Raw genomic sequence first — 56,035 nt, 5'->3', positions numbered from 1 at the left:
GTGGTGCGCGGCATCTACACGCTGACCCGTGCCGAACTCGAATGGTACTACCAGTTCGGCGTCTCCGAGATGTTCCCCGATAAGTGGGAACGCTTCGTCGCCCCGATCCCTGAGGCCGAGCGCGGCGACATGATGGCCGCCTATCGCAAGCGGCTCGTCGGTGACGACCACAAGACCAAGGTGCAAGCAGCCCTTGCCTGGAGCCTGTGGGAAGGCGAGACGATCACGCTGCTGCCTGACCCCGATACCAGCGGCAAGTTCGGCGAGGACGACTTCGCCGTCGCCTTCGCCCGCATCGAAAACCACTATTTCGTCCATGCCGGCTGGATGGACGAAGGCCAGCTGATCCGCGACGCCCACAAGCTGCGCGACATTCCCGGCGTCATCGTCCATGGGCGTTATGACATGCCATGCCCGGCGAAATATGCCTGGGCGCTGCACAAGGCCTGGCCGCAAGCCGAGTTCCATCTTATCGAGGGCGCGGGCCACGCTTATTCGGAACCGGGCATATTGGACCAGCTGGTCAGGGCGACCGACAGGTTCGCAGGGAAATGACAATGGCACGCGAACGCATCTATCTCTTCGACACGACACTGCGCGACGGCCAGCAGACGCCGGGCATCGACTTTTCGGTCGAAGACAAGATCGCGATCGCCACCATGCTCGACGAGTTCGGCCTCGACTATGTCGAGGGCGGCTATCCCGGCGCGAACCCAACCGATACGGCGTTCTTCACAGAAAAGCGGACCAAGCGGGCGAAGTTCGTTGCCTTCGGCATGACCAAGCGGGCAGGGGTGTCGGCTTCCAACGACCCGGGCCTTGCAACCTTGCTGCAGGCCAAGTCGGACGGCATCTGCTACGTCGCCAAGAGCTGGGACTATCATGTCCGTGTCGCCCTTGGCGTGACCAACGAGGAAAACCTCGAATCGATCCAGGCCTCCGTTGAAGCTGCCCGCGCGGCCGGCAAGGAGCCGATGGTCGATTGCGAGCATTTCTTCGACGGCTTCAAGGCCAATCCCGACTATGCGCTGGCTTGCGCCCGCACGGCCTATGATGCCGGAGCGCGCTGGGTGGTGTTGTGCGACACCAATGGCGGCACCCAGCCGGCCGAGGTGCGCGAGATCGTGGCCAAGGTGATCGCTGCGGGCATTCCGGGCGCCAACCTCGGCATCCATGCCCATGACGACACCGGCCAGGCGGTAGCCAATTCGCTGGCGGCCATCGAAGCCGGCGTGCGCCAGGTTCAAGGCACCATCAACGGCATCGGCGAACGCTGCGGCAACGCCAATCTGATCACCATCGTGCCGACGCTGGCGCTGAAGCCGCATTTTGCCGAACGTTTCGAGACCGGCGTTTCGGCTGATGCCCTAGCTGGCATCTCAAGGCTGTCGCGCGCGTTCGACGAGTTGCTCAACCGCGCGCCCGAAGCGCAGTCGCCCTATGTTGGAGCTTCCGCCTTCGCCACCAAGGCCGGCATCCACGCATCGGCCATCGCCAAGGAACCCAAGACCTACGAGCACGTGCCGCCGGAGATGGTGGGCAATCGCCGCAAGGTGATGGTGTCGGACCAGGGCGGCAAGGCCAATTTCATTGCCGAGCTCAAGCGGCGCGGCATCGACGTGCCCAAGGACGACCGCCGGCTCGATTCGCTGATTTCGGTGGTCAAGGAGCGCGAGGCCGAGGGTTATGCCTATGAAGGGGCTGATGCCAGCTTCGAACTTCTGGCGCGCAGCATGCTGCACGAGGTGCCGGAGTTCTTCCGCGTGACCTCGTTCCGCTGCCTTGTCGAGCGGCGTTTCGACGCCAATGGCAACCTCAAGACCGTATCGGAAGCGGTGGTGAAGGTACTGGTCGACGGCGAGGAAAAGATGTCGGTTGCCGAGGGTGACGGTCCCATAAATGCGCTCGACATCGCGCTGCGCAAGGATCTCGGCAAGTTCCAGAACGAGATCGGCGACCTCGAGCTTGTCGACTACAAGGTGCGTATCCTCAATGGCGGCACCGAGGCGATAACCCGCGTGCTGATCGAATCGCATGACAGCACCGGCGCGCGCTGGTGGACGGTGGGTGTTTCGACCAACATCATCGACGCGTCGTTCCAGGCGCTGATGGATTCGATCATCTACAAGCTGATGAAAAACCGCGAGATGGCCGGGCTGGCGGCGGCGGAATAGCAGCTGGCTTGGAGAGTTAGGGCCGGCGCCAAAAGCTGGCCCTATCGATTGATCCATCAATGAAAAGCGGGTGGACCATCAGTATTTTGAAATGGCCTGTCCGGACAAGCGGGCGCATAGGATCGCGCCATGAGCATCAACACGCCTGCGATCACTAAGGACGAAGCCTCCCGCGGCTTCCTTTTTGCCCTTTCGGCCTATCTGATGTGGGGTTTTTTGCCTTTCTACATGAAGGCTGTGGCCCATATTCCCGCCCCTGAGGTGATCGCGCACCGCATCACCTGGTCGATTCCGATCGCCGCTTTGTTGCTGTGGTGGCTTGGCCGCACCTCCGACATCAAGGTGGCCCTGCGCAATCCGCGCACGCTTTTGATGGGCACGCTGACGGCAACCCTGATCACCATCAATTGGGGCGTCTATGTCTGGGCGATCGGCAATGACCGCGCGCTCGAAACCGCGCTCGGCTATTATATCAACCCGCTGTTCAGCGTGTTCTTGGGCGCTGTCGTGCTTGGCGAGAAGCTGACCCGGGCGCAAATGGTGGCGATAGGGCTCGCGGTGATAGCCGTTGGGCTGCTGACCTGGGAAAGCGGCGGTTTGCCGTGGGTTTCCATCGTTCTGGCGCTGTCCTGGGGCTTTTACGCGCTGTTCAAGAAGACGCTGCCGATCGGCCCGGCGCAGGGTTTCTTCCTCGAAGTGCTGATCCTCGGGCTGCCGGCGCTGGGCTACATCTTTTATCTCCAGACGACCGGCGCCGGCCATTTCGGCACCACCGGCATGACCGACGTCTGGCTGATGCTCGGCTGCGGCGTGGTCACTGCCGTGCCGCTGATCCTGTTTGCCAATGGCGCCAAGCTGCTCAGGATGTCGACAATCGGCATCATGCAGTACATCGCGCCGACGATGATCTTCGTCATTGCGATCTTCATCTTCCACGAGCCGTTCTCGAGCGAGCGCGCGGTGGCTTTTGGCCTGATCTGGGTGGCGCTCGCGATCTACACTTGGTCGATGTTTTCCGAGCGCTCGAAGAACGGTTGATTGGGCAAGCGAATGTACCAGCTCTATATCGCCAACAAGAACTATTCGTCCTGGTCGCTCAGGCCCTGGGTGTTGATGCGCACGCTAGGCATTCCATTCACTGAGCGGCAGGTGCCGTTTGGAAACCTGCCTGGTCAGCCGGATTTCCGTTCGTTTTCGCCGAATGGCTGCGTTCCGTGCCTGATCGACGGCGACATCGCGGTCTGGGATTCGCTATCGATCGTCGAGTATCTCGCCGAGCGCCATCCAGGCGTGTGGCCGGCCGATGCTGTTGCGCGCGCCTGGGCGCGTTCGGCGGCGGCCGAGATGCACTCCGGTTTTCAAACGTTGCGCAATGTCTGCGGCATGAGCTGCGGCGTGCGTGTCAGCCTCAGGGAGCGGCCGGCGGGGCTGGAAAAAGATATCGCGCGCATTGGTGCGCTGTGGAACCAGGGGCTCGAGCGCTTCGGCGGCCCGTTCCTCGCGGGAGACACATTCACAGCGGTGGATGCGTTCTTCGCCCCGGTCGTTTTTCGGGCACAGACCTACACGCTCGATTTCGTCGGAAATTCAAGCGAATACATCGCCATGATGCTCAAGACCGTGGCCATGCGCGATTGGTACGATGCGGCGTTGGCGGAGACCTGGCGCGATCCGCCGCATGAAGACGAGATTTTGGCCTCGGGCGTCATCACGGCCGATCTGCGTGCCTTGGCCTAACGGCCGTTCTCACATCTTGTCGATGAGCGACTGCATGCCTTCGGTGGGGGTGGAGTCGGAACCTGCCGCGACCAGGATCGCTGGGACCAGGGCTTCCGGCTCGTCGACCACCAATGGCTGAACCAGATGCGAGGTATGCACGAAGCCTTCGGCCTTCATGTGATCGAGCAGGGCCAGCATCGGGTCCCAGAAGCCTTTGACATTGGCAAAGACGATCGGCTTGCGATGATGGCCGAGCTGCGCCCAGGTCATGATCTCGACGATCTCCTCGACCGTGCCGATGCCGCCCGGCAACGCAACGAAAGCGTCCGATTTCTCGAACATCAAGTGCTTGCGCTCATGCATGTTGTCGGTGATGACGAGTTCGTCGAGCCGGGTCAGGGCGGTTTCGGTTGCTTCCTTGTTCATCAGGAAGCGCGGTATGATGCCGGTGACCTTGCCGCCGGCGCGCTGCGCGCCATCGGCGACCGCACCCATGATGCCCTTGGTGCCGCCGCCATAGACGAGCCTGAGCCCGGCCTTGGCGATCGAGTGGCCGAGCAGATGGCCGGCCTTGATGTAGACCTCATCGTGGCCCGGCGAGGAGCCGCAATAGACGCAGATGGATCGAATCGTGTTCATGATATGATTGGGTATTGCCTCCACAGACCGGGTCAAGCCCGGACAGGGCTTTTTCTTGTCGCTGCCGGCAAAACAAGGTAGACCCATCGGAGGGCTAGGGGCAGCGATATATGGCAATTAATCCGTTGAAAATCTTCCTTCTCGCAGCAGGTGGCTCGGCCGCTGCTGCGACCATTGCATATGTGTCAGGTGCGCTTGATCCTTACCTGGCGCCGCCCGCCGTGGTCGCGAGCTTGCCGGCACCCCCAACAGCCGCGCCGAAGGCGGACAAGATCCCTGGGGCGGCGAAGCCGGCAGCCGAGGGGCCAGCCCCCGCTGCGCAGGCACCCGTTGTGGTGGCGCCGTCCTTCGACGTCGTGCGCGTCGAAGACAATGGCTCAATAGTGATCGCCGGCAAGGCAGCCGGCAATGCCAAGGTCGAGATCGTGACCGGATCGAAGGTGATCGGGGCTGCGGTTGCAGGCACGGACGGCGATTTCGCCGTGGTGCTCGACCAGCCGCTCAAGCCGGGCGACTACCAGATCGTGCTGCGCGCGACCGCGCCCGACAATGTCGTGGCGACGTCGACCGAGACCGCCGTGGTTTCCGTGCCTTCGGAGCCGGGCGGACAGGTGCTGGCACTTGTCGAAGAGCCGGGCAAACCCTCCGAGCTGATTACCGTCCCCAAGCCCGCCCAGGCGCCTACGAAGCTGCCTGCAGCGGACCAGCCGGCCAATGCGCCGGCAGCGACAGTCGAAGGACAGACCGCGTCGCAGCCGGCCCCGGCAAAGTCGGTTGCATCCGCATCTAAGGTGAAGATCGCAGTTGAAGCCGTCGAAATCGAAGGCAAGAAGATCTTCATCGCTGGTGTTGCCGATGCGGGCCGCAAGGTGCGTGCCTACGCCAACGAGATCCTGATCGGCGAAACCCAGACCACGCCGGAAGGCCGCTTCCTGATCGAGGCAGAGCGCGAACTGCCGGTTGGCGACTACATCATCCGCGCCGACGCGCTTGAGCCAGACGGTGTCAAGGTCGCGGCCCGTGCGGCGGTGCCGTTCCAGCGCGAGCCGGGCGAAGCGGTAGCCGCAGTTGCACCGGCACCCGCACCGGCTGATACCGCAACGAAGTCGCAAGCGCCGGCAGCTAGCGACGCGCCGACTGCGCCAGCGGCACAGACTCAGGCGACGTCACCGGAAAAGCCCGCCGATATCGCTTCGGCCGGCGCTGAAGCGACTGCGCCCAAACTCGAGTCGGTCGATGGCGCTGTCATCATCCGTCGCGGCGATTCATTGTGGCGTATCTCGCGCCGCGTCTATGGCCAGGGCGTGCGCTATTCCAACATCTATCTCGCCAATCAGGATCAGATCAGCGATCCCGACCGCATCTGGCCGGGGCAGGTGTTCCGCGTGCCGGAAAAGTCCCAGGAGGGCGAGGCGGCCAATATGGGCGCGATGGGCGAACAGGCGATGCCCGTGCCCAAGCCGTAGCTTTCGGGAAAGGCATTTCAGCCAACTTGGGTTGCGTGGATAGAATTCATCGTTTATCGTCGATGAACGATGAAACCATCCTCCGCCGCCGCACCGTCATGCCGCGCCGCCTCTGTTGCGGATGTGGCGCAAAAGCTTGCGGCTCTCTCACATCCCGCACGGCTTGAAATCCTGCGGCGCCTCGGCGGCGGCAGGTCGTGCTGCTGCAAGGAAGTGGTCGAGCATCTCGATCTCGCCCAGTCGACCGTTTCGCAACATCTGAAAATCCTCGTCGAGGCCGGACTGGTCCGCTACGCGCCGGAGCGGCAGCGCTCGCGCTATCAGATCGACCAGGCGGCATTGACTGCTATTTCCGCGTCCGTCTCGGCGCTCGTCGAATCTTGCTGCGCCGTCGAAGGCGCGGACATCTAATCAAGGCAAGCATAGTGGCTAACAAGACCGTCTCCGCCGAACGCGGCTCGACCCTCAGCACGATAAGGAACCTGTGGCCCTATATGTGGCCGCAAGACAGGCCCGACCTCAGGGCGCGGGTGGTGTGGGCAACCGTGTTCCTGTTCGTCGCCAAGCTGACGCTGGTGGCGGGGCCCTATTTCTTCAAATGGGCGACCGATGCGCTCGCCGGCGACCAGCGTACGCCGCTGGCGTTGCCGGCATTGCTCGCAGCACCCGTCATGCTGGTGGTGGCCTATAATTTCGTGCGTATCGTCCAGCTCGGCTTCAACCAGTTGCGCGACGCGCTGTTTGCCAGCGTCGGCCAATACGCGGTCCGGCAGCTTGCGCACCGGACTTTCGTGCACATGCACCAGCTGTCGCTGCGCTTCCATCTCGAGCGCCGGACGGGTGGGCTGTCGCGCATCATCGAGCGCGGCACCAAGGGCATCGAGACGATCGTCCGCTTCACCATCCTCAACACCGCTCCGACCATTCTCGAATTCGCGCTGACGGCCGGCATCTTTGCTTTCGCCTATGGCTGGCAATATGTGGCCGTGGTGGCTGTGACCGTGTGGCTCTACGTCTGGTTCACGGTGCGGGCGAGCGACTGGCGCATCGCCATCCGCCGCGAGATGAACGATTCCGACACCGACGCCAACACCAAGGCGATCGATTCGCTGCTCAATTTCGAGACGGTGAAATACTTCAACAACGAAAGCATGGAAGCCGAGCGCTTCGACCGCTCGATGGCGCGGTACGAGTCGGCGGCGACAAAGACCTGGACCTCGCTCGGCTGGCTCAACTTTGGCCAGGGCGTCATCTTCGGTCTCGGCATGACCGTCGTCATGTGGATGTCGGCAAAAGAAGTGATGGCCGGAACCCAGACCGTGGGCGACTTCGTCTTCGTCAACGCCATGTTGATGCAGCTTTCGGTGCCACTCAATTTCATCGGCATGATCTATCGCGAAATCCGCCAGGGACTGACCGACATCGAAAAGATGTTCGAGCTGCTCGACGTGCCGCAGGAGGTGAACGACAGACCGGGCGCCCAGCCACTCGTGGTCGGCAATGGCCGCGTCGAGTTCCGCGATGTGCATTTCGCCTATGATCCGAACCGCCAGATTCTGAAAGGCGTGAGCTTCGAGGTGCCGGCCGGCAAGACGGTGGCGATCGTTGGTCCCTCGGGGGCCGGAAAATCGACGATCTCGCGGCTGCTGTTCCGCTTCTACGACATCCAGCAGGGCGCGATCCTGATCGACGGACAAGACATCCGCGACGTCACCCAGGAGAGCCTGCGCGGCGAGATCGGCATGGTGCCGCAGGATACCGTGCTGTTCAACGACACGATTGCCTACAACATCCGCTACGGCCGCATGAACGCGGACGAGGAAGACGTGCGCCGGGCAGCGGACCTGGCGCAGATTTCGAGCTTCATCGAGCGCATGCCGGATGGCTACAAATCGATGGTCGGCGAGCGGGGCTTGAAGCTTTCGGGCGGGGAAAAGCAGCGTGTGGCGATTGCCCGCACCATCCTCAAGGCGCCGCCGATCCTGATGCTGGACGAGGCGACGTCGGCGCTCGACACCCAGACCGAGCAGGAGATCCAGAGCGCGCTCGACCTGGTCAGCAAGGGCCGCACCACGATCGTCATCGCGCATAGGCTGTCGACGGTCATTTCGGCCGACGAGATCATCGTTTTGGCCGATGGCGCCATTGCCGAGCGCGGCACCCATGCGCAGCTACTGGGGCAGGACGGGCTCTACGCCTCGATGTGGGATCGCCAGCGCGAGGCCACCGAAGCCGAGGAGCGGCTGCGTCAGGCGCGCGAAGCCGACGAGTTCGGGGTCGTCGTGCGCCGCCGGACCCCGGAGGTCGAGGCCAGCGAGGTCGAGTGAGTGGCACATGGGCGGCATCGGCCGCCCATTGCTGGCGATAGCGGTGGGCGTCAGCAATGTCGCGTTGCGGCCTAGCGTCGTTTCCGGTAAGCACTCCCAGACTTCAACAGCAACGGCATCCCCTCCATGAGCATAGCCGACACGATCCGCAACGCCTTCGTTCCGGTCCATCGCGAGGGGTATCCCTTCATTGCCGGATTTGCGGCGGTCGCCATCCTGCTGGGCTTCTTTTCTACTTCGCTGTTCTGGGTGGGAGCGATTCTCACCGCCTGGTGCGCCTATTTCTACCGTGACCCCGAGCGGGTGACGCCTGTCGACGACAAGTTGGTGGTAAGTCCCGCCGATGGCGTGGTGTCGGCAGTCGGTCCCGCCGTGCCGCCGCGCGAGCTTGGCCTCGGCACCGCCGAGATGACCCGCATCTCGGTGTTCATGAACGTCTTTTCCGTCCACGTGAACCGTGCGCCGGTGCGCGGCAAGATCGTACGCGTCGAGCACCGTCCGGGCAAATTCCTCAACGCCGAACTCGACAAGGCGAGCCAGGAAAACGAGCGCAACGGTATTGTCATAGACAGCCCGAACGGCCAGGTGGCCGCCGTGCAGATCGCCGGTCTGGTGGCGCGTCGCATCCTCTGCTGGGCCGATGTCGGCGGCAACATCGGCGTTGGCGAACGTTTCGGCCTGATCCGCTTCGGCTCCCGCGTCGATGTGTTCCTGCCCACGACAGCAGTCGCACGCGTCGCAGTCGGCCAGACCGCAGTTGCCGGTGAAACCGTGCTTGCCGAATTCGGCGGCGCCAGCCACGCACCGCTGGTGCGGGTCTCCTGAGGACAACGCTGGTGTCATCGTTCAAACCCTTTGAACCCCATGGCCAGGGCGGTCCGCGCATTCGCGAGATTCCGCTGCGCATGGTGTTGCCCAATCTGATCACAGTGCTGGCTATCTGTGCCGGCCTGTCGGCCATTCGCCTCGCCTTTGAAGGCCGCTTCGAATCGGCTGTCGTCTTGGTGCTGCTGGCGGCCTTCCTCGACGGCATAGACGGGCGGCTGGCGCGGATGCTGAAAGCGACGTCGAAGTTCGGCGCGCAGATGGATTCGCTTGCCGACATCGTCAATTTCGGCGTCGTGCCGGCGCTTGTGCTTTATGCCTACCTGCTCGACAAGGCCGGTTCGCTGGGCTGGATCGCGACCCTGCTGTTTGCCATCGCCTGCGGCCTGCGTCTCGCGCGCTTCAACGTGCTCGACGAAGATCTCGATCGTCCGGCCTGGCAAGCGGAATATTTCGTCGGCATTCCGGCGCCGGCCGGCGCCCTTGTCGTGATGTTGCCGATGTATCTCGGCTTCCTGGGTGTCGAGGGCACCCGTACCGTGGCGTACGTCGCCACCGGGTTCACTATTCTCATCGCATTCCTTCTGGTCAGCCGCCTGCCGATCTATTCCGGCAAGACGCTGAGGATCCGGCGCGAATACCTGCTGCCGGTGATGCTGGCGGCGGTGTTCTACGTGCTGCTTCTGACGGTCTATCCCTGGCAGACGCTGACGGCTTCGGTAGGCGGATATTTGCTGTTTTTGCCACTGAGCGCCAGTGCCTATGCCCGCCGCGCCAAGATCGAGGCGGCTGCAATCGCAGCGGCTGCTGAAGCGGCGGCGACCGCCGAAACCGCGCCGGACGAAACCAAGCCGGAAGCTTAAGCCGCCAATCCGAGCTGGTCGAGCGCCATACGGCGGGTGGCGACGTAGTCGGTCTTGCCCGAGCCTAGCACTGGAATTTCGTGCACCTTGATGATGTCGTTCGGCACCATCAGCTCGGCGGCGCCGGCCTGCTTGCCGTAGAGGCGCAAGGTCTCGGGATCGGCGTTGCCGGCGGTGGTGACCAAAACGATGCGCTCGCCCCGGCGCTTGTCCGGCACGGCGACCGCCGCATGGCGCTCCTCCGGCCACAAAGCCTGCACCAGCATTTCGACAGCCCCCAGCGACACCATCTCGCCGGCGATCTTGGCGAAGCGCTTGGCTCGGCCGCGGATGGTGATGAAGCCTTCACGATCGACCGAAACGATGTCGCCGGTATCGTGCCAGCCTTCCAGCGGCTGCAACTCGCCCGGCCTGTCGGCGGTCATGTAGCCCATCATCAGATTGGGTCCCGATAGCCACAGCTGGCCGCCTTCGGGCACGCCTTCGATTTCTTCGAGCCGCATCCGCATGCCCGGCAGCAAGCGCCCGACCGTGCCGTCGCGGCTGTGTGTCGCCGTGTTGACGGCGACCACGGGGGCGGCTTCTGTCAACCCGAAACCCTCGATGATTTCGGCGCCGAAGCGTTCGCGCCAGACGCGTCGTGTCTCGGCCCGGACCGGCTCTGCACCGGCAACGATGAAGCGCAGGCTCGAAAAATCGCCGTCTTCGGCGGTACGCGCATAGGCCGCGAGGAAGGTGTCGGTGCCGAACATGATCGTCGGCCGGATTTTGCGCGCGACATCCGGGATAAGTTTGTAGTGCAGTGGCGAGGGGTAGAGGAACAGGCGCACGCCGGTGAGCAAGGGCAATATGGTGCCGCCGGTGAGACCGAAGGAGTGGAACACCGGCAGCACGTTGAACAGCTTGTCGGCCGGCGAAATGGTGATGCGCGCCTCGGCCTGCATGGCGTTGGCGACGAGGTTGCGGTGGGACAAGACGACCGCTTTGGGCGTGCCTTCCGATCCTGAAGTAAACAGGATGACGGCGGGTTTGGACGCGTCCTGGGGCTGCAGCGCACGCCGCCACTGGAGCGCGGCGGCGAGTTTTTCGAAGGTCGAGACGCTGTCGCGCAGTTCTTCCAGCCAGATCATCCGGGCGCCGGCCTGTTCGGCAGCAGTGATGATGTCGGCGAGATCGGCCTTCTTGATGAATGCGCGCGAGGAGATGATGGTCTTGATATCAGCCGTTTTCACTGCCGAGGCGACGTTGGCGGCACCGGCTGTGTAATTGATCATCGCAGCTACACGGCCCGCCGAGAGCAGACCGAGCATGCTCAGCACCACGCCATTGGCGTTGGGCAGCAGGATGCCGACAGCTTCGCCGGAACCGGACAGGGCTTCGAAGCGCTTGCCGAGCACGCGTGCGCCGGTCAGAAGCTGGCGATAGCTCAAGGCGCCACTGACGACGTCCTCCACGATCGGCCGCGAGGCGCCGTATCGGCTGGCGGCATCGCACAACGAATAGAACACGCCCCGGTCGAGATCTGTGCCGGCAAGACGCGCTTCAGCGCAACGGTCGAACAAGGCATTGGCGGTGGTGCTTTGCGAATAGCCGGCGCGCTGGAGCAAATCGGCCATGGTCATCGGTGCGAGAGCGATGATTTTCAGGCGCGGGAACCAATGACGCGGGGCGCGTTCTGCCGGCGTCAACGAGAAAGGCAGATGTCTGGCGCCGCTGACGAAGATCGGAACGATCCGGGCGTCGGCCTGCATGGCGATACGGGCGACGGCGCGGAACAGCCTGAACGACTTGACGTCGGGCTCGACGGTATCGGGCAGATAAACGGCGAGGCGGCCCTTGCCACGCAGCACACGAACCAGGCGCCGGCTGACGAAGACATGCTCGGCGTTAAAGGCGATGGTGCGGCCGAGTTCGCGCCAGGGCTCGAGCCAATGCGCGCGGGCGGATGAATCGTCGAGGATATGCAGGGTGTGCTCGGGCAGCAGCGACAGCATCAGCGCCGGTTCGAGGCGCGACTGATGCGAAATGACATAGATCACCGGGGTATCGACGTCGCGTGCCTTGCGCAGGGCCTCGTCGTCCACCCGGTAGATCAGCTTGAGCGGCAGATAAAGCAGTGCCTGGCGGAAGCGGATGCCGCGGCCATGCATCAACACACCTGCGGCAAGCATCCATGCCGCGACGAAGCCGAGCACAATTGCACTGGCCAGGATCATGCCGCACCTCCCGATGCCCGCAGCACCCACCGCGCGCATCGAAACTAGACGATGACGACGCAACGTCAATGCGCATCGTCATCCCACCATCCCCTTGGCCTCGGGACAGGAAAAAGCCGGTCTTGCGACCGGCTTAAGGTAAAGGGACGGGTGGAGGGGATGGGGGGATGGGGCAACCCGTCCTGAGCCTAAGAACGCCGAGTATCCGGATTGGTTCCGATGCGTTCAAGCTTTTTGTGATTCTTTTTTCAACTACGCCGGGTGAGGCGGTGTGCGTCGTGCGCTGGCCCAGTCGTACCAGGCGTGGGAAAACACCGCCGCAAGCACGACAGCGCCGCCGGCGAGGCTCGCGACAGGTGGTAGCTCTGCCAGGAACAGCCAGGCGAAGAAGATGCCGAAAGGCACTTCGGTCGTGCCGAGAAGGCCGGCTTCGGCGGCTGGAATGCGACGCGCGCCTTCGGTCCACAAGATGACGGCGAGCGCGAAGGCGAAGCCGAACGCTGCAAGCGGGGCAATGTCGGGTCTGGATATGGCAAGTGGGTCGGTGACGAACCAGGCAGGAATGAAGCCGAGAAACGCCGACACGGCGCCGGCCCAGACGACCGGCGCATTTCGGAAGCGGCGCACGAGTGCCGCATAAAGCGCGAAGGAGAGGGTCATCAGCATGGCGAGCGCATCGCCGAAGGCATGGCCACCGCCGAGCCCGGACGAGACCATGATCCCAACGCCAACCAGGCATATGGCGGCGGCAATCGCTGTCTGGCGCCGGAAGACCTCGCCGGCGACCAGCCATGCGAGCAGGGCAACGACAAACGGTACTGTGGCGTAGATGACAACGACGTTAGCGACATAGGTGTTCTTGAACGCGGCGATGAAGGCGATGCTGGAAAATGTGCCCAGTATGGCGAGCATCCAGCCCTGCCAGCCGAGGTGAAGGCTTTCGCCGCCGCCGTCGCGCCGCCGCCACAAGACATAGGCGGAGATCAGCAGCCCGCCGATCAGCCCGCGCCAGCAGGTGATGGTCAGGGGATCGGCGTCGATCGACTTGGTGAGGATGCCCGCAAGGCCGAAGACGGCTGCCGAACTGGCAATGAGCAGGACGCCGAGCCTGTGCTGCGAAGCGGCTTTGGTCTCGCTGGTCATGTCCATTGCCTCCGGTGAAGGAGCTGAGACTAGGGCAGCGCAACTGCCAACACGCTGTCAGTAGACATGTCCGGTTGGTGGCACAGCGTTTTGCTCGAAAGACGTCCGGCAGGGAATGCAGAAGCTTAACGTTCGGCCGCAACTGTCGGTTTCGGCCGAACGCTGATGCAGCATTGCCTCGGCGGCGTCAGTTCGTGGCGAAGCAGTAGAACAGGCCATCGCCACCCGTGCTCTTGAGCGCGTCCTGGCTGCAGCCGCCGCGCGAGGCGTGGGCCGAATTCCATGACCTGGCTGCCGCCGTGTCGGTGGTGCCTTTGCGGTCGTGATGGCCCATCATGGCGGCACCTTCGGTGCCATCGAGCGTCCAGTCGCCGCAGGTCTGGTCGGCGATCCTGGTGCCGTCGGGTTTGGAGCCGGTCAGAATGTCGTGGCGGTTGGGCGTGTCGCCGCGGCCGTTGATGACATTGCCCTTTTCGTCGAGCGCGGTCTCCTTGTTGATGTTGTTGGCGTCGCTGTGCAGCGAGGCGACATCGTCGGCGATCTTCTGGCCCTTGGCGTTGACCCATGGGCCCTTGCCGATGCGGTCCTTGGCGTCGGCGTCCTTGGTGGAGAGATAGGCATGCCACGTCTTGCCGTTTGAGCCCGCGGCTGCCGCCAGGCTCTGGCACTGGGCGTCGGCGCCTGCGAGACCGCCGAGATTGGCGCCCTTGCCAGGACCGCTGCTGGTCACAAAGAAGCTCATCGTATTGTCCTGGGCGCTGGCCGCCGAAAGTCCGGCGCACAGCGCTGCCGTCAGGACGAGAATGCGTTTCATCTTGGGTCCTCCCGTTTTCTTGTTTCCCACGCGCGAAAGGCTAGGACGCGGGCAACAACGCAGCCAATCACGACTGCGTGTCGAAAACGGCGAGGAACGCGTTCAGGCCGGTAGTTGGTAGGACGCCCAGCGCTGTTCCCTGATCTGGTAGATCTGGCCGGTACGGGTGAGGGCCGGGTCGACCATCGGCAGGATGTGGCTCGCCGTCTCGGACGGATGGGTCACCGACGCGGGGTTCTCGCCGGGCACTGCCTGGGCGCGCATCGCAGTGCGGCTGGTGCCTGGATCGAAGATGTTGACGCGCAATGCCATGTTCTTGGTTTCGTCGGCCCAGGAGCGGGCGAGCGCTTCGACAGCTGCCTTGGAGGCCGCATAAGGCGCCCAGAAGGCGCGGGCCGAGTGCGCCGAACCCGAGCTGACAATGACGGCGCGGCCGGCGTCGGAAAGCCTCAGCAGCGGATCGACCGAGCGGATCAGCCGCCAGGTGCCTGTGACATTGACCGCCATGACCTTGTCGAAAACCTTGGCCTCGACATGGCCGATCGGGGCTATGACGCCCAAAACGCCGGCATTGGCGACCAGGATGTCGAGCTTGCCCCAGCGTTCGTGGATCGAGCCGCCGAGCCGGTCGATGCCGGCCATGTCGGTCAGGTCGAGCGGCACAAGCGTTGCCTTGCCACCGGCTGCCTTGATCTCGTCGTCGAGTTCTTCCAGGCCACCGACAGTGCGCGCGACCGCGATCACATGGGCGCCGGCTGCGGCGAACTGTTTGGCGGTGTTGTAGCCGATGCCGCGCGAAGCGCCGGTGACAAGGGCGATACGGCCGGAGAGGTCGGGGATGGTGGTCATGCAGGCACCCAATTCGAACTGGTCGATCCGCTGCCTGATAGGACGATTTTGTCTGGAACAAAACCCCGCAACGGAGATTGATGATCGACGTGGTGCCGCACCCCGTGAAATTTTCGGGCCTGGCTGTCGGAATTGCCTGTAGTCAGGCGTCCTGGGTTGAGAACGTCATCTTCACAGGAGGGAGCCATGGGCAGAACCGCTGCGATCCTCGTTGCCAGGCTGATCTTCGCCGGCGTCTTTGCCATGGCGGCTGTCTTCAAGTTCGCCGGGATGGAAGGTACCGCCGCTTTCATCGCTGCGGCAGGATTTCCGTTCCCCCTGCTTCTCGCATGGCTCGCGGCCCTGTTCGAGACCGTCCTGGTGCTGGCCTTCCTGACCGGCGTCTTCTTCTCAGAAGCTGCGCTACTCGCCGGAATCTACGTGATCTTTTTGGCCTTCGCCTTCCACGGCCCGTCGCACTGGCAAGGAAATCAAGCCGAGTTCGGGTTCTTTGTCGACCACTTCACCTTCCTTGCGGGGCTGCTGTTTGCAGCCGTCCACGGGCCGGGCGAAAAACTGGCGCTGCGGCAGGGCTTCCTCTGGAAGAGCCACGCGGTTTCCGCGAACTGATGCGGAAACCAGCCGACCGTATGAGGCGTGATCTACAGTCCGCCTGTCGCCAGCAGCGACAACGTGCGTACATTGTCGGAGCCATCGAAATCGGCGAGGCTGGTCGGATACTGCCCGGTGAAGCAGGCGTCGCAGAATTGCGGCTGTTCGTTGTCGCGGCTCGATTCGCCAACGGCGCGGTAGAGGCCATCGATGGTCAGGAAGCCGAGCGAATCGACACGGATGAACTCGGCCATCTCTTCGATCGTCATGCGCGAGGCCAGAAGCTTCGATTTCTCCGGCGTGTCGACGCCGTAGAAGCACGAGGCGCGGGTGGGCGGCGAGGCGATGCGCATATGCACCTCCTTGGCACCCGCATCACGCACCATCTGCACGATTTTCTGGCTGGTGGTGCCGCGCACGATGGAATCATCGACCAGCACCACGCGCTTGCCTTCGATCATGCGGCGGTTGGCGTTGTGCTTGAGCTTGACGCCCATGTGGCGAATGGAATCGCCGGGCGAAATGAAGGTGCGGCCGACATAATGGTTGCGGATGATGCCGAGCTCGAAGGGAATGCCGGCTTGCTGCGAAAAGCCGATGGCCGCGGGCGTACCGGAATCCGGTACCGGCACGACGATGTCGGCTTCAACAGGGCTTTCGACCGCGAGTTCAGCACCGATGCGCTTGCGCACCTCGTAGACGTTGCGGCCCTCGACCGAGGAGTCGGGACGGGCGAAATAGACATATTCGAAGATGCAGAAGCGCGACTTCTGCTGCTCGAACGGGAAGATGCTCTCGATGCCCTTGGAGGTGACGATGACCATTTCGCCGGGCTTGAGGTCGCGCACGAAACGCGCGCCGATGATGTCGAGCGCGCAGGTTTCCGAAGCAAGGATCCAGGCGCCGTCGAGATCGCCCAGCACTAGCGGGCGGATGCCGAGGGGATCGCGGCAGCCGATCATCTTCTTGGACGACATCGCAACCAGCGAGAACGCACCTTCGACCTGGCGCACCGCGTCGATGAAGCGCGAATTGAGGTCGCGCTCCTTGGAGGTGGCGACCAGATGCAGGATGGTTTCTGTGTCGGAGGTCGACGAGAAGATCGAGCCTTGCTTCTGCAACGCGCGCTGCACCGTCATGGCATTGGTGAGGTTGCCGTTATGGGCGACCGCAAAGCCGCCATCGGCGAGTTCGGCAAAGAAAGGCTGGATGTTGCGCATGCCAGCACCGCCGGTGGTGGCATAGCGGGTGTGGCCGATGGCGCGGTTGCCCTTGAGGCTGTCGATGACGCGCTGCTTGGTGAAGGTGTCGCCGATCAGGCCGACATGGCGCTCGACGTGGAACTGGCTGCCGTCATAGCTGACGATACCCGCAGCCTCCTGGCCGCGATGCTGGAGCGCATGTAGCCCCAGCGTGACGATTGCCGCAGCGTCTTGCCGGCCGAAGATGCCGAAGACACCGCATTCGTCGTGGAAATGATCGTCAGCTTCCGCTGAAAGGGCGGTCGATGCGTCTGCCATGGGGCGAGGCCTCTCGTCGCAAAAACGCTATATAGTGCCAAGAAGCGGGAAGGGCAACGGAACTTCCCCGCCTCTCGCGAGATCGTCAGTTATTGGTCGGTGCCGGTTCGGCTGGCGTGTCGGCCTCGCCGTCAGCCGGTGGCGTTGCCGTGCCGGCCTCTGGCTCGCCGCCCTGCGACTTGAGCTTCTTGAGGATCGAGTTTTCCGGATCCTCGGGCAGCAGGTTTTCGATCGACGTGCCGATGCTTTCGAGCAAGGGCCGCGACTTGGCCTCGCTGACCCATGCCGGCGCATTGGTGCCAACCAGCCAGTTGAAGAACAAAAGCCCGACGGCGACCACCAGGACACCGCGCGCCGCACCATAGAGGAAGCCGAGCGTGCGATCGAGCGCGCCGATGCGGCTGTCGATGATGAAGTCGGCGATCTTCATGGTGATGATGGTGACGATGATCAGCGCGACGATGAAGACGATACCGGCGGCAGCGGCCATCGCGATCTTTTCATTGTCGATATAGGGCTGAACGTAAGGAATGACCGGCTTGTAGAAGAAGAAGGCGGCAGCGGCGGCAGCGGCCCAGGAGGCGACCGAAAGCACTTCGCGCGAAAAACCGCGTACCATGGCGAGCATCGCCGAGACCAGGGTGAAGCCGACCAGAATTCCGTCAAGCAGCGTAATCGGCATCGTGTCCACTCACTCCATGACGACGGTTTCAGTCCGTCTCTTCCGCGCGGCTTCGTTTTGTGCCGGCTATGCGCGCCACCAGATCCGCCAATGCGGTCGGCTGGAACGATCCGGCTCCGAGTCCACCTGCGAGTTCCCCACTGCCGGAGGGCAGCACGGCCCTTCCGAAGCCCAACTTTTCGGCCTCTTTAAGGCGCTGCTGCGCATGCGCAACCGGCCTTACGGCGCCTGAAAGGCTGATTTCGCCGAAATAGACGCAATCAGCGGGCAGGGCAAGACCGGTGAGCGATGAAACCAGTGCGGAAGCCACCGCCAGATCGGCGGCCGGCTCGGAGATGCGGTAGCCGCCAGCGACGTTGAGATAGACATCGTGCTGGGCAAAGCGCACGCCGCAATGGGCCTCGAGCACGGCGAGGATCATCGACAGTCGTGACGAATCCCAGCCGACGACCGCGCGTCGCGGGGTGCCAAGCGAGGAGGCTGCGACGAGCGCCTGGATCTCGACCAGTACTGGCCTTGTGCCCTCCATGCCGGCAAAGACGGCGGCACCCGGCGCCTTGGCATGGCGCTCGCCGAGGAAGAGCTCGGAAGGGTTGGCGACTTCGCGCAGGCCCTTGTCGGACATTTCGAAGACGCCGATCTCGTCGGTCGGGCCGAAGCGGTTCTTGACGGTGCGCAGGATGCGGAAATGATGGCCGCCTTCGCCTTCGAAATAGAGCACGCCGTCGACCATATGCTCGACGACACGTGGGCCGGCGATCTGGCCTTCCTTGGTGACGTGGCCGACGAGCACCACGGCGGCACCTGTTGACTTGGCATAGCGGATCATCGCCTGGGACGAGGCGCGCACCTGGGTGACTGTACCAGGCGCTGAATCGGCAAGATCGGTCCATAAGGTTTGGATCGAATCGATGATGACCAGGTCCGGGCGCTTGCCGTCGGCGATGGTGGCGAGGATGTCTTCGACATTGGTCTCGGCGGCAAGCTCTACCGGCGAGGTGGCGACGCCCAGGCGCTGGGCGCGCAGCCTGATCTGGGCGACGGCTTCTTCACCCGAGACATAGACGACGCGGTGGCCGCGCGATGCGAGTGCTGCCGCCGCCTGGGTGAGCAAGGTTGATTTGCCGATGCCCGGATCGCCGCCGATGAGCAGTGCGGAGCCACGCACGAAACCGCCGCCGGTGGCGCGGTCGAGTTCGCTGATGCCCGAGACGATGCGCGGCGCATCTTCTATATCGCCGTCGAGCGAGGTCAGCGTGACCGCGCGGCCCTTGCGTGCGCTCTTGAGCGCGCCGGGGCCAGAGCCGATTCCACCCGACGTGCCTTCTTCGACAAGGGTGTTCCATTCGCCGCAGGAATCGCATTTGCCGGCCCAGCGCTGGTGTGCTGAGCCGCAATTCTGGCAGACGAATTGGACGCGGTTTTTAGCCATGGGTGTGGGGATGCTTTTTTGCTGCCGAGGTAAGGCTCAAGGCGTCTGACAAGCCTACTCTTCTCCAAACCTGTCCGGCAGGTGATGCTCGGGTGCGAGGTCGAAGAAGCGGGTGAATTCGCCTTGGAAGCCGAGGCTGACGGTGCCGGTGGGGCCGTGACGCTGCTTGGCGATGATCACTTCGGCCTTGCCGCGCACATCAGCCATGTCGCCTTCCCACTTCAGGTAATCGTCGGTACCGGGCTTCGGCTCCTTGTTCTTGAGATAGTACTCTTCACGATAAACGAAGATCACGACGTCGGCGTCCTGCTCGATCGAGCCGGATTCACGCAGATCGGAGAGCTGCGGACGCTTGTCGTCGCGGCTTTCGACCTGACGCGACAGCTGCGACAGCGCGATGATCGGGACGTTGAGTTCCTTGGCCAGCGCCTTGAGGCCGGTGGTGATCTCGGTGATTTCCTGGACGCGGTTCTGCGAGGATTTCGACGACCCCTGCATCAGCTGGATATAGTCGATGATGATGACGTCGAGGCCGCGCTGGCGCTTGAGGCGGCGGGCACGCGCGGCAAGCTGGGCGATGGAGATACCACCGGTCGAATCGATGAACAGCGGGATCTTCTGCAGCGTCTGGGTACAGCTGACCAGCTTTTCGAAATCGGCCTCGGTGAGATCGCCACGGCGGATCTTGGAAGACGGCACTTCGGCCTGCTCGGAAATGATACGAGTGGCCAGCTGCTCTGACGACATTTCGAGCGAGAAAAAGCCTACGACACCGCCGTTTTCGGCCTTGAACGAGCCGTCGGCCTGCTGGGCCGGCACATAGGCGTGGGCGACATTGAAGGCGATGTTGGTGACGAGCGAGGTCTTGCCCATGCCGGGGCGACCGGCGAGCACGATCAAGTCGGAGGATTGCAGGCCGCCCATGCGGGCGTCGAGATCCTGCAGGCCGCTGGCGACGCCGGAGAGATGGCCATCGCGCATATAGGCGGCACTGGCCATGTCGATCGCGGTCTTGACCGCGTCGGAGAAGCTTTCGAAACCGCCATCGTAGCGGCCGGTCTCGGCGAGTTCGAACAAGCGGCGCTCGGCATCCTCGATCTGCTCGCCCGGCGACATGTCGACAGGCGCGTCATAAGCGATGTTGACCATGTCTTCGCCGACGGTGATCAGCGCGCGGCGGGTGGCAAGGTCGTAGACAGCGCGGCCGTAGTCGGACGCATTAATGACGGTGACGGCATTCGAGGCGAGGGCGGCGAGATATTGGGAAACCGTCATGTCGCCGACCTTCTCGTCGGCGGGCAGGAAGGTCTTGATCGTCACCGGGTTCGCCATCTTGCCCATGCGGATGAGCTCGGAGGAGACCTCGAAGATCTTGCGGTGCAGCGGTTCGTAGAAGTGGGTCGCCTTGAGGAAGTCCGACACGCGGTAGAAGGCGTCGTTGTTGACCAGCATCGCGCCCAGCAGCGCCTGCTCGGCTTCGATGTTGTTGGGGGCTTCCCGGTAGAGTGGGGTTTCCGCCACCTCGAACTTGCGCGCTGCCTCAGCCAATGTCGTCCCCAATCTATTACCAAGCATCTCCAGTATCAGAGCCGAGACACAATCCGCATCGTCATTTCCGACTGGCCACGTTATTCACATTCGTCCACAGGCACGGTGGCTCGACGGTGGAATCAGGTTGACGCGAATCGGTGAGATTCTAGCGTCGAAGCGCCGAGAACAAAACAGGAAAATCGCGTAAGCCACTGAATTCACCAAGACTGAGTGCAACGCAATCGGCCTCGCGTTTGTATATATTCGCCGTTGATTTGCTTGGATATTCAGTGATCTTAGCTGCCACTGAGGTCATATTCGCCGCGATGCGGCACATAGCGGCGTATATGCTTCAAGGTGTTGAGAGCCGGAATCCGCACTATGGCGCGGCGGCTTCGTTGGCTTGAGGGGGCAATATGCGCATTCGTCGTCCGGCGTCGGTTCGAATCGGCTGGTCCGCCTCGACCGCGATGGTTTTGCTGGCATCCGCGATGCCGGCATATGCCGCCTGCGACCTGACGCCGACGGCCGGCCACAGCACCTATGTCTGCGACAGCGGCACAAATGCCGTGGTGCTGACCGACACCGATGGCACCAACACGCTGACCATGCCGGCAGGTGGTACTGGCACGATCAATGGCGACGTGACCTTCGGCAACTTCGTCGATCGCGTCGAAATTCATTCCGGCACCATCAACGGCACCATCTCCCAGTCAGGTGGCGCTGATGTCTTCATCATGACAGATGGCGTCATCGGCGCGCTCCATCAGGGCAGCGAACTTGACACCGCGACGATCAGCGGCGGCCATATCATTGGTCGGTTCTATGCCGGCGACTTTGTTACGATGACCGGCGGACGCATTGGCAATGTCGATCTGGAGCAAGCCAACAACCAGATGCGAATGTCGGGCGGCACGATCGATACCTCTATCGAAGCGGCCCAAGGCAACGATCTGCTTGAGGTGTCCGGTACCGCCGCGATCGGCACGTTCGTCAACCTCGGCAATGGCAACAATACGTTCCGCTGGCTGGGCGGCGGCACGATCGGCGGCAACATTATCATGGGCAACGGTCAGGACACGGCCTTGCTGCGTGGTCTGACCGAAGCGAGTTTTGCGCCAGGACGGACAATCGATGGCGGCGCCAGCACCAGCATTGACACGCTGACGTTTGAAGGTACCAGCTCGACCTCGGTAGCTCGCTATATCAATTGGGAGACAGTCAACCTCACCCAAGGCTCGACCTTCACTCTCAACGGCAATTTTGTCCTTGGCGACGCCCTGTCGAATACCGGCAGCTTCGACATCGATGCATCGAGCACATTGTTTGCCGGCGCAGGCGCCCATGGTGCTGTCCGCGCGTTCACGCCGGCAAATGCCGCGACGCTGACCAATGCCGGCACCATCGACCTGACCAATGGCGCGCCGAGTGCTGCCGACACGTTCACGGTGGCTGGCAATTATATCGGCGCTGCCGGCTTCCTGCGGCTCGACACGGTGCTTGGCAGCGACGGCTCGCCGTCCGACAAGCTCGTGATCCAGAACGGTACGGGTACAGGTTCGACTGGCATCGTTGTCGTCAAGGCCGGCGGAGCCGGGGCGCTGACTACCCGCGACGGCATCCTGGTTGTGGAAGCGACCGGCACGTCCACCTCCACTGCCGGCGCCTTCACGCTCGCCACGCCGCTGGCGTTTGGCGCGCACGAATATCTTTTGTTTCGTGGTGGCGTCAGCGCTGGATCGCAAGAGAACTGGTACCTGCGCTCCGAGTTTATCGATCTGGGCTCGCTACCCACCGATCCGGCCGCTCCGGTTCCCGGTGTGCCGATCCTCCGTCCCGAGACGGCGGTCTATTCGGTGCTGCCGCCGATGGCACGCGATCTCGCCATGTCGACGCTCGGCACCTTCCACGAGCGCCGCGGCGAGCAGAGCTTCCTTTCGGGCGGCGACAACTTTTCCACCAGCTGGGGCCGGGTTTTCGGCTCCAGCACCGAGCAGAGCTGGTCGGGCACCGTCTCACCTTCGACCGACGGCACGACCTTCGGAATTCAGGCCGGCCTCGACATGCTCCGCTCCGAAACGGAAACAGGCGCCCGCAACGTCGCCGGCATGTTCCTGGGATATGCCAGTCTCGATGCCGACGTGCGCGGCGCTGTCCTGGGCCAGATCGATCTCGCCGCCGGCAAGCTCGACCTCAATGCCTATTCGGTCGGCGGCTACTACACGTATGTCGGTGCCGGCGGCTGGTACCTAGATGGCGTGCTGATGGGCACATGGTTCGGTGGCGACGCGCGCTCAGACCGCGCCTTTGGCATCGACGCCGCTGGACGCGTGGTGACTGCTTCGCTGGAAGCAGGCGCGCCCATCGCCTTGACCGAGGGCTGGGTGCTTGAGCCACAGGCCCAGATCATCTGGCAGGACCTGTCCTTCGACGACGGCAACGACACCTTGTCGGCGGTCCGTTTCGACGAGGGTCGCAGCGTGACCGGCCGGATCGGGGCGCGGCTGCAGGGTACGTTCGACACCTCGTCAGGCCAGTTCAAGCCTTATCTCAAGGCCAATTTCTGGCATGGCTTCGATGGTGAGGACGTTACCTATTTCGACAGCGACGCGATCAAGGTCGAAACCGGCGGCACCAGGCTCGAACTCGGCGCCGGCATCACGCATGCCTTCACCGACAAGGTCAGCACCTTTGCCGTGGCCGACCACACCTTCAATCTCGGTGGCGAGCACAGCCGCGTCTTCGAAGGCAATGTTGGCCTGCAGGTCAAATGGTAAGGCGCCAAGCCTAGGTCGGGCGCTTCACGCGCTTCGTGGCGCGAGCAGGATGATCGAGGCGCCGAGAATGCAGATGACGGCGCCGATCATGTCCCAGCGGTCAGGCCGGATGCCCTCGGCGAGCCAAAGCCAGCTGAGCGAAGCGGCGATGTAGATGCCGCCATAAGCGGCATAGGCGCGGCCGGCGGCGTTGGCCTCGACCAGCGCCAAAAGCCAGGCAAAGGCGATCAGTGAAAGCAGGCCCGGTGCGAGCCAGAGCGGCGATTTTTCAAGCCGCCACCAGGCCCAGAAGGCAAAGCAGCCGGCGATCTCGGCAAGGGCGGCGGCAGCGTAGATGACATAGGTCATGAAAAAGGCCCGCGCGATCAGAGCGCCGCGCGTCCACTCTGACGCGCAAAGGACGCTCTAACAGTTAAAATTTGCAACGGGCCTATTTCCTACAAGCGAGGTGGCGGAGGCAAGGGCGGAACCTACTCCTTGTCCGCCACTTTCCTGCGGCGGCTGCTTTTGGCGGCAGGTTCGGTCTCGCGATGCGCCAGTTCGTGCATGGCGAGCGCCTTTTCGCACTTGCCGATATAGTCGCGGGTCAATGGCAGCGTGTCGTTGCGGTGAGTGAGCTGGATCTGGAACACCATCAGGTCCTGCCAGCGGAAGGCAGCTTCGGACGCCGCGAGATAGAACTCCCACATCCGGCAGAAGCGCTCGTCATAGATCGCCCTGGCTTTGTCGCGGTTGGCCGCAAAGCGTTTGCCCCAATGCTTCAGCGTGTCGGCATAATGCAGCCGCAGGATCTCGACATCGGTGACCATCAGGCCGGCCTTTTCAATCGCTGGCAGCACCTCCGACAGAGCGGGAATATAACCGCCGGGGAAGATGTGCTTGCGGATGAAGGCGCTGGTCGAGGCTGGGGGGCCGGCACGGCCGATCGAGTGCAGCACCATGACACCATCGGGCTTCAGGCGCTTGGCAACGTTGTCGAAGAAGGTGCGGTAGTGGTTGACGCCAACGTGCTCGAACATACCGACGGAAACGATGCGGTCGAAGCGCTCGACCAATTCGCGATAATCCCTGATTTCAAAATGGACGTGGCCGTCCAGCCCTTCTTCATGCGCGCGCTCGGTGGCGACAGCATGCTGCTCGCTTGACAAGGTGACGCCGAGCACCTGGACCTCGAAGCTGCGGGCCAGATAAAGCCCAAGTCCGCCCCAGCCGGAACCGATGTCGAGCACCGATTGTCCCGGCCTCAGCCGCATCTTGGCTGCGATATGCGCCTTCTTGGCGATCTGGGCCTCTTCCAGCGTCATGTCCGGATGGGTGAAATAGGCGCAGGAATATTGCATGTCGGCGTCGAGGAAGAGCCGGTAGAGATCACCCGACAGATCGTAGTGCCGCTGGACGTTGCGCTTGGCGCGCGCGGCGGTGTTGACCTGCTGAAAGCGCCGGAAGGCGAGCCTCACATTGTCGATCGCCTTGGTCCAGGCAGTGTCGATGCTGCCATTGCCGAGATTTTGGAAGACGACCCGCATCAGCCCGAGCACATCGCCACCGACGATGTCGACATCGCCGTCCATATAGGCCTCGGGCAGGGCTAGCATGGGATCGAGTGCAATGGCGCTCTCGGCGCGCCGTGTCTTGATCAGGAGATGTACCGGCTCGCCGGAACCGTCGCCGAATCGATGCGACCGCCCATTGGGGCCGGTGACTGTCAGATCGCCCGTGCGCACAAGCTTACCGACGATGCGTTGCAACAACATGTTCATGGCGTGCTCGCGAAAGAGGTCAGTCCTGTAGTCCGATCTTGGAAGATAGTGACAGTGCTGACAAGTTCCACGGCTGGCACAAAAAAAGCCCGGATGTTGCCATCCGGGCTTGGTCCAGAAAACTGGATAGAAGGCGTTGGCTGAAATCAGCCTTCGTCGCCTTCGCCGTCTTCGTTCGGATCAAAGAAGCTGTCCGGACGGGCGTTTTCGTTGATGTCGTCGCCGTAGATGGCCTCAGCCGTGGTCAGCGTCTCGCCCTTCGTCTGGCGCTCGGCTTCGTCGGCCGTGCGCGCGATGTTCAGCGTGATGGTGACTTCGACTTCGGCGTGCAGCGCGATCGCCACATTGGTCAGGCCGATGTTCTTGATCGGCTGGTTGAGCTCGACCTGGTTGCGGGCAACAGTGAAGCCTTCGGCGATCAGCAGGTCGGCGATGTCGCGGGTCGAGACCGAACCGTAGAGCTGGCCGGTTTCACCAGCCGAACGCACGATCACGAAGGTCTTGCCGTCGAGCTTGTCGGCGACCTGCTGGGCTTCCGACTTGCGCTCGAGGTTGCGGGCTTCGAGCTGAGCGCGCTGGCCTTCGAACTTCTTCCTGTTGGCTTCGTTGGCGCGGAGCGCCTTGCCCTTGGGCAGAAGGAAGTTGCGGGCAAAGCCGTCCTTGACCTTGACGGTGTCGCCCATCTGGCCGAGGCGGGAAATGCGTTCGAGGAGAATGACGTCCATTTTCCTGTCCTTTCGTTGGCTGCAAAGGCAGCGAATAAAATTCAACGGGCAAGGAAGCAGGGAAGGGCGGTACCGCCGGTTTCGCTGTCCTGCCTGTCGTTGCGGCAGTTAGGGGCTCTTGAGGAGACCCAACTCGGGATTTTGAGACTTAACCGGCCACGCCCGTCGCGGCAGGAAAATTCTGGCCCGGGCGACAAAGCACCCGGGCCAGAAAGCAGATCACTTCACCACGTAGGGCAGCAGGCCGAGGAAGCGGGCGCGCTTGATCGCCTTGGCGAGTTCACGCTGCTTCTTCTGGCTGACGGCGGTGATGCGCGAAGGAACGATCTTGCCGCGCTCGGAAATGTAGCGCTGCAGCAGACGCACGTCCTTGTAGTCGATCTTCGGAGCGTTGGCGCCGGAGAACGGGCAGGTCTTGCGGCGGCGATGGAAGGGACGACGGGTCGGGATCTGATTGATGTCGACCATTATTCTGCACCCCCTTCAACACCTTCGCGCGGACGGCGCGGGCCACGATCACCACCGCCATCGCGGTCGCCGAAGCTGCGCGGGCCGCGATCACCACGGTCGCGGTCGCCGAAGCTGCGCGGACGATCGCCAAAGCCACCACGCTCGGAGCGCTCTTCGCGCTTCTGCATCATGGCGGAGACGCCTTCTTCATGCGCGTCGACCTTGATGGTCAGGAAGCGCAGAACGTCTTCGGACAGGCCCTGCTGGCGCTCGACTTCCTTGACGGCAGCCGACGGAGCGGTGATGTCCATAAGCGTGTAATACGCCTTGCGGTTCTTGTTGACGCGGTAGGTGAGGGACTTCAGTCCCCAGTTCTCGACCCGGCCAACCGACCCGCCTGCTGCAGTGATGATGCCCTTGTAGTGTTCGACAAGTGCATCGACCTGCTGCTGCGAGAGGTCCTGGCGGGCAAGAAACACATGTTCATAAAGAGCCATAGCTTTTGCCTTTCTTCGTTTCGATCTTCCGGTCCCGGCGGCTAGAGCCTCTGCGACCTCGCTGACCCTTCGAGGGCCTTACGGCCTCCTCAGGGGAAGAAAGGAGCACGACGAGACGGTCGAGAGCGGAGACACGGGAGGCGGAAGCGTTTTCGCTTCACACGGAGACTTTCAAGAAAGCCTCCGGCCCTCCGTTCAGCCCCCAGCTGGGACCGGCAGATGGCGGGCGTCTACATGCTAAGTGCGGCCAAGGCAAGGGGCGGGGCCAAAAATCCCGCCGAAATCGGCCATTTTCTTGGGTTTTTCGCCGCTCAGCCGAGTGCCTCGGGTTGCAGGAAAAGCGGCGAGCGGGTGCGGTCGGCAACGACTTTGTCGACCGTCTCGGGGAAGAAGCCCTTGGCGCCGCGGCGCTTGCCGAACATCATGTCGTATTGCAGCCAGCGGAAATCGCGGATCGCCGGGTCGAGCTGTTTTGCGCGCGACCAGTCGAACACCGACTCGCCTTCGCGTGGTAGCAGCACGTTGCGGTCGACGACCCGGAATCGGTCATGCAGGTCGCCAAGGAAACCGGTGTAGTAGGGGTGGCTGATGCCGGCGGTCTCGAGCACATGCAGAGGCAGGAAGGCCGGGCTGATCGAGCCGATGTCGCGCGCGGGACCTGTGCGGTTCGACCACACCACCAGCGGCGTTTCGTGCTGGACCAGCATCTCGCCGATCGCCGCCTTGCGCTTGGCAACCGGCTCTTTCATGAAGCCGGTCTCGACATAGACGGGCCCGAGCGGCGGCAGGTGGTCACCGAAGAAGGCGATCACGGTCGGGCGCTCGCGCTTGCTCGCCCAGTCCATCAGCCGCTTGAGGCCGCGGTCCGCGTCAGAAGCGCCCTCGGCATAGGTCAGGATCGAATCGCGTGCCCACTGCGTCGTTGCGGCCTCGACCTTGTGGGTCGTGTCGCTGTAGCGGTTCGGCTCGTAAGGGCCGTGGCTCTGCAGGGAGACCGCAAAGAAGAAGAACGGATGCTCGGTCGCATCGGCTTCGCGGATGATCTCTTCCATCAAGGCGGCGTCGGATGCCAGCGGCCCGCGCTTTTCGAGCGGCGGCAGGTTTTCTTCCGACATGAACTTGTCGAAGCCGAAGGCCTGGTAGACAGGCGCGCGGTTCCAGAACCAGCTGCCGAACGGATGGATGGCGCGGGTCTCGTAGCCTTCGCTCTTGAAGAAGGTGGCCAGCGAAGGCACCGGCGCGCGGACATATTGCTGGTAGGGAATGGAGCCGGCCGGCAGGAAGGCGTTGGAGAAACCGGTCAGGGCCTCGAACTCGACATTGGCGGTCATGCCGCCGAATTCGGGCGAAAAAACATGGCCCGACTGCGATGCGCGTGCATTCTTTATAGGATCGGGTGCGATCGATACGCCAGGCAGAAGCGTCGGATCCCAGAAGGATTCGCTCATCACGATGATGACGTCGGGCTTTTCCTCCGGCAGGGCCGCGACAGCCTGTTCAGGCCGGGCAATGGCGTCGATCGCCTTTTCGGAATAGCCCTCCGGCGCCTTGACCTTGGCCATCGGCACATTGAGCGCGAAGGCGATGGCAAAGCCATTGGAGGCGTAATTTTCCTTCTGGTCCCACATCATGGGGATGATCTGGAGGCGGTCGCGCGTCCACGAAAAGGTCGCGTAGTCCATGATCGAGACAAAGAAGGCGAGGGTTGGAATGGCGATAGCGAGACGCGAGACGCGGGCCCAAAGCGTCAAGGTCGGCATGCGGCGGCGCCAGTAGCGCCAGGCCAGCACAAGTAGCGAGATGCCCACGATCAGGCCGACGGCAATGCCGATGCCGGCGAGGGGCCGTTCACGAACGAGCAGCGGCATCAGTTCGACGATCTGACGGGCGTAGAGGAAATCCGTCGGGTAGAGCGGGTCGCCGAGATAGAGCGATTTCTGATGGCCGACGAAGGCGAGCACGAGTGCGACGGGCGCAACGATCAAAAGGCCATTATAGGGCCGCCCGAGAAGCGCATCGAGAGCGATGATCAAAAGGGCAAACAGGGCGACCGTCGTCCAGCTCGGCTTGAACGGCTGCTGGAAGAAGTTGAGGGTGTCGACGAAGGAGCCGCGCGCGACCAACTCGATGGCAAAGACCAGCACCGCCGAAACGGCGAGCGTGACCATGACCGAGCGCAGCACGCACAAAGTATAGGCACGCCGGCCACGCGCTCGCGCGGCCTCGTTTTCGTCATCTCTGACGACGGCCTTGCCGTCCGCCAATTGCTTTGCCAACTCAACTTCCCCGGGCGCTCGACAGCGGCGTCACGCAACTGTCACAAAACGGTCATCGAAAACCTAGCGCATATGGCAAAATTGAGAAGGATGAGGCAAACAAAAGGTGTTTCGTATTAATCATCTGTGATTATTTGCCCCAGCGGGGTCCCAAAGCCCTCAAGACTTGACTTCACGGTATCCATTGCGCCAGAGGCACAACGATGTGGCGTGATGCTTGTTCCCGAACGTGCAAGGGCGCTCCACGTGATAAGTCTGCGCATCGCACCCGGTGAAACCGATTCCGGTTCGGGCCGATGCGGCAAGTAGCCAGGAGACCAACATGGCCGTTGCATTCACTTTCCCGGGGCAGGGCAGCCAGGCTGTCGGCATGGGCAAGGAACTCGCCGATGCTTTTCCCGAAGCGCGCCGCGTGTTCGAAGAAGTCGATGATGCATTGGGCGAAAAACTTTCGAAGCTGATCTGGGAAGGTCCTGAAGAGACGCTGACGCTGACGGCCAACGCCCAGCCGGCGCTGATGGCGGTGTCGATGGCTGCCTTCAGGGCGCTGGAATCGCGCGGCCTGTCGCTCAAGGACAAGGTTTCATACGTCGCGGGGCACTCGCTCGGCGAGTATTCGGCACTAGCTGCCGCTGGCTTTGTTTCGGTCGCCGACGCGGCGCGCCTGCTGCGCATCCGCGGCGACGCCATGCAGGCGGCGGTGCCGGCCGGGCAGGGCGCGATGGCTGCGATCATCGGACTGGAGCAAGCCGATGTCGACGCCGCCTGTGCTGAGGCTGCCCAGGGTTCGGTGTGCCAGATCGCCAACGACAATGGCGGCGGCCAGCTGGTGATCTCGGGCGAGAAGGCGGCCGTCGAACGCGCCGCCAAGCTCTGCACCGAAAAGGGCGCCAAGCGCGCGCTGATGCTGCAGGTCTCAGCGCCTTTCCATTCGGCGCTGATGGCGCCGGCGGCTGAAAAAATGCGCGAAGCACTCGCCGGGGTGAAGAAGCATCCGCCGATCGTTCCGGTTGTCGCCAACGTCTCGGTTCAGCCGATCACCGATCCCGAAGAGATCGCCGCCCGCCTCGTCGAGCAGGTCACCGGCCGCGTGCGCTGGCGCGAGACGGTCGAATGGTTCGGCAACAACGGCGTCACCACACTTTACGAAGTGGGCGCCGGCAAGGTGTTGTCGGGCCTCGCCCGCCGCATCAACAAGGACATCGCAACGGCTGCGGTCAACAACCCGGCCGACATCGACGCGGCAATCGCCGCACTCGTCTGAACAATTCAATCGACCCGCCCGTGAAGGGCGATCTCTGAAAGGGATTGAAAAATGCTCGATCTGACCGGCCGCAAGGCACTCGTCACCGGCGCATCCGGGGGCATCGGCGAAGAAATCGCCCGCATCCTCCACAAGCAGGGCGCCATCGTTGGCCTGCACGGCACACGCGTTGAAAAGCTCGAGGCCCTGGCCAGCGAGCTCGGCGACCGCGTGAAACTGTTTCCGGCCAATCTCGCCGACCGCGATGAAGTCAAGGCGCTGGGCCAGAAGGCCGAGGCCGATCTCGAAGGCGTCGACATCCTGGTCAACAACGCCGGCATCACCAAGGACGGCCTGTTCGTGCGCATGTCCGACGCCGACTGGGACAGTGTCATCGAGATCAACCTGACGGCGATGTTCCGCCTGACGCGCGAGTTGACGCACCCGATGATGCGCCGCCGCCATGGCCGCATCATCAACATCACCTCGATCGTCGGCGTCACCGGCAATCCTGGCCAGACCAACTACTGTGCCTCCAAGGCGGGCATGATCGGCTTTTCCAAGTCGCTCGCCCAGGAGATCGCGACCCGCAACATCACCGTCAATTGCGTCGCCCCCGGCTTCATCGAATCGGCAATGACGGAGAAGCTCAACGACAAGCAGAAAGAGACGATCATGGCCGCGATCCCGGCCAAGCGCATGGGCACCGGCAAGGAAGTTGCTTCGGCCGTCGCTTATCTCGCTTCCAACGAAGCAGCTTATGTCACTGGCCAGACAATCCATGTAAATGGCGGCATGGCGATGATCTGATTGACGCAATAGGCCGGGATAACCGGCCCTTTTGCCTTGGACGCGGTGAAGTTTTCGTGTATTGCCGCGCTCCATCAGGTGGCCGGGCCGAAACCGGACCGCCACCCGAGCGCTTGGGAAAGCGCAGATTACAGCTTGATTAGCGGCAATCCGCCCGCTAACGAAGACCTAACAAACATCAGACTGAGGATGCCCACATGAGTGACACCGCAGAGCGCGTCAAGAAGATCGTTATCGAACATCTTGGCGTTGACGCCGACAAGGTGACTGAAGCTGCAAGCTTCATCGACGACCTGGGCGCGGACAGCCTCGACACGGTCGAGCTCGTTATGGCGTTCGAAGAAGAATTCGGCGTCGAAATTCCTGACGACGCGGCCGAAACCATCCTCACCGTTGGCGACGCCGTGAAGTACATTGACAAGGCTTCGGCCTGAGCGATCGCGAATTGTCAGGGATGCCTGCGATGAGGCGTGTGGTCGTCACGGGCCTTGGCCTGCTTTCACCGTTCGGCATGGGCTACGAGCACGGCTGGAAAGAGCTTCTTTCCGGTCGTAGCGCCGCGAGGCGCATCTCGGAGTTCGAGGTCGAAGATCTCCCCTGCAAAATTGCCAACGTCATCCCCAGGGGTGACGGCAGCGACAATTCCTTCAATCCCGAAGCGGTCCTTGAGCACAAGGAACTGCGCAAGATCGGCGACTTCATCCTTTACGGGATCGCGGCCGCCGACGAGGCATTGAAGGATTCGGGCTGGCAGCCCAAGACGCCGGAAGAGCAAAACGCAACCGGCGTCATGATCGGCTCGGGCATCGGCGGCATTGACGGCATTGCTGAAAATGCGCTGATCCTCAAGGAACGCGGCCCGCGCCGCATCAGCCCCTTCTTCATTCCAGGCCAGATCATCAATCTGGTTTCGGGCCAGGTTTCGATCCGGCACGGGCTCAAGGGCCCCAACCATGCCGTCGTCACCGCCTGCTCGACCGGTGCGCACGCTATCGGCGATGCAGCCCGCCTGATCATGTTCGGCGATGCCGACGTGATGCTGGCCGGCGGTGCCGAAGCACCAGTGACGCGCCTTTCGCTTGCCGGCTTTGCCGCTTGCCGGGCGCTGTCGACCGACCGCAACGACGAGCCCGAGAAGGCCTCGCGTCCTTATGACCGCGACCGCGACGGTTTCGTCATGGGCGAGGGAGCCGGCGTTGTCGTTCTCGAGGAGCTTGAGCACGCCAAGGCGCGCGGTGCCAAGATCTACGCAGAAGTTGTTGGCTACGGCCTGACCGGTGACGCACATCACATCACCGCTCCCGCCGAAGACGGCGACGGCGCCTTCCGCTGCATGACGGCCGCCCTCAAGCGCGCCAACCTGTCGCCGGCGGATGTCGACTACATCAACGCCCATGGCACGTCGACCATGGCCGACACGATCGAACTGGGTGCGGTCGAACGCCTTGTCGGCAACGCTGCCTCCAAGGTTTCGATGTCGTCGACCAAGTCGTCGATCGGCCATCTGCTTGGTGCTGCCGGTGCCGCGGAAGCGATCTTTTCGATCCTCGCCATTCGCGACAACATCGCGCCAGCGACGATCAATCTCGATAATCCCGAGCGCGAAACCGCGATCGATCTCGTGCCGCACAAGCCGCGCGCCCGGCAGATCGATGTCGCCCTGTCGAACTCCTTCGGTTTCGGCGGAACCAACGCATCGCTGGTCTTCCAGCGCTATAACGGCTGATCGCCTGTGGGCAGGGGCCCCTTTGGGGGCCCTTTGCCGTGATTTCTGCCACATTCGGGCCTAGTCTCCCGGCGGGGATTCGACGCAAGAGGAAGTGGCGAGGCAAGATGAGCATCAATACGCCAGATCAGGGGCAAGGCGCGCCGCGCGCCGCAAATCCGATCGTTCCAAAGACCGCGCAGGAAGCGCTGCGCCCCGAAATCGGGACGCCGCCGCCCAAGCGTTCGCGCGCTTCGCGCAACCAGATCGTCGTGTTCATGAATTTCATGATGTCGACGGCGGTGCTGGTGATCCTGGCTGGTGGTGCAGCGCTTTATTTCGGCAAGCAAGAATTCAACGGCGCGGGCCCTTCGTCGACTCCCACGACATTCCTGGTCAAAGAAAAGACCGGCGTGCAGGATATCGCCGACCAGCTTGAGCGGCGCGGTCTGGTCAGCGATGCCCGCATCTTCCGCATGGGGGTGCGCGCCTACGGCAATGACGGCTCTCTCAAGGCCGGCGAATATGAGATCGCGGCTGGTGCTTCGATGCACGAGATCATGGAGTTGTTGAAGAGCGGCAAGTCGGTGCAGTATTCGCTGACGATCCCAGAAGGGCTGACCGTCGAGCAGGCGTGGAAACGTATCGCCGAACAAGAAGCGCTCAGCGGCGACATGCCGGCTGAGATGCCGGCCGAGGGCACGCTTGCGGCCGATACCCAGCGCTTCACGCGTGGACTGACGCGCCAGCAGATCGTCAACAAGATGCTTGCCGACCAAAAGGAACTGGTCGAGAGCATCTGGGCGCGCCGTTCCGCGGATCTGCCGATTGCCGACGTCAACGAGTTCGTGACGCTGGCCTCCATCGTCGAGAAGGAAACCGCTCGCGGCGACGAGCGCTCGCGCGTGGCGGCCGTGTTCATCAACCGGCTCAACAAGGGCATGCGGCTGCAGTCTGACCCGACGATCATCTACGGCATCTTCGGCGGCAAGGGTAAGCCGGCCGATCGGCCGATCTTCCGCTCCGACATCGACAAGCCGACCCCTTACAACACCTATACGATCAAGGGCCTGCCGCCGACGCCGATCGCCAATCCGGGCAAAGCCTCGTTGGAGGCTGTCGCCAACCCGTCCAAGACCAAGGATCTCTACTTCGTTGCCGATGGTTCGGGGGGGCACGTCTTTGCCGAGACGCTGGACGAGCACAACGAGAACGTCGCGCGCTGGCGTGCATTCCAGCGCAAGGTCGTCGAGGACGAGAAGGCGGCTGATGACGCCGATCCGGCCAAGAAAGACCCAACGACCACCAACACCGTCAAGAAGTAACCAAGCCCATGCATGACCCCGAAAATCGGAATCGATTTTCGGAAGGATCATGCACAGATTGAAAGTGTTACAGTCTCCTTTGCGCGCCCATTCGGACGCGCTGCGCTGTAAAAACAGGAATTCGCTGCCAGATGAACCTGCAAAGCATGACAGGCTTCGCCCGCGTAGCGGCGGAGCATGACGGAACGGCGATCGCCTGGGAGGTCAAGTCGGTCAACGGCAAGAGCGTGGAAGTGCGCTTGCGCCTGCCGCAGGGCTTCGAACGGCTGGAGCCTTTGGTCAGGCAAGCCATCCAGAAGCGCTTTTCGCGCGGCAATGTGCAGGCGACCTTGACTGTCAGCCGCACCGGCGGTTCGATGGTGCAGCCGGTGATCAACGAAGTGTTCCTGCGCGACGTTGCCGAGCTGGCAAACCGCCTCGTCAAGCAATATGGCACAGCCCCTGCCAGTGCCGACGGACTGCTTTCGCTGCGCGGAGTGTTCGACGTGCCTGAGGCGGTCGAGACCGAAGAACAGCGCGCGGCGATCGATGCGGTGACCATGAATTGCCTGGAAGCCGCGCTTGCTGGTCTCGTTGAGGCGCGCAAATCCGAGGGTGAGGCGCTGCGGGGCCTGCTGTCTGGGCACATCGCGACCATCGAGACGCTGACACTGCGTGCCGAAGCCGATCCGTCACGCGAGCCTGCGCAGATCCGCCAGCGCCTGGCCGAACAGGTGCGCCTGCTGCTTGAGGCATCGCCGGCGCTCGATGAGACGCGGCTCAACATGGAAGCGGCGTTCTTGGCGACCAAGGCCGATATCCGCGAGGAGATCGACCGGCTGAAGACACACGTCGCCTCCGGGCGGGCGTTGATCTCGGGCGGCGGCACGATTGGCCGCAAGCTCGATTTTCTGGCGCAGGAATTCAATCGCGAATCGAATACTCTGTGCTCGAAGTCGAACGCCGCCACGGTGACCGCCATCGGGCTGGAACTGAAGGCCGTGGTCGATCAGTTTCGCGAACAAGTACAGAATCTGGAGTAGCGCATGAGCGCAGAGACCCCCTCAATTGCCATCAAGCGGCGCGGCCTGATGCTGGTGTTGTCGTCGCCTTCTGGCGCGGGCAAGTCGACAATCTCGCGCAACCTCATCGAAACCGACCCGGAATTGCGGCTGTCGGTGAGCGTCACCACCCGTCCACGCCGTGGCAGCGAGATTGATGGGGCCCATTACCACTTCACCACCAAGCGCGAGTTCGAGCTCTTGCGCGACAATGACGCGCTGCTCGAATGGGCGGAAGTCCACGGCAATTTCTATGCGACGCCGCGAGAGCCGGTCGAACTGGCGATGTCGCAGGGTCGCGACATGCTGTTCGATATCGACTGGCAGGGTGCAAAGCAGCTCAAGGAGAAGATGCGTGGCGACATCGTCTCGATCTTCATCCTGCCGCCATCCATGGGCGAATTGAAGGGCCGCCTGAAGCGCCGGGCGGAAGACCAGGATGCGGTGATCGAAACGCGGCTCAAGAACGCCCGCGACGAGATCGAGCACTGGGGCGAATACGATTACGTCGTGATCAATGACGATCTGAACCGCGCCTTTGGCGAAGTGCGCGCGATCGTGGCCGCCGAGCGCCTGCGCCGTGACCGCAGGCCTGGCCTGTTCGATTTCGTTTCGAAATTGCTCGACGAAAAGGTGTGAGGCAGGCGGCCCTTACCCAAAGGGTGAGGGCCTGCTAGCGTTCAGACGGCCTTTGCCAGTGCCACGAACTCCTCGACGCTTAGGGTCTCGGCGCGGCGCGTCGGGTCGATGCCGACGGTTTCCAGCAGCTTTTCACCGCCCATGCTTTTCAGGCTCTGGCGCAGCATCTTGCGGCGCTGGCCAAAGGCCGCCTCGGTGACGCGACCAAGTACCTTCACATCGGCGGCCAGCGGCACCATGCGTGGCTCCAGATGGACCACTGACGAGGTGACCTTCGGGGCCGGGGTAAAAGCCTGCGGCGGCACGTCGAAGGCGATGCGGGCATCGGTGCGCCAGCCTGCGAGAACGCCGAGCCGGCCAAAGGCCGAACTCGCCGGACGCGCAACGATGCGCTCGGCGACCTCGCGCTGGAACATCAAGGTCAGCGACTGGTAGAAGGGCGGCCAGGTCTCAACGGTAAGCCAGCGGACTAGAAGTTCCGTGCCGATGTTGTAGGGCAGGTTGGCGACGATCTTTGTCGGCTCGCCGTTTGCCAGGGCTGCAAAGTCGGTCTTTAGGGCATCGCCCGACACAACTTCCAATCGGCCGGGATAATGGTCAGAGATTTCGGCCAGTGCTGCCAGGCAACGCTCGTCGCGCTCGATGGCGATGACGCGCTTTGCGCCATGCATCAGAAGTGCACGGGTCAGCCCGCCCGGCCCGGGACCAACCTCGATGACGGTGACGCCGGTGAGATCGCCGGCAGCACGCGCGACCTTGCCGGTGAGGTTGAGGTCGAGCAGGAAATTCTGGCCGAGCGTCTTCTTGGCCTGGAGGCCGTGACGTTCGATGACATCGCGCAACGGCGGCAGGCCATCGATGCTGGTGACGGCTGAACTCATGATGATCTAGAGCCTGTTCCATTCCGATTGAATCGGAATGGGGCTCTATCCTTTTGTTGGAGCGTGATCTTTTCCGAAAACCGGTTCCCACTTTTCGGGATCATGCTCTTGCTTCCACGTCGGCGAGCTGGCGCGCCAGCTTCAGTGCAGCGATCAGGCTGTCGGGCCTTGCAATACCCTTGCCGGCAATGTCGAAAGCGGTGCCATGGTCGGGCGAGGTTCGGATGAAGGGCAAGCCGAGCGTGACGTTGACCGTCTCGTCGAAGGCCAGTGCCTTGGCCGGGATCAGCGCCTGGTCGTGATACATGCAGATGGCGGCGTCGTAGCCAGCGCGCGCGCGGGCATGGAACATGGTATCGGCGGGCAGGGGGCCGAATGCGTCGATGCCTTCCGCCTTGAGCGCTTCCACGGCGGGGCGGATGACACGCTCGTCCTCATGTCCCATGGCTCCGCCTTCGCCGGCATGGGGATTGAGCCCCGATACTGCGATGCGCGGCCTGGCAATGCCGAAGCGGATGCGCAGGTCGTGCGCGGTGATGCGAACGGTCTCGACGATGGCCGCGGTGGTCAGCGCCCTAGGCACTTCAGCCAGAGCAATGTGGATGGTCACAGGCACGGCGCGCAGGTCCGGTCCGGCCAACATCATGACCGGTGTTACTTCGGCGCCGGTCCTCTGGCTGGCCAGATAAGCGAGATATTCGGTGTGGCCGGGAAAGCGGAAGCCGGCGTCATAGAGTGGTTTCTTGGCGATCGGGCAGGTGACGACGGCTGCCGCACGGTCTTCGAAGGTGTCGACGACAGCGCGGTCGATCGCCTCGATGATGCCGGCTGCGTTGCGCTTGTCCGGCTGGCCGGGCGCGTCGATCAGAGACGTTGCGAGCGGCACGACCGGCAGGGCATTGGCAAAGAGGTGTGCAGCCCCGGCTGGATCGGTCTCGGCGATCGCAACCTCCATACCCATAGTGCGAGCACGTGCGACAACAAGCACCGGGTCCGCGAGAAGATAGAAGGCCGGCACCTTCGCTTCGTTGCGCAGACGCCACGCGGCGACTGCGATTTCTGGACCGATGCCGGAGGGATCGCCCGACGTCAACGCCAGCGGGGCGCCATGGGAACCCACGACCTAGCGGGTTACGATGCGAGCGTACTTCCGCAGCTCGGCAATGTACTTCTTGTTGAGCTCGTCGGCCTTTGCATTGTCGCCCTTGCCCTCGCCTTCCGCCTGGAAGACCATCTGGGCAACCTTGTCGTCGGAAACTTCGCGGGCGCTGCAAATGCCGATGAACTCGACACCGCGATCGGTTTCCCGAACCGGCGTCGCGCCACCTGCCTTGAGCTTCTTGATGTCTTCGGCCCACTCTGGCGGCAGTTGGGGAGCCAACACACGCCCAAGATCGCGCACAGTCACATCGAGCAGCCCCTTGGAGAACTCGCGTGTCTGTTCACAGCCATTGAAACGGCCGCGCATGGCATCGGCCTCACGCTTGCGCTTGGCGATCGAGCCGCGCTCGGAGGCGGGTACGACGAAAATCACCTGCTGCAGCATGTATTCAGTGGCGCTGGGCTTGGCACCGCCCTGCTGGAGCATGCGCCGCACGGCGTCCTGCTCGCTGGTGCCGCCCCCGCCTTGCTCGGCGCGGAAACGCGAGCTGAGCGCCTGGTTCCAGCCCATCTGGGCACGGATGTAATCCTTGAAGTGGTTGCTGGTCACGCCAGCCTGCGCCAGGATCTGGTCCATCTGAGCGGGCTTCAGCTTGTTGGAACCGGCAAAGCGCGCATAGGCATCCTCGACCTGCTTGTCGGAGATGCGGATGTTGAGACGCTTCATCTCGGCCAGACGCAGCGTCTGCTCGATCATTTCTTCACTGGCGTCGCCTTTGCGCTTCTGCAGCTTGAGAAAGGCGGCCCGACGCTGGATGTCGTAGCTGGTGATCGGCACATCATTGACGACGTACTTGATTTCGCTGGCCTGAGCCTGCGGCGCATAGGCGGTCATTGAAACCGACGTCGCCGCCACGAGCAGAGCAAAGCCTGCCGAAAAGAGGTACTTCCGCATGGAAAAAGTCCCGTTCAAACCCCAATCCGGGCTTCGCCCGGACGTTATTGCCCCGTAAATGGCCGCTTTATGCGGCAAAACGATGTCGGGCCGCCCCCAACGCCGTTGCTATGCCGATCCTAGAAGGCGTTTGTTGCCGTGCCGAAATCACCGATCGTGCGGAACGAGATGTTGAAGCCGACGGTGCGGGTGACATCGTCCGGATCGTTGTGATCGCGGCTTTCCGCATAGGTCATCATGTAGGTGAAGCACTCGTCGTCATACGCAAAGCCAAGGCCGCTTTGGACGAGCAGATCGTTCTGGATGTCGTACGTACCGGAGCCGAAGCCGCGCCAATTGTCGTTGAAACGAGCTGTGGCGCCGAGCGTGACTTCATGGCGGTCGGTGGCAAAACCGTAGAGCGGCTGCGCCTCGACGAAGGCATATCGTGCCGAAACAGCGAGTGGACGGGCGTCCAGGCCGACCTTGAACTCGGCGCGTCGCACGTCGAGTGATTGCTCGTCGAAGCGGCCGCTGACCGAAGCGGAAAAACCGTTCGGGCTGGCGATGCCGGCAAGAGCGACGTAATCTGACGTGTCGGTCTCCAGGCCTGAATAGGCGCCGGCGTTGACGAGATCAGGGGCGGCAAACGAGTTTTCGCCAGCAAGCTGATAGGACTGGCCGGCGAGCGCGTTGGTGGTCCAGCCATTGTTGAAGCTGCCGGAGTAGCGCAAGCCGAGATTGGCGCGCGTGCCGCCTTCCATGCGGTCGTAGCCCGAGAACTTGTCGCGCTCAAATAGAGACGTGGCGTCGAAGACGAAGCTCTGGGCATCCTCGTTGGGGATACCGAGTCCACCGACATGGCTCTCGCTCGGGCGAGCGAACAGCTGCGCCATAGGCTCAAGCACATGGGTCGAACTTGTCGACGAGAACAATACCGGCCAGCGCAATTCGAGGCCGAGCGTAGCCATGTAGCGGAACAGCGACGAGCGGACGTCGTCGGCGACGTTGATCTGCGGGTTTGCGGCCATCGTGTTGATGGCGTTGAGCGAGTCCGCGGACGCGTTGAGATAGCTGCCGTCGCCGCGGAAAGCGAGCAGAGGCGTGACCAGCAGGCCGCCATCGGTGGTGAGCGTGCGCTTCCACTCGGCTTCGGCGGTCAAGCGGCCGGACGAGCTTTCGAGACCGTGGATGGTCGGCCCGTTTGCGGCAGCCAACGCCGAATCGAGTTCCGAGCGCTGGAGGACGCGTGCATTGACGTCGAAGGAAAGCTCGCCACCGGCCACCGGCATATCAGGGATATAGGCGTAATCGAGCGTCGGCAGCACCCACGGCTGCTTGTCGGCTCGAGCCGTGGGATCGCTGTCGAGCACCTCTTCCTGAACGTCGAAGCGCATGGCGCGCAGGTCGAAATAGTTACGGTCGTTCAGGCCGGTGAGATAGACTTCCGAGCGATGCGTGCTGTCGGAAAAACCATCGATATTGTAGGTGCGCGAAAAATTCTTGTCGGTCTGTGCGAGAATATCCCAACCGAACGCCCATCGCGGATTGAGGTCGAAACGGCCTTTCGTGCCGACCATGCCACGCAGCTTGTTCGGGTCGCCGACAGGCCCGCTGTCGACGGTGTTGACGTCGAACTTGTCCGGATTCATCTGGTGGATGCCGGCGATCTTGAGGGTGTACCCGCCGTTGTTGAAACGCTGGCGCCACTCTGCTTCGCCAAGGAAGCCCTGCTTGGTATAGCCGGTGCCTTTGACGGTGAGATCATAAGTCGGCGACAGCGCGAAATAGTAAGGAATCGTAAGGCCGGCACCGAGGTCGCTCTTGAAGCCGATGCTGGGCATCAGGAAGCCGCTTTTGCGCTTCACTGTCGGGTCGGCGATTTCGAATGCCGGCAAGAAGGCGATGGGGAAGCCGAAGAACTCGAAATTCGAGTTCTCGAAGCGCACGGTCTTCTTCTGGCCGTCCCAAATGATCTTCTGCGCCTTGACGCGCCAGATCGGCGCCTTGTCAGGCGTTTTTTCGCAAGGTGCGCAGGCCGTGTAGACACCGTTGTTGAACGTCGTCAGCACACCGCCTTCGCGCTTGGCGCTTTCGGCGGCGAAATAGGTCTTGTCGACGGTTTCGACGCGCAGCGCGTTGACGAAGCCGTCGGCGAAGTCGTCGGTGATGTCGATTTCTTGCGAGAATATCTTGGTGCCGTCGGAATTGACGATCGCGACATTGCCGCTGGCTACCAAGCGCGATGTCTTGCGGTCATAGGTGACGCGCTGGGCGACGAGGCGGTTGCCGGCATAATCGATCTGCACGCCGCCGACGGCTGTCACCGTCTGAACGTCGTTGTCATAGACGAGCGTGTCCGCCTCAAGCAGCATCTGCGAGCCTTCGGGCACGCTGGGCGCGAGGTCGGCGACGGTTTGAGCGAACGCTGGAGCGAGCGGAAGCGCGCACGCGAACAGAGATGCGAGCGCGGTCGCACCGAAAAGGCGTGCCCTAAGGGCCGTCCTGCGGCTGGCCATTACGCCCCTCACTAACCGTCCTCCTTGTAGAGCAGGAAAGTCACCCCGAAAAACATTGCTACGACAACTGGAAGCCACGCCGCAATATAAGTCGGCACGAATCCCGCATTGCCAAATGCTTTGACCAGAACCGAAACGACATAAAGCAGAAAGCCAGCGAGGACGCCACCCAGAATCATCGTTGCTGACTGCCCCATCCTCGCAAATTGCATCGACACTGTTGCAGCAATGAGAGTCATCGCAACCAGAAGGAAGGGAAGGGCGACAAGTGAATGAAATTGCATGGCGAATGCGTTTGCCCTGAGGCCAAATGAACGCGCAATTTCGATCTTTGCAGGCAGCTGGAAGAATGGAATCGTTTCCGGTCGCGCCAGTCGTTCCTGCACGAATTCCGGCTTCAGATTGGTTGGTACCTGGTCGGTCTTTTCAGAGGTGAAGTTCTCGGCGCCCTTCATGCTGCGGACATTGACGAGTTCCCAATGTCCTTCCCGCAGATAGGCTCGCTCGGCATCCTTGCGCTCGACCATGTTACCGCTCGAGTCGAAGACGAAGAACACCGCGTCTGCGAGTTCCAGGCCCTGGTTGAGGACCGCACGAGCGCCAATGATGACTTCGGTGCCGTTTGCTTTCTGCCGCAGCCATGGTGCAGAGAATGCCGAAACCGAATTCGACTGGCGCGAGCGCAGCTCGGATTCGATGTTTTCGGCACGCGAAAAACCGTGGGCCGCGATCGGGTTGAGGATGCCTACGGTGATCATGCCGAAAAGCAGGGCGCCGATGCAGCAGGGCAGCAGGAACTGCCACGCCGAAATGCCGGCGGCGCGCGCGATCACCAACTCGTAGCGACGGTTGAGCGACACAAGTGTCGCCATCGCGCTGAACAGAGCCACGAACGGCACTGTCTGCTGCATGATCATCGGCACGCGAAGTGCCGACACAGTAAGGGCCATGCTGAACTTGAATCCCGGCAGGCTGCCGACATTGCTGGAGAATTCAGTGACGTCGATGATGAAGATCAGCGCGAAAATGCCGATGAAGAACCATGTCGTGATGACGGCATAGCGAACCAGGAAATAGCGCCCGAGTGTCCAGCCCATCATGCCGCTCCCTGACCGGAAGCGCCGCCGCCGAGCCTGAGGCGGAAGGCGGTGAACCTGTCGCGGATGCGCGCCGCCATCGCCGCCACGCGGTCGGCGACCGAGACAGGCAGCTCCATGGTGCGGTTGTTGCGGATGAACCAGATGGCGAGCAATGACGCGCCGATCGGAATGCCATAGATGACGTAGCTGACCCACGGCACCGTCTCGGCCTTGCTGCCGGCGAAGAAACCGAGCCAGCGGAAGAACAGCGCGATGGTGACCGTGGTGATGAGCGGATGGATGCGCGCTTCACGGTGTGAACGCGCGTCGCCCGCCACGGCAAGTGCGATGAGCGCGAAGGCGATCGAATAGAACCATTCGGTGAAGCGGCGGTCGAGTTCGACCGTGAATAGCCGCGGATTGCGCTGATAGAATTTGTCGCTGTGCGAGGGGTCCATCAGGTAGGCTGTTGAACGATCCTTCGGCGCCATAGTGACCTCCTGGGCCGCAGCGGAGAATTCGCTGAGGTCGAAGGCATAGGAATCGAAGCTGATCACCGACACCTCGCCGCCCGGCGCCTTGCGGTGGATCACGCCTTCGTTCATCACCAGCATCTGCTTGCTGTCCCGCTCGATGAAGGAGCCGTCCTTGGCGTAGTAGACGAGGTCGACATTCGGTTCGCGTGAATCGGCGACGAAAATGCCGCCCAATCCGCCATTGGGCAGGCGTTCGCCGACCTGAACAAACAGACCTTCATCGACCTTGCGGAACGTTCCTTCCTGGATGATCAGCGACAAAAGGTCGGCGCGCGAAGTGGCGATCAGTTCGCGGTTGCGCTGGCGCGCCATCGGTTCGGCGACGTTGTCGATGACAAAGGAAAACAGGCTTGCGCCGATCGCTAGGATGAGGATGGGACGGATGACCGTCAGGCGCGAGGCGCCGGCGGCATTGAGAATCACCAGCTCGGAATCGCTGTTCATCGTGCTTAGCGTCAGCGCCACAGCGATGACCACTGCAAAGGGCACGACGATGGGGATGACGGTGGGCAAGATAAGTGCCGCCACCTCAAAGAAGGTCAGAGCCGACTGGCCGCTGTCGGTGACGAGGTCGATTCGCCCGAGCACCTGGGTGGTCCAGACGATGGCCAAAGTCCAAGTCAGCGCGGCGATGAAAACCACGAACGCACGACGCAGGATGTAGCGCTCAACAACCTTCATCGATGATCAGGATTCCGTGTTTCCGACTTGGCCGGCCGACAGGATGTCGCGTGGCCGGTGCGGGTCTAAGATATAGTCCAAGGCAAGCCGGCACAACTGGCCCCTTCAGGCCGACACTGTTCCCGCACCATCTCTCACCAAGCTCGAGTCTGGGCACTATTGGCTAAGAAAGGCCGAACAGAGGTGGTTAACGCGAGGTTTCTGACAATATTTCAACTTTAGCAATAGCTGGCCTAGATGACGGGAGGCTTGCCAAACTCTCGAAAACGACGAAATGTCGCGCACCATCAGAACGGGATCCGAAAGCAGGATATCATGACTTCTAAGCCGTCGATCAGTTTCGCAAAGCCGGGTGTGCCGAAAAAAGGCACCATTTTCATCTTCTCCGCCGAAGATGGAGGCCTGAGCGATGCGGCGCTCGCCTGTGATCCGGCCAAGACGCTCGACCGTGCCTTCCCCATCGCCGACTTCACCGGCAAGTTCGGCGGCGTGGTGGAAGTCCTCGCACCTGAGGGGACGGCGGCTGACCGGCTCGTTACTATCGGCGTCGGCAAGACCACGGCACTCGACGAATATTCCTGGCTGAAGCTTGGCGGCGCGCTCGCGGCCCAATTGCGCAAGGCGACCGAAGTGGCGGTGATTCTCGACATTCCGGGTGTTGCGGTCAATGGCGCTGCCGCCGCGGGCGTTGCCGCCGGCGTGCTGCTTCGGGCCTATACCTTCGACAAATACAAGACCAAGAAGGACAATGGCGACGGCAAGGCCGACGACAAGAAGCCGGCCAAGGTCGTGATCCATTGCGCCGATCCGGCAGCGGCCAAGAAGGCCTTCGCCGATGCCGAGGCCATCGTCGGCGGCGTGGTGCTCGCCCGCGATCTCGTCAACGAGCCGGCCAATGTGCTCGGTCCGGTGGAATTCGCCGCACAAGCCAAGGAGCTCGAAAAGCTTGGCGTCAAGGTTGAGATCCTGACCGAAAAGGAAATGAAGAAGCTCGGCATGGGCGCGCTGCTCGGCGTCGCCCAGGGGTCGGTGCGCCCGCCGCGCCTGGCGGTGATGCAGTGGAACGGCGGCAAGGCCAAGGACAAACCGATTGCCTTCGTTGGCAAGGGGGTGGTCTTTGATTCGGGTGGCGTGTCGATCAAGCCGGCGGCCGGCATGGAAGACATGAAGGGCGACATGGGCGGTGCCGCCGCCGTCACCGGCCTGATGCACGCGCTCGCCGCCCGCAAAGCCAAGGCCAATGTGGTCGGCATCATCGGCCTGGTCGAAAACATGGTCGACGGCAACGCCCAGCGCCCCGGCGACATCGTCACCTCGATGTCGGGCCAGACCATCGAAGTGCTGAACACCGACGCCGAAGGGCGCCTCGTGCTCGCTGATGCGCTTTGGTACTGCAACCAGCGTTTCGAGCCGAAGTTCATGGTCAATCTGGCGACGCTGACCGGCGCGATCATGGTGGCCCTTGGCCAGGGTCATGCCGGCCTGTTCTCCAACAATGACGAACTGGCGACCCGCCTGACGGATTCGGGCACGGTGACGCAGGAGAAGCTGTGGCGCATGCCGCTCGGCTCCGACTACGACAAGCTTATCGATTCCAAGAACGCCGACATGAAAAACATCGGCGGCCGTTATGGCGGCTCGATCACGGCGGCACAGTTCCTGCAGCGTTTCGTCAAGGAAACGCCGTGGGCGCATCTCGACATTGCCGGCACCGCGATGGGCTCGCCGACCAACGAGATCAACCAGTCCTGGGCCTCGGGCTACGGCGTGCGGCTGCTCGATAGGCTGGTGCGCGACCACTACGAAGGCTGAGCATCCAACAATCGGCCGCGTCGGGCTTGTCCGGCGCGGCGCGACGCTTCACCGCCGCGTGGAATTGGGGCATAGCATTGCCCTATGGCCGAAGTCCTTTTCTACCACCTGACCGAGTCGACGCTCGAAGATGCCCTTCCGGGCTTGCTCGAACGCAGCCTGCAGCGCGGCTGGAAAGCGGTAGTGCAGACCGGCACCGAGGAGCGTCGCGATGCGCTCGATGCGCATTTGTGGACATTTCGCGACGATTCGTTCCTCGCACATGGCAGCGACCGAGAGGCGCATGCGGCCGATCAGCCTGTGGTGCTGACGGTTAGCGAGGACAATCCGAACGCGGCTGAAATCCGTTTCCTGGTCGACGGTGCATCGCCGCCCGACATCGCGCCCTATCAGCGCGCGGTCTTCCTGTTCGACGGCCACGATGCGGCGCAGCTCGAAGGCGCGCGCGAACACTGGAAGACGATGAAGGCCGCTGGCCACACCGTCACCTACTGGCAGCAGACGCCGGATCGGCGCTGGGAGCGCAAGGCCTGAGGTCAGCAGATTCGTCGAGAATTTGACGGCGAGACCGGTTCCAAAGCTTGGGGCTGCACTTTCCGGCGCCGGGCAAAAGCCGTAGTAGGAGAGACGTTGTCCGTCCGCCCGCCGCATTGGTTAGATGGCGGCCACAGAGTATCGAGCACCATGCGGTTCCTGTTTCTTCTCATCCTGCTTGCCGGCGCCGGCCTCGGCATCATCTACCCTTGGGCCACCACCAATTTCACTGGCCACGAGATCGGCACCTATCGCGCCTATGATCGCGCGAGCGGGTTTCGCCCTGTCGAGGTGGCGCTGGCGACGGCCGATGCGCCGGTGCGGGTGCTTGTCGACCTGACGACATTGGCGCCGCCAGCGGTGACGCCTGCCCGCGCCGTGCTGACGATCACGGCGTCGACGCATGGCGAAACGGTCCTGGCCCAGGCGCTGAATTTCCAAGACACCACGCCGCGCGAGCGCAGCCCGCAGCTGCCCGATCCGATTTTTCGCGATGACGCTGGCCTGATCCGCGATGTGCAGCCGGGAACCTATCGGTTCGTCATCGGCCAGGGCGATGCCGATAATGTCCAGATCCAGCGCGTCGACCTCATCTTGCGCTCAGGCGGTGGCGAGGCCGACGCGCGCGCCCAGCCTGTCGGCATTTCGCTGATGGCGATCGGCTTCATCGGCCTGGTGCTGTCGCTGCGACGCGGCGGCGGTCGCCCTGAAAACCCGAATTCGCAGCCACCGGCGCCACGCTGGGGCAGGGGCACAGACAAATCATGAATTATCGCCACGTCTATCATGCCGGAAACTTTGCCGACGTGGTCAAGCACGCCGTGCTCGCCCGGCTGATCGAATATCTCAAGCGCAAGGACAAGGCGTTTCGGGTCATCGACACCCATGCCGGCATCGGCCTTTACGATCTTTCTTCGGAACAAGCGCGCAAGACGGGCGAATGGCATGACGGCATCGGACGGTTGATCGAGGCGAAGCTTCCGGCAGAGGCTGCGGAACTGCTTGCGCCCTATCTCGATGCCGTGCGTGCGGTAAACGCCGGGGGCGGTGTCGAAAACTATCCCGGCTCACCGCTGATCGCCCGGCATCTGCTGCGCAAGCAGGACCGGCTGTCGGCAATCGAACTGCATCCCGAAGATGCAAAGACGCTGGCTGCGCAATTTGAAGGCGATTTCCAGACCCGCGTCACCGAATTGGACGGCTGGCTGGCACTTGGCGCGCATCTGCCGCCGAAGGAAAAGCGCGGGCTGGTGCTGGTCGATCCGCCTTTCGAGATCGGCGGTGAGTTTGACCGTCTGGTCGACGGACTCAGGAAGGCGCACCGGCGCTGGCCGGGCGGTATCTTCGCGCTGTGGTATCCGGTCAAGGATCGCAAGGCGGTGGCGGCGTTCCGCGAAGGACTTGCTGACGCCGGCATTCCCAAGATCTTGGATATCGAATTCTATATCCGCCCGCCTTCCTCCGAGCCCAGGCTCGATGGCACCGGCATGGTGATGGTGAACCCGCCTTATCAACTGGAAGGCGAGCTGCGCACGATGCTGCCCGTGCTGAATAAGATTCTTGCGGAGGGCGCGGGCGCCAGCTGGTCGGTCGAGTGGCTCGCGGGCGAAACGGCGGCTTCTTGACCAGAACGCGGCGAAGCCGCAAACTAGGTTGCACCAGCCTTTGGAGTGGGAACCATGAGTCGCATCGCCAGCAGCATCTTTGCCGCAATCATCGGACTTGGAGCGGCCGGGCTCGGCACAGCCTCGGTGCAGGCCGCGGATATGGCGGTCTATTCCGACAATTCCGCCTATTCCGGATTGTGCGGCAATGCCTGGGTGCTGAATCGCATCACCAGCCGTTTCAGTCATCAGGTGCGCAACGTGCCAAACCTGCCTCAGGTCGGCATCAGCAATTTCCAGCGCATCTATGCGTCCCGCTATGAGCCGGCCAACGAAGACCACCCCATCGGCCGCACCTATTGCGGCGCCACGGTGACGCTGTCGGACGGTCGTGACCGCAGCATCTGGTACCTTGTCGAGGAAGGCATGGGCTTTGCCTCGATCGGCGACAATGTCGAGTTCTGCGTCGCGGGCTTCGATCGCTGGTACGTCTACAATGGTGGCTATAATGGCGATCAAGCTGGTTGCCGCGTACTGCGCTGAGGCAGGCTAGATTTAGCATGAGATTGTCGGCGCGGCGGCCGGTATTCGCGTTTGCCGCGCTGCTCGTGTTTGCCGCTTGCAAGCCGGCCGAGGAAAAGTCCAGTGAAACCAAGCCGCCCGCTTCGTCTGAAGCGGTTGTTCCCAGAGGGCAGGGCTTCGACTTCTACGTTTTGTCGCTATCGTGGTCTCCTAGCTATTGCGAGGCCGAGGGCGAGCAGGCCAATGGCCAGCAATGCCGTGCCGGCAGGCCCTATGCCTTCGTGGTCCATGGCCTGTGGCCGCAATATGAGCGCGGCTATCCACAGGATTGCCAGACCAATGACAGAGACGTCTCGGGAGATAAGCTGCGCGGGCTGTACGATCTGATGCCTTCGGCCGGCTTGATTCGCCACCAATGGCGCAAGCATGGCACCTGCTCGGGCCTCAGCCAGGACGACTATTTCAGGATGCTGCGCGCAGCGCGGCAAAAGGTCGAGATTCCCGCCGAGTTCAAGCGGCTCGATGCCTATCGCACCTTGCCGCCAGGGCAGGCCGAACGCGCCTTCTTGCAATCGAACCCAGCGATGAGGGCGGATGGTATCGCGGTCGCCTGCGACCGGCGCTATCTGCAGGAGGTGCGCATCTGCATGACCAAGGATCTCGACTTCCGTGCCTGCCCGGAAATCGAGCGGCGCGCCTGCCGGCTCGACAAGGTGGTGATGCCGCCTGTGCGTGGCCGCTGATTTAGCGCTACGCCGCGTTGCTGGCGAAAATCGCGCGGAATATGGTCCTCGCCAAAAGGGACCCGTATCATGCCGAAGCTTCTTTATTCCGCCACTTCGCCCTACAGCGCCAAGGTGCGTTTGGCAGCCACCTATGCCGGCATCGCCTTTGAGGCGGTGATTGTCGACACGGCCGCCCAGCCGGCGTTGCTGACCGATGCCAATCCGCTGGGCAAGATCCCTGTGTGGATCACCGATGAGGGCGACGGCATCTACGACAGCCGGGTGATCACGCAATATCTGAACCGGCTTTCGGGCAACAAGCTGTTCCCGCGCAACGCCGAAAAGCGGCTTGAAGCCGAGCGGCTGGAAGCAATCGCCGACGGCATCTGCGATTGCCTGCTGGCGATTGTCTATGAGCGCCGGTCGCGGCCTGAAGAACTGGTGCATCAGCCCTGGCTCGACAAGCAGTGGGCAAAGGCTGCACGCGCGCTTGACCTGCTCAATGCCAACCCGCCGAAGCTGTCGAAGTCGATCGGAGCCGGCCAGATCGCGCTGCGCACCGCCATCGCCTACATGGAGCTTCGCTTCGCCGGCAAGTGGGACAAGGGCCGCCCGCGTCTCAAGCGCTGGGCTGCGCGTTTCGATGAAAAATTCCCGGAACTGAAAGCTATCATCCCGCAGGCGTAGCCGGTTCAAACAACAAAAAAGCCGGGCGCGAGCCCGGCTTTTTCGTTTGTTGTGATCCTGAGGATCAGAACTTCATACCGACGCCGAACGTGACGCGGTGATCCTTGTACGACACGTCGTGGTTGGTACCACCGAGGTTGTAGCTGTCGGTGCCGAGGTCGGTGTAGCGGTACTCGACGCGGCCGAAGACCGACTCGGTCAGCTTGATGTCGGTGCCGACGCCGGCCGTCCAGCCGAGAGCGGTGTTGGACTCGCTGTTGCCGACGACGTCCGTGACCTTGACCTGCGAGCCAGCACCACCGGCCGTACCGTAGACCAGGATGTCAGGCGTGACGACATAACCCAGACGAGCGCGCAGCGAGCCTTCGAGGCCGCCCTTCACGGACATTCCAGCATTGTCGCCTTCCACGCCGTTGTAGCCGAGATCGGCTTCGCCACCGATGACGAAGTTTTCCATCTGGTAGTTGTAGCCGCCGAATGCGCCGCCAACGAAGCCGCTCGTGCCAATCTCGTTGTTGAAGGTCTTGTCATTCGCGTCGCCGCTGAAGCCATAACCGAGCGAGACACCGGCGTAGGGGCCCGACCACGTGTTGAGCGGGGGCTGCACCATCGGGGCGGAAGGTGCTGGCGGCTCTTCCATGACGACGTCGGCTGCGAATGCAGGCATAGCCGCCAGGGCGATCAGGCCGAAAGCCGCCGCGAGGGGACGGGCGTGCTTGAGAATGGCAGTCATAATTTCACTCCTTAAGCCAACTGAACACTGGCTCTTTTTTCGAAATGGCGCCCTTGATGAACCGTCCGGGGGGAGAAACGGTAGTGGCGCCGAACAGTGCTGAATGTCGTGTCGAAATGCGGCTGAACCGAACCTGAAGTGAGGTGATTGCCGGGCGCAAATGAGGCTGAAGCGTGACGTTGCGCTATTGCAACAACCTTGTCAGGAGCTTTGCTGACCATTTGCCGCAAGCCGCTTGGTACAAGGGGTTGGGCGTTCTATATCTCGCTTGCCGGCATGGTTCGCGGGCAGTGTTTTGGAGGGCGCCGAAGGCCTTCGCCACATTGCGGACAGATCGATGAACGGCTTTTTACAAAGGTTACCAAAAAGGGTGGCCGCACCTGCCTCAACGGAAGCTGGCAGATAGCATGAGAGGACGACTGGATGGCGAAGATGGCGGGCAATGTGCTGGTGACGGGTGGGGCCAAGCGTATCGGCCGCGCTATCGTGGAAGACCTTGCCGCGCATGGCTTTGGCGTCGCCATCCATTGCAACCGCGCCCGCGCGGCAGCCGACGACCTCGCAGCGACGATCAAGGCAAATGGTGGACGAGCAGTGGTCGTGCAGGCCGACCTTGCCGACATGGTTGCCGTCGACGCGCTGCTTTCGGAGGCCGAGGCAGCGCTTGGGCCAATAACGCTGCTGGTCAACAACGCCTCTGTCTTCGAAGGCGATTCGGTGACTGATTTCGGCTGGGAGGCCTGGGACAGGCATTTTGCCCTGCATGTGAAGGCGCCCGCACTGCTGGCGAAGAATTTCGCCGCGGCGTTGCCAGAAGGCGCCGAGGGGCTGATCGTCAACATGATCGACCAGCGCGTGCTCAAGCCGACACCGCAATATTTCTCTTATTCGCTGTCGAAGGCGGCACTTTGGGCCGCGACCAAAACGATGGCCCAGGCGCTGGCGCCGCGCATCCGCGTCAATGCCATCGGTCCTGGCCCGACGCTGCCGAGTTCGCGCCAGGACGCTGCAGCCTTTGGCGCGCAGCTCGACGGGCTGCTGCTGAAGCGGGGGCCAGCACTTGGCGAATTCGGTGCGACGATCCGTTACCTCTGGCAGGCGCGCTCGGTCACTGGCCAAATGATTGCACTCGATGGCGGCCAGCATCTTGCCTGGCAGACGCCCGATGTGACAGGCATGGTGGAATGAGTCCTCGCCAATCCGACACCAAGCCTAGCCCCGGAAAAGGCGGCAAGGCTGCCGAAGACATGCCCGACACCGAGCTCGATGACGACGAGGCGGTGGACGAGATTGTTGCGCCCAGCGGTGCGGATCTGCCTTTCACCGCCATAGACTGGACAGCGCACGCCGGCGACGCGGACGGCATGGTCGGCGCCGAGGTGATCCAGACGCTGGTCAAGCGGCTGCCCAATGCGCCGGGCGTCTATCGCATGATGAATGCCGCCGGCGACGTGCTGTATGTAGGCAAGGCGCGCAGTCTCAAGAAGCGCGTCACCAACTACGCGCAAGGGCGTTTCCACACCAACCGAATCGGCAAGATGGTGCGCGAGACGGCGACGATGGAGTTCGTTGTCACCCGCACCGAGATCGAGGCTTTGCTGCTCGAAGCGAACCTCATCAAGCGCCTGCGCCCGCGCTTCAACGTACTGATGCGCGACGACAAGTCGTTCCCCTATATCATGCTCACCAGCGGCCATGCGGCGCCGGGTATCTACAAGCATCGCGGCGCGCGCTCGCATAAGGGTGGCGATTATTTCGGGCCGTTTGCGTCGGCGCAGGCGGTGGGCCGCACCATCAATTCGCTGCAGCGCGCCTTCCTTTTGCGCAGCTGCACGGACTCGTTCTTCGAAAACCGCACCCGGCCGTGCCTGCTGTTCCAGATCAAGCGCTGTGCCGCACCTTGCACCGGCGAGATTTCGGCAGAGGGCTATGCCGAACTGGTCAGCGAGGCGAAGGATTTCCTCTCGGGCCGAAGCCAGAAGGTGAAAACCGAGATTTCGGGCCAGATGCAGCAGGCGGCCGAAGAACTCGATTTCGAGCGCGCGGCCGTCTATCGCGACCGTCTTGCGGCACTCTCGCATGTGCAGAGCCACCAGGGCATCAACCCGCAGACCATCGACGAGGCCGATGTCTTCGCCATCCATCAGGAGGGGGGGCAGACCGGCATCCAGGTGTTCTTCTTCCGCACCGGCCAGAACTGGGGCAACCGCGCCTACTTCCCCAAGGCTGATTCGTCGCTGGAGGCCGCCGAAGTGCTCGGCTCGTTCCTGGCCCAGTTCTACGACGACAAGCCGTGTCCGCGCGCGATCCTGCTGTCGCATGCGGTCGAAGAGCAAGAGCTTTTGGCTGAAGCGCTTTCCACCCGCGCCGGCCACAAGGTGGCGATCTCCGTGCCGCAGCGCGGCGAGAAGAAGGACATTGTCGACCACGCCGTACAGAACGCCCGCGAGGCGCTGGGGCGCAGGCTGGCCGAGACGTCAACCCAGGCGCGGCTTCTGGAAGGGTTCGCCCAGACCTTTGGACTGGAAAAGCCGCCGGTGCGCATCGAAGTCTACGACAATTCCCACATCATGGGCACCAATGCCGTCGGTGGCATGGTGGTCGCGGGGCCGGAAGGCTTCGTCAAGAACCAGTACCGCAAATTCAACATCCGCTCGACCGACATCACCCCCGGCGACGATTTCGGCATGATGCGCGAGGTCATGGAGCGGCGGTTTTCCCGGTTGCTCAAGGATCACGGCGACGAACAGCCTGACGCGGCCGAGGTCGAGGATGCCGGCGCGTTTCCGGCCTGGCCGGATGTCATCCTTATTGACGGCGGCCAGGGTCAAATGACCGCGGTCCGAGCGATGCTCGTCGAGCTCGGCATCGAGGACCGTGTCGTTGCGATCGGCGTCGCCAAGGGGCAGGACCGAGAAGCGGGACGCGAGCGTTTCTTCGTCAAGGGCAAGGATTCGTTCTCGCTGCCGGTGCGCGACCCCGTGCTCTATTTCGTCCAGCGCCTGCGCGACGAGGCGCATCGCTTTGCCATCGGCTCGCACCGGGCGCGGCGCAAGAAGGAGATGGTCAAGAATCCGCTCGACGAGATCGGCGGTATAGGGCCGAGCCGCAAGCGCGCGCTGCTCCTGGCTTTCGGCACCGCCAAGGCGGTGAGCCGGGCGGCGGTCGACGATCTGATGGCCGTCGAGGGCATTTCGGAATCCATCGCACGCCTTGTTTACAACCATTTTCACGATAATGGGTGATCAACGATAATTGTCGTCCGGCCTTCACCTGGACTACCGATAGGCAGTTGACCCCCAGCCCCCCATTCTGATTTCACTACGGCAGACGAAAGAGCAACAGAGACCATGGCCCAGCGCGCATTCAACCTGCCCAACATGCTTACCTATGCGCGTATCATTGCCGTACCGCTTGTCGTGCTTTGCTTCTTCCTCGAGGGCACTCTGAAATCGAGCGATTTTGCCCGCTGGAGCGCACTTGCCATCTTTGTGATCGCAAGCCTCACCGACTATCTCGATGGCTATCTGGCGCGCGCCTGGAAGCAGACGTCGAACATCGGCCGGATGCTTGACCCGATTGCCGACAAGCTTCTGGTCGCCACCTGCCTGCTTTTGCTGGCTGCCGACACCGACCATCGTGGCGGCATCGCCGGCTGGTCGCTGTGGGCGGCAATCATCATCCTGTGCCGCGAAATCCTTGTCTCGGGCCTGCGCGAATATCTCGCCGCCCTCAAGGTCAGCGTGCCGGTGACCCAGCTTGCCAAATGGAAGACGACGATCCAGATGGTGGCCATCGCGTTCCTGCTGGCTGGCCCCGCGGGCGACAAGATCTTCCCGCTCACCACCCAGATCGGCCTCGTGCTGCTGTGGATCGCAGCCCTTGTGACGCTATATACCGGCTATGACTATTTCCGCGCCGGCCTGAAGCACATCATGGACGAGTGAAGGCATGACCAAGCTCATCTATTTCGCCTGGGTACGCGAACGGATTGGCAAGACCGAAGAAGACGTCGACCTGCCCAGCGACGTGAGGACGGTCTCTGACCTGCTGCTTTGGCTCAAGTCGCGCGGCGAGGAATTCGAAAGCGCATTGCAGCATCCCGAGGTGATCCGCGTCGCGATCAATCAGGAGCATGTCGATCACCGCGAACTGATCGGAAGCGCAACCGAGATCGCGCTGTTTCCGCCGATGACCGGTGGCTGAAGCGATGACGGTCGCTGCCGTGCCGATGGTGCGCATCCAGGCGGCCGATTTTGATGTCGCCGCGGAAATCGGGCTGTTGACTGAGGGTAGGGCGGATGTCGGCGCGGTCGTGACCTTCACCGGCCTGTGCCGCGACGAGGCCGGAAGTCTCGCGGCGCTTGAGCTCGAACATTATCCCGGCATGGCCGAAGCCGAGATCATGCGCATTGCCCACGAGGCGATCGGACGTTGGCCCCTGGCCGGCATCACCGCCATCCACCGCTTCGGCCGCATCAAGCCCGGCGAAAACATTGTGCTGGTGGTCGCTGCGTCCAAGCACCGGCGGGCGGCGTTCGAGGCGGCAAGCTTCCTGATGGATTATCTGAAATCGCGCGCTCCCTTCTGGAAGAAGGAGCACCGCGTCGACGGCAGTGAAGGCGGCTGGGTCGACGCCAAGGAAAGCGACGACGCCGCTGCCGCGCGCTGGGCGAAATCCTGAGGTGGGCGCGACCTGCGCTCGCGGCCACGGAACCACCGCAATCCTTTGCACCTTCGATCGGTAGCGACATTTCATCCGGGGAGACAACCATGCTTGGCAAGCTCGCAGAATTCATCCTCTTTGGCTTCGCGCCGCTGCTGGTCGGCATTCTAGCTGTCCCGGAAATGGCTACGGCGGAAGAAAAGACGATCACGGGCGAGGTGCTCTACCGCGAGCGTATCGCGCTGCCACCGCATGCCGTGCTCACCGTGCAATTGGTCGACGTATCGCTGGCCGACGCGCCCTCGACCGTTGTCGGTCAGCAAAAGATCGATCCTGCCGGCCAGGTGCCGATCAATTTTTCCGTTCCCTTCAATCCCGCGGCCATCCAGCCCAATTTGAGCTACGCGCTCCAGGCCCGCATCACAGTCGACGACCGCTTGTGGTTCATCAATGACGTCCGCCATTCGCTCGACCCGCTGACCGCAGGCCCGCAAAGCATGGTGCTCAAGATGGTCAGCCAGGCGAGCGAGGAGAAGGCCGACGACATCTTCGACCGCGAATGGGTGGCCGAGGACATTGGCGGCACAGGCGTGCTCGACACGCCGCAGTCGTCCATGCGCATCGCTGTCGACGGCAAGGTGACCGGCCGCGGTGGCTGCAACAACTTTTTCGGCAAGGCGACTTTCGAGGGCAAGGGAATTTCCTTCGGCCCGCTCGGCTCGACCTTCATGGCCTGCCCCCAGCCTGTGATGGATCAGGAGCACAAGTTCCTCGAGGCGCTTGGCCGTGCCAAGAAGTATCGCGTCGAGAGCGGAAAGCTCGTGCTGGTAGGCGCGGACGGCAAGGAGATCCTGCGCTTCGGCGACGGCGCCTGATTGAATCGGTTTCTCGGGATATTGTCCCAAGAGCTTGAAAAGCTTGCTATGTGCGTCCTTCGAGGTTCGCCCACAGGCATTGATATCAAACTTTTGGTTGTCGTGCGGG

The 56,035-nt window shown here is 62.6% G+C and carries 53 protein-coding genes (1 of these 53 running past the window's edge); 31 read left to right on the top strand and 22 right to left on the bottom strand.

Translation table 11 applies throughout. The annotated features are described in order from the left end of the window. The 4 genes from pip to AC1DWF_RS04430 all read left to right on the top strand — a co-directional run. Positions 1-555, top strand: the 3' portion of a protein-coding gene (gene pip, locus AC1DWF_RS04445; protein ID WP_476783847.1) for a prolyl aminopeptidase. The gene continues 402 nt to the left of window position 1, outside the view; 555 of the gene's 957 nt are visible here — the last part of the coding sequence; the start codon falls outside the window, past its left edge; it ends in the stop codon at positions 553-555. Then, entirely contained in the window at positions 552-2,174 is a 1,623-nt protein-coding gene (cimA, locus tag AC1DWF_RS04440; protein ID WP_476783846.1) for a citramalate synthase, read from the top strand. The genes pip and cimA overlap by 4 nt, the downstream gene beginning before the upstream one ends. 129 nt (positions 2,175-2,303) lie before the next feature. Then, positions 2,304-3,212 (top strand): EamA family transporter RarD, encoded by a 909-nt coding sequence (rarD, locus tag AC1DWF_RS04435; RefSeq protein WP_476783845.1) that lies wholly within the window; start codon positions 2,304-2,306, stop codon positions 3,210-3,212. A 12-nt stretch (positions 3,213-3,224) separates the two neighbouring features. Continuing rightward, complete coding sequence (locus tag AC1DWF_RS04430; protein ID WP_476783844.1) at positions 3,225-3,911, top strand: glutathione S-transferase family protein; 687 nt, start codon at positions 3,225-3,227, stop codon at positions 3,909-3,911. Positions 3,912-3,920: 9 nt separating this feature from the next. On the opposite strand, the gene AC1DWF_RS04425 is transcribed toward AC1DWF_RS04430, so the two are convergent. Beyond that, positions 3,921-4,532, bottom strand: coding sequence for an LOG family protein (locus AC1DWF_RS04425; protein WP_476783843.1), 612 nt, complete (start codon positions 4,530-4,532; stop codon positions 3,921-3,923). Between the two features lie 110 nt (positions 4,533-4,642). On the opposite strand from AC1DWF_RS04425, the gene AC1DWF_RS04420 reads away from it, so the two are divergent. The 5 genes from AC1DWF_RS04420 to pssA all read left to right on the top strand — a co-directional run bounded on the left by AC1DWF_RS04420 (position 4,643) and on the right by pssA (position 10,013). Further along, the gene (locus tag AC1DWF_RS04420) at positions 4,643-5,998 is read left to right on the top strand and encodes a LysM peptidoglycan-binding domain-containing protein (RefSeq protein ID WP_476789007.1); all 1,356 of its coding nucleotides are present in this window, start codon (positions 4,643-4,645) and stop codon (positions 5,996-5,998) included. A 69-nt stretch (positions 5,999-6,067) separates the two neighbouring features. Further along, entirely contained in the window at positions 6,068-6,409 is a 342-nt protein-coding gene (locus AC1DWF_RS04415) for an ArsR/SmtB family transcription factor (RefSeq protein WP_476783841.1), read from the top strand. Between the two features lie 14 nt (positions 6,410-6,423). Further along, complete coding sequence (locus AC1DWF_RS04410; protein WP_476789006.1) at positions 6,424-8,325, top strand: ABCB family ABC transporter ATP-binding protein/permease; 1,902 nt, start codon at positions 6,424-6,426, stop codon at positions 8,323-8,325. A 126-nt stretch (positions 8,326-8,451) separates the two neighbouring features. Continuing rightward, the gene (locus AC1DWF_RS04405) at positions 8,452-9,150 is read left to right on the top strand and encodes a phosphatidylserine decarboxylase (protein WP_476784461.1); all 699 of its coding nucleotides are present in this window, start codon (positions 8,452-8,454) and stop codon (positions 9,148-9,150) included. An 8-nt stretch (positions 9,151-9,158) separates the two neighbouring features. Further along, on the top strand, positions 9,159-10,013 hold the full coding sequence (gene pssA, locus AC1DWF_RS04400; protein WP_476784463.1) for a CDP-diacylglycerol--serine O-phosphatidyltransferase: 855 nt from the start codon (positions 9,159-9,161) through the stop codon (positions 10,011-10,013). Here pssA and AC1DWF_RS04395 read toward each other — a convergent pair. From AC1DWF_RS04395 to AC1DWF_RS04380, 4 genes are all read right to left on the bottom strand, one after another. Beyond that, on the bottom strand, positions 10,010-12,229 hold the full coding sequence (locus AC1DWF_RS04395) for an AMP-binding protein (RefSeq protein WP_476784460.1): 2,220 nt from the start codon (positions 12,227-12,229) through the stop codon (positions 10,010-10,012). The two genes, pssA and AC1DWF_RS04395, sit on opposite strands and share 4 nt — an antisense overlap. Positions 12,230-12,481: 252 nt before the next feature. Continuing rightward, positions 12,482-13,372, bottom strand: a complete 891-nt coding sequence (locus tag AC1DWF_RS04390) for a DMT family transporter (RefSeq protein WP_476784459.1) — start codon at positions 13,370-13,372, stop codon at positions 12,482-12,484. Positions 13,373-13,559: 187 nt separating this feature from the next. Continuing rightward, entirely contained in the window at positions 13,560-14,186 is a 627-nt protein-coding gene (locus tag AC1DWF_RS04385; protein WP_476784458.1) for a hypothetical protein, read from the bottom strand. Between the two features lie 102 nt (positions 14,187-14,288). After that, positions 14,289-15,035, bottom strand: coding sequence for an SDR family NAD(P)-dependent oxidoreductase (locus AC1DWF_RS04380; RefSeq protein ID WP_476784457.1), 747 nt, complete (start codon positions 15,033-15,035; stop codon positions 14,289-14,291). A 186-nt stretch (positions 15,036-15,221) separates the two neighbouring features. Here AC1DWF_RS04380 and AC1DWF_RS04375 point away from each other — a divergent pair, with 186 nt between their 5' ends. Further along, entirely contained in the window at positions 15,222-15,644 is a 423-nt protein-coding gene (locus AC1DWF_RS04375; protein ID WP_476785035.1) for a DoxX family protein, read from the top strand. 32 nt (positions 15,645-15,676) lie between these two features. Here the strand turns inward: AC1DWF_RS04375 and purF are convergent, their stop codons facing one another. The 4 genes from purF to AC1DWF_RS04355 all read right to left on the bottom strand — a co-directional run bounded on the left by purF (position 15,677) and on the right by AC1DWF_RS04355 (position 20,808). Beyond that, on the bottom strand, positions 15,677-17,146 hold the full coding sequence (purF, locus tag AC1DWF_RS04370) for an amidophosphoribosyltransferase (protein ID WP_476785036.1): 1,470 nt from the start codon (positions 17,144-17,146) through the stop codon (positions 15,677-15,679). Between the two features lie 85 nt (positions 17,147-17,231). Further along, entirely contained in the window at positions 17,232-17,828 is a 597-nt protein-coding gene (locus AC1DWF_RS04365) for a CvpA family protein (protein ID WP_476785037.1), read from the bottom strand. 28 nt (positions 17,829-17,856) lie between these two features. Then, a complete protein-coding gene (radA, locus tag AC1DWF_RS04360) occupies positions 17,857-19,260 on the bottom strand; it encodes a DNA repair protein RadA (protein WP_476785038.1) in 1,404 nt (467 codons plus the stop codon). Between the two features lie 54 nt (positions 19,261-19,314). Continuing rightward, positions 19,315-20,808, bottom strand: coding sequence for a replicative DNA helicase (locus AC1DWF_RS04355; RefSeq protein WP_476789005.1), 1,494 nt, complete (start codon positions 20,806-20,808; stop codon positions 19,315-19,317). A gap of 473 nt (positions 20,809-21,281) precedes the next feature. Between AC1DWF_RS04355 and AC1DWF_RS04350 the strand changes: the two genes are divergently transcribed. Then, positions 21,282-23,567: an autotransporter family protein gene (locus AC1DWF_RS04350; RefSeq protein ID WP_476841472.1), complete on the top strand. Its 2,286-nt coding sequence runs from the start codon at positions 21,282-21,284 to the stop codon at positions 23,565-23,567. 24 nt (positions 23,568-23,591) lie between these two features. On the opposite strand, the gene AC1DWF_RS04345 is transcribed toward AC1DWF_RS04350, so the two are convergent. The 6 genes from AC1DWF_RS04345 to AC1DWF_RS04320 form a co-directional block, all read right to left on the bottom strand. Next, on the bottom strand, positions 23,592-23,915 hold the full coding sequence (locus AC1DWF_RS04345) for a YnfA family protein (RefSeq protein ID WP_476783958.1): 324 nt from the start codon (positions 23,913-23,915) through the stop codon (positions 23,592-23,594). 122 nt (positions 23,916-24,037) lie between these two features. Continuing rightward, entirely contained in the window at positions 24,038-25,327 is a 1,290-nt protein-coding gene (locus AC1DWF_RS04340; protein ID WP_476783957.1) for a class I SAM-dependent methyltransferase, read from the bottom strand. Between the two features lie 146 nt (positions 25,328-25,473). After that, a complete protein-coding gene (gene rplI / locus AC1DWF_RS04335; RefSeq protein ID WP_476783956.1) occupies positions 25,474-26,052 on the bottom strand; it encodes a 50S ribosomal protein L9 in 579 nt (192 codons plus the stop codon). Between the two features lie 219 nt (positions 26,053-26,271). Next, positions 26,272-26,520 carry a 30S ribosomal protein S18 gene (rpsR, locus tag AC1DWF_RS04330; protein ID WP_019170551.1) on the bottom strand — a complete coding sequence of 83 codons (249 nt, stop codon included), beginning with the start codon at positions 26,518-26,520 and terminating at the stop codon, positions 26,272-26,274. Continuing rightward, positions 26,520-26,999, bottom strand: coding sequence for a 30S ribosomal protein S6 (rpsF, locus tag AC1DWF_RS04325; protein ID WP_476783955.1), 480 nt, complete (start codon positions 26,997-26,999; stop codon positions 26,520-26,522). Before rpsF ends, rpsR begins: the two co-directional genes overlap by 1 nt. 311 nt (positions 27,000-27,310) lie before the next feature. Further along, complete coding sequence (locus AC1DWF_RS04320) at positions 27,311-29,167, bottom strand: LTA synthase family protein (protein ID WP_476783960.1); 1,857 nt, start codon at positions 29,165-29,167, stop codon at positions 27,311-27,313. A 430-nt stretch (positions 29,168-29,597) separates the two neighbouring features. Between AC1DWF_RS04320 and fabD the strand changes: the two genes are divergently transcribed. The 7 genes from fabD (at position 29,598) to gmk (ending at position 36,037) form a co-directional block, all read left to right on the top strand. Next, positions 29,598-30,539 (top strand): ACP S-malonyltransferase, encoded by a 942-nt coding sequence (gene fabD, locus AC1DWF_RS04315; RefSeq protein WP_476783954.1) that lies wholly within the window; start codon positions 29,598-29,600, stop codon positions 30,537-30,539. Between the two features lie 51 nt (positions 30,540-30,590). Beyond that, positions 30,591-31,328 (top strand): 3-oxoacyl-[acyl-carrier-protein] reductase, encoded by a 738-nt coding sequence (gene fabG, locus AC1DWF_RS04310; protein ID WP_476783953.1) that lies wholly within the window; start codon positions 30,591-30,593, stop codon positions 31,326-31,328. A 197-nt stretch (positions 31,329-31,525) separates the two neighbouring features. Continuing rightward, positions 31,526-31,762 (top strand): acyl carrier protein, encoded by a 237-nt coding sequence (locus AC1DWF_RS04305; RefSeq protein ID WP_055978681.1) that lies wholly within the window; start codon positions 31,526-31,528, stop codon positions 31,760-31,762. Positions 31,763-31,791: 29 nt separating this feature from the next. After that, entirely contained in the window at positions 31,792-33,054 is a 1,263-nt protein-coding gene (gene fabF, locus AC1DWF_RS04300) for a beta-ketoacyl-ACP synthase II (protein WP_476784223.1), read from the top strand. A gap of 107 nt (positions 33,055-33,161) precedes the next feature. Continuing rightward, positions 33,162-34,358 carry an endolytic transglycosylase MltG gene (gene mltG, locus AC1DWF_RS04295; protein ID WP_476784222.1) on the top strand — a complete coding sequence of 399 codons (1,197 nt, stop codon included), beginning with the start codon at positions 33,162-33,164 and terminating at the stop codon, positions 34,356-34,358. A gap of 131 nt (positions 34,359-34,489) precedes the next feature. Beyond that, a complete protein-coding gene (locus AC1DWF_RS04290) occupies positions 34,490-35,380 on the top strand; it encodes a YicC/YloC family endoribonuclease (protein WP_476784221.1) in 891 nt (296 codons plus the stop codon). 3 nt (positions 35,381-35,383) lie between these two features. Continuing rightward, entirely contained in the window at positions 35,384-36,037 is a 654-nt protein-coding gene (gene gmk, locus AC1DWF_RS04285) for a guanylate kinase (RefSeq protein ID WP_476784220.1), read from the top strand. Between the two features lie 41 nt (positions 36,038-36,078). Here the strand turns inward: gmk and rsmA are convergent, their stop codons facing one another. The 6 genes from rsmA to lptF all read right to left on the bottom strand — a co-directional run bounded on the left by rsmA (position 36,079) and on the right by lptF (position 43,768). Then, positions 36,079-36,918, bottom strand: coding sequence for a 16S rRNA (adenine(1518)-N(6)/adenine(1519)-N(6))-dimethyltransferase RsmA (rsmA, locus tag AC1DWF_RS04280; RefSeq protein ID WP_476789002.1), 840 nt, complete (start codon positions 36,916-36,918; stop codon positions 36,079-36,081). Positions 36,919-37,018: 100 nt separating this feature from the next. After that, on the bottom strand, positions 37,019-38,038 hold the full coding sequence (pdxA, locus tag AC1DWF_RS04275) for a 4-hydroxythreonine-4-phosphate dehydrogenase PdxA (protein WP_476784218.1): 1,020 nt from the start codon (positions 38,036-38,038) through the stop codon (positions 37,019-37,021). A gap of 3 nt (positions 38,039-38,041) precedes the next feature. Further along, the gene (locus AC1DWF_RS04270) at positions 38,042-38,974 is read right to left on the bottom strand and encodes a peptidylprolyl isomerase (protein ID WP_476784217.1); all 933 of its coding nucleotides are present in this window, start codon (positions 38,972-38,974) and stop codon (positions 38,042-38,044) included. 119 nt (positions 38,975-39,093) lie between these two features. Continuing rightward, on the bottom strand, positions 39,094-41,472 hold the full coding sequence (locus AC1DWF_RS04265) for an LPS-assembly protein LptD (protein WP_476804447.1): 2,379 nt from the start codon (positions 41,470-41,472) through the stop codon (positions 39,094-39,096). An 11-nt stretch (positions 41,473-41,483) separates the two neighbouring features. Further along, positions 41,484-42,572 carry an LPS export ABC transporter permease LptG gene (gene lptG / locus AC1DWF_RS04260; protein WP_476782964.1) on the bottom strand — a complete coding sequence of 363 codons (1,089 nt, stop codon included), beginning with the start codon at positions 42,570-42,572 and terminating at the stop codon, positions 41,484-41,486. Continuing rightward, a complete protein-coding gene (lptF, locus tag AC1DWF_RS04255) occupies positions 42,569-43,768 on the bottom strand; it encodes an LPS export ABC transporter permease LptF (RefSeq protein ID WP_476782963.1) in 1,200 nt (399 codons plus the stop codon). Before lptF ends, lptG begins: the two co-directional genes overlap by 4 nt. A gap of 315 nt (positions 43,769-44,083) precedes the next feature. Between lptF and AC1DWF_RS04250 the strand changes: the two genes are divergently transcribed. From AC1DWF_RS04250 to AC1DWF_RS04220, 7 genes are all read left to right on the top strand, one after another. Then, positions 44,084-45,580, top strand: a complete 1,497-nt coding sequence (locus AC1DWF_RS04250; RefSeq protein ID WP_476782962.1) for a leucyl aminopeptidase — start codon at positions 44,084-44,086, stop codon at positions 45,578-45,580. An 84-nt stretch (positions 45,581-45,664) separates the two neighbouring features. Continuing rightward, positions 45,665-46,114 carry a DNA polymerase III subunit chi gene (locus tag AC1DWF_RS04245; RefSeq protein ID WP_476782961.1) on the top strand — a complete coding sequence of 150 codons (450 nt, stop codon included), beginning with the start codon at positions 45,665-45,667 and terminating at the stop codon, positions 46,112-46,114. A 150-nt stretch (positions 46,115-46,264) separates the two neighbouring features. Beyond that, positions 46,265-46,882, top strand: coding sequence for a hypothetical protein (locus AC1DWF_RS04240; RefSeq protein WP_476782960.1), 618 nt, complete (start codon positions 46,265-46,267; stop codon positions 46,880-46,882). Beyond that, positions 46,879-47,739, top strand: a complete 861-nt coding sequence (locus AC1DWF_RS04235) for a 23S rRNA (adenine(2030)-N(6))-methyltransferase RlmJ (RefSeq protein WP_476782959.1) — start codon at positions 46,879-46,881, stop codon at positions 47,737-47,739. The genes AC1DWF_RS04240 and AC1DWF_RS04235 overlap by 4 nt, the downstream gene beginning before the upstream one ends. 54 nt (positions 47,740-47,793) lie before the next feature. Continuing rightward, positions 47,794-48,261 (top strand): hypothetical protein, encoded by a 468-nt coding sequence (locus tag AC1DWF_RS04230; RefSeq protein ID WP_476782958.1) that lies wholly within the window; start codon positions 47,794-47,796, stop codon positions 48,259-48,261. Between the two features lie 17 nt (positions 48,262-48,278). Next, complete coding sequence (locus tag AC1DWF_RS04225; protein WP_476782957.1) at positions 48,279-48,983, top strand: ribonuclease T2 family protein; 705 nt, start codon at positions 48,279-48,281, stop codon at positions 48,981-48,983. 69 nt (positions 48,984-49,052) lie between these two features. Then, positions 49,053-49,652 (top strand): glutathione S-transferase family protein, encoded by a 600-nt coding sequence (locus AC1DWF_RS04220; protein ID WP_476789434.1) that lies wholly within the window; start codon positions 49,053-49,055, stop codon positions 49,650-49,652. A 64-nt stretch (positions 49,653-49,716) separates the two neighbouring features. Here the strand turns inward: AC1DWF_RS04220 and AC1DWF_RS04215 are convergent, their stop codons facing one another. Beyond that, positions 49,717-50,385: an outer membrane protein gene (locus AC1DWF_RS04215; protein ID WP_476782955.1), complete on the bottom strand. Its 669-nt coding sequence runs from the start codon at positions 50,383-50,385 to the stop codon at positions 49,717-49,719. A 423-nt stretch (positions 50,386-50,808) separates the two neighbouring features. Between AC1DWF_RS04215 and AC1DWF_RS04210 the strand changes: the two genes are divergently transcribed. The 6 genes from AC1DWF_RS04210 to AC1DWF_RS04185 all read left to right on the top strand — a co-directional run bounded on the left by AC1DWF_RS04210 (position 50,809) and on the right by AC1DWF_RS04185 (position 55,926). Further along, positions 50,809-51,573, top strand: coding sequence for an SDR family oxidoreductase (locus AC1DWF_RS04210; protein WP_476782954.1), 765 nt, complete (start codon positions 50,809-50,811; stop codon positions 51,571-51,573). Then, positions 51,570-53,630 (top strand): excinuclease ABC subunit UvrC, encoded by a 2,061-nt coding sequence (uvrC, locus tag AC1DWF_RS04205; protein WP_476782953.1) that lies wholly within the window; start codon positions 51,570-51,572, stop codon positions 53,628-53,630. Before AC1DWF_RS04210 ends, uvrC begins: the two co-directional genes overlap by 4 nt. 105 nt (positions 53,631-53,735) lie before the next feature. Further along, positions 53,736-54,332: a CDP-diacylglycerol--glycerol-3-phosphate 3-phosphatidyltransferase gene (gene pgsA / locus AC1DWF_RS04200; RefSeq protein WP_476782952.1), complete on the top strand. Its 597-nt coding sequence runs from the start codon at positions 53,736-53,738 to the stop codon at positions 54,330-54,332. A 4-nt stretch (positions 54,333-54,336) separates the two neighbouring features. Beyond that, positions 54,337-54,591, top strand: a complete 255-nt coding sequence (moaD, locus tag AC1DWF_RS04195; protein WP_476782951.1) for a molybdopterin converting factor subunit 1 — start codon at positions 54,337-54,339, stop codon at positions 54,589-54,591. Positions 54,592-54,595: 4 nt separating this feature from the next. Next, positions 54,596-55,069, top strand: a complete 474-nt coding sequence (locus AC1DWF_RS04190) for a molybdenum cofactor biosynthesis protein MoaE (protein WP_476782950.1) — start codon at positions 54,596-54,598, stop codon at positions 55,067-55,069. 89 nt (positions 55,070-55,158) lie between these two features. After that, entirely contained in the window at positions 55,159-55,926 is a 768-nt protein-coding gene (locus AC1DWF_RS04185) for a YbaY family lipoprotein (RefSeq protein WP_476782949.1), read from the top strand. Positions 55,927-56,035: the final 109 nt, after the last annotated feature.

The sequence above is a fragment of the Aminobacter sp. P4_D5 genome, from assembly GCF_056401815.1.
The sequence above is the reverse complement of the archived record's forward strand: the minus strand, read 5'-3'. Positions and strand labels throughout refer to the sequence as shown.

Coding starts and splice junctions, on each gene's coding strand:
- rpsF (WP_476783955.1), bottom strand. CDS start 26,999: ATGGCTCTTTATGAACATGTGTTTCTTGCCCGCCAGGACCTCTCGCAG.
- gmk (WP_476784220.1), top strand. CDS start 35,384: ATGAGCGCAGAGACCCCCTCAATTGCCATCAAGCGGCGCGGCCTGATG.
- rarD (WP_476783845.1), top strand. CDS start 2,304: ATGAGCATCAACACGCCTGCGATCACTAAGGACGAAGCCTCCCGCGGC.
- lptG (WP_476782964.1), bottom strand. CDS start 42,572: ATGATGGGCTGGACACTCGGGCGCTATTTCCTGGTTCGCTATGCCGTC.
- purF (WP_476785036.1), bottom strand. CDS start 17,146: ATGGCAGACGCATCGACCGCCCTTTCAGCGGAAGCTGACGATCATTTC.
- AC1DWF_RS04250 (WP_476782962.1), top strand. CDS start 44,084: ATGACTTCTAAGCCGTCGATCAGTTTCGCAAAGCCGGGTGTGCCGAAA.
- AC1DWF_RS04405 (WP_476784461.1), top strand. CDS start 8,452: ATGAGCATAGCCGACACGATCCGCAACGCCTTCGTTCCGGTCCATCGC.
- AC1DWF_RS04265 (WP_476804447.1), bottom strand. CDS start 41,472: ATGGCCAGCCGCAGGACGGCCCTTAGGGCACGCCTTTTCGGTGCGACC.
- AC1DWF_RS04235 (WP_476782959.1), top strand. CDS start 46,879: ATGAATTATCGCCACGTCTATCATGCCGGAAACTTTGCCGACGTGGTC.
- AC1DWF_RS04430 (WP_476783844.1), top strand. CDS start 3,225: ATGTACCAGCTCTATATCGCCAACAAGAACTATTCGTCCTGGTCGCTC.
- AC1DWF_RS04425 (WP_476783843.1), bottom strand. CDS start 4,532: ATGAACACGATTCGATCCATCTGCGTCTATTGCGGCTCCTCGCCGGGC.
- AC1DWF_RS04350 (WP_476841472.1), top strand. CDS start 21,282: ATGCCGGCATATGCCGCCTGCGACCTGACGCCGACGGCCGGCCACAGC.
- fabF (WP_476784223.1), top strand. CDS start 31,792: ATGAGGCGTGTGGTCGTCACGGGCCTTGGCCTGCTTTCACCGTTCGGC.
- AC1DWF_RS04240 (WP_476782960.1), top strand. CDS start 46,265: ATGCGGTTCCTGTTTCTTCTCATCCTGCTTGCCGGCGCCGGCCTCGGC.
- mltG (WP_476784222.1), top strand. CDS start 33,162: ATGAGCATCAATACGCCAGATCAGGGGCAAGGCGCGCCGCGCGCCGCA.
- AC1DWF_RS04220 (WP_476789434.1), top strand. CDS start 49,053: ATGCCGAAGCTTCTTTATTCCGCCACTTCGCCCTACAGCGCCAAGGTG.
- rsmA (WP_476789002.1), bottom strand. CDS start 36,918: ATGAGTTCAGCCGTCACCAGCATCGATGGCCTGCCGCCGTTGCGCGAT.
- cimA (WP_476783846.1), top strand. CDS start 552: ATGACAATGGCACGCGAACGCATCTATCTCTTCGACACGACACTGCGC.
- AC1DWF_RS04215 (WP_476782955.1), bottom strand. CDS start 50,385: ATGACTGCCATTCTCAAGCACGCCCGTCCCCTCGCGGCGGCTTTCGGC.
- AC1DWF_RS04190 (WP_476782950.1), top strand. CDS start 54,596: ATGACGGTCGCTGCCGTGCCGATGGTGCGCATCCAGGCGGCCGATTTT.
- radA (WP_476785038.1), bottom strand. CDS start 19,260: ATGGCTAAAAACCGCGTCCAATTCGTCTGCCAGAATTGCGGCTCAGCA.
- AC1DWF_RS04290 (WP_476784221.1), top strand. CDS start 34,490: ATGAACCTGCAAAGCATGACAGGCTTCGCCCGCGTAGCGGCGGAGCAT.
- fabG (WP_476783953.1), top strand. CDS start 30,591: ATGCTCGATCTGACCGGCCGCAAGGCACTCGTCACCGGCGCATCCGGG.
- uvrC (WP_476782953.1), top strand. CDS start 51,570: ATGAGTCCTCGCCAATCCGACACCAAGCCTAGCCCCGGAAAAGGCGGC.
- AC1DWF_RS04365 (WP_476785037.1), bottom strand. CDS start 17,828: ATGCCGATTACGCTGCTTGACGGAATTCTGGTCGGCTTCACCCTGGTC.
- AC1DWF_RS04415 (WP_476783841.1), top strand. CDS start 6,068: ATGAAACCATCCTCCGCCGCCGCACCGTCATGCCGCGCCGCCTCTGTT.
- AC1DWF_RS04230 (WP_476782958.1), top strand. CDS start 47,794: ATGAGTCGCATCGCCAGCAGCATCTTTGCCGCAATCATCGGACTTGGA.
- fabD (WP_476783954.1), top strand. CDS start 29,598: ATGGCCGTTGCATTCACTTTCCCGGGGCAGGGCAGCCAGGCTGTCGGC.
- AC1DWF_RS04320 (WP_476783960.1), bottom strand. CDS start 29,167: ATGGTCACGCTCGCCGTTTCGGCGGTGCTGGTCTTTGCCATCGAGTTG.
- AC1DWF_RS04385 (WP_476784458.1), bottom strand. CDS start 14,186: ATGAAACGCATTCTCGTCCTGACGGCAGCGCTGTGCGCCGGACTTTCG.
- AC1DWF_RS04345 (WP_476783958.1), bottom strand. CDS start 23,915: ATGACCTATGTCATCTACGCTGCCGCCGCCCTTGCCGAGATCGCCGGC.
- AC1DWF_RS04305 (WP_055978681.1), top strand. CDS start 31,526: ATGAGTGACACCGCAGAGCGCGTCAAGAAGATCGTTATCGAACATCTT.
- AC1DWF_RS04420 (WP_476789007.1), top strand. CDS start 4,643: ATGGCAATTAATCCGTTGAAAATCTTCCTTCTCGCAGCAGGTGGCTCG.
- rplI (WP_476783956.1), bottom strand. CDS start 26,052: ATGGACGTCATTCTCCTCGAACGCATTTCCCGCCTCGGCCAGATGGGC.
- AC1DWF_RS04245 (WP_476782961.1), top strand. CDS start 45,665: ATGGCCGAAGTCCTTTTCTACCACCTGACCGAGTCGACGCTCGAAGAT.
- moaD (WP_476782951.1), top strand. CDS start 54,337: ATGACCAAGCTCATCTATTTCGCCTGGGTACGCGAACGGATTGGCAAG.
- AC1DWF_RS04225 (WP_476782957.1), top strand. CDS start 48,279: ATGAGATTGTCGGCGCGGCGGCCGGTATTCGCGTTTGCCGCGCTGCTC.
- AC1DWF_RS04380 (WP_476784457.1), bottom strand. CDS start 15,035: ATGACCACCATCCCCGACCTCTCCGGCCGTATCGCCCTTGTCACCGGC.
- pgsA (WP_476782952.1), top strand. CDS start 53,736: ATGGCCCAGCGCGCATTCAACCTGCCCAACATGCTTACCTATGCGCGT.
- AC1DWF_RS04185 (WP_476782949.1), top strand. CDS start 55,159: ATGCTTGGCAAGCTCGCAGAATTCATCCTCTTTGGCTTCGCGCCGCTG.
- rpsR (WP_019170551.1), bottom strand. CDS start 26,520: ATGGTCGACATCAATCAGATCCCGACCCGTCGTCCCTTCCATCGCCGC.
- AC1DWF_RS04340 (WP_476783957.1), bottom strand. CDS start 25,327: ATGAACATGTTGTTGCAACGCATCGTCGGTAAGCTTGTGCGCACGGGC.
- AC1DWF_RS04390 (WP_476784459.1), bottom strand. CDS start 13,372: ATGACCAGCGAGACCAAAGCCGCTTCGCAGCACAGGCTCGGCGTCCTG.
- AC1DWF_RS04395 (WP_476784460.1), bottom strand. CDS start 12,229: ATGATCCTGGCCAGTGCAATTGTGCTCGGCTTCGTCGCGGCATGGATG.
- AC1DWF_RS04270 (WP_476784217.1), bottom strand. CDS start 38,974: ATGCGGAAGTACCTCTTTTCGGCAGGCTTTGCTCTGCTCGTGGCGGCG.
- lptF (WP_476782963.1), bottom strand. CDS start 43,768: ATGAAGGTTGTTGAGCGCTACATCCTGCGTCGTGCGTTCGTGGTTTTC.
- AC1DWF_RS04210 (WP_476782954.1), top strand. CDS start 50,809: ATGGCGAAGATGGCGGGCAATGTGCTGGTGACGGGTGGGGCCAAGCGT.
- AC1DWF_RS04375 (WP_476785035.1), top strand. CDS start 15,222: ATGGGCAGAACCGCTGCGATCCTCGTTGCCAGGCTGATCTTCGCCGGC.